The 56,818-nt window shown below is 73.5% G+C and carries 54 protein-coding genes (2 of these 54 running past the window's edge); 42 read left to right on the forward strand and 12 right to left on the reverse strand.

The window, feature by feature from the left end:
• From ACTEI_RS08150 to ACTEI_RS08245, 20 genes are all read left to right on the forward strand, one after another.
• On the forward strand, window positions 1-722 hold the 3' portion of the coding sequence (locus ACTEI_RS08150) for a UDP-N-acetylmuramoyl-tripeptide--D-alanyl-D-alanine ligase (protein ID WP_122977085.1). It extends 670 nt beyond the left edge of the window; only the last 722 of its 1,392 coding nucleotides appear in the window; its start codon lies off the left edge, out of view; its stop codon occupies window positions 720-722.
• Entirely contained in the window at window positions 719-1,834 is a 1,116-nt protein-coding gene (mraY, locus tag ACTEI_RS08155) for a phospho-N-acetylmuramoyl-pentapeptide-transferase (protein WP_122977086.1), read from the forward strand. The genes ACTEI_RS08150 and mraY overlap by 4 nt, the downstream gene beginning before the upstream one ends.
• A 63-nt stretch (window positions 1,835-1,897) precedes the next feature.
• Window positions 1,898-3,319: an FtsW/RodA/SpoVE family cell cycle protein gene (locus ACTEI_RS08160; protein WP_122977087.1), complete on the forward strand. Its 1,422-nt coding sequence runs from the start codon at window positions 1,898-1,900 to the stop codon at window positions 3,317-3,319.
• 49 nt (window positions 3,320-3,368) lie between these two features.
• Window positions 3,369-4,475 (forward strand): undecaprenyldiphospho-muramoylpentapeptide beta-N-acetylglucosaminyltransferase, encoded by a 1,107-nt coding sequence (gene murG / locus ACTEI_RS08165; protein ID WP_122977088.1) that lies wholly within the window; start codon window positions 3,369-3,371, stop codon window positions 4,473-4,475.
• A 34-nt stretch (window positions 4,476-4,509) separates the two neighbouring features.
• Window positions 4,510-5,946: a UDP-N-acetylmuramate--L-alanine ligase gene (gene murC, locus ACTEI_RS08170; RefSeq protein ID WP_122981990.1), complete on the forward strand. Its 1,437-nt coding sequence runs from the start codon at window positions 4,510-4,512 to the stop codon at window positions 5,944-5,946.
• 3 nt (window positions 5,947-5,949) lie between these two features.
• Entirely contained in the window at window positions 5,950-6,717 is a 768-nt protein-coding gene (locus ACTEI_RS08175; RefSeq protein ID WP_239082245.1) for a cell division protein FtsQ/DivIB, read from the forward strand.
• A gap of 298 nt (window positions 6,718-7,015) precedes the next feature.
• Complete coding sequence (gene ftsZ / locus ACTEI_RS08180) at window positions 7,016-8,164, forward strand: cell division protein FtsZ (protein ID WP_122977089.1); 1,149 nt, start codon at window positions 7,016-7,018, stop codon at window positions 8,162-8,164.
• Window positions 8,165-8,192: 28 nt separating this feature from the next.
• Window positions 8,193-8,903, forward strand: coding sequence for a YggS family pyridoxal phosphate-dependent enzyme (locus ACTEI_RS08185; RefSeq protein WP_122977090.1), 711 nt, complete (start codon window positions 8,193-8,195; stop codon window positions 8,901-8,903).
• A 192-nt stretch (window positions 8,904-9,095) separates the two neighbouring features.
• Window positions 9,096-9,839 (forward strand): cell division protein SepF, encoded by a 744-nt coding sequence (locus tag ACTEI_RS08190; RefSeq protein ID WP_122977091.1) that lies wholly within the window; start codon window positions 9,096-9,098, stop codon window positions 9,837-9,839.
• A gap of 23 nt (window positions 9,840-9,862) precedes the next feature.
• Complete coding sequence (locus ACTEI_RS08195) at window positions 9,863-10,156, forward strand: YggT family protein (RefSeq protein WP_122977092.1); 294 nt, start codon at window positions 9,863-9,865, stop codon at window positions 10,154-10,156.
• Window positions 10,157-10,211: 55 nt separating this feature from the next.
• Window positions 10,212-11,024: a DivIVA domain-containing protein gene (locus ACTEI_RS08200; protein WP_122977093.1), complete on the forward strand. Its 813-nt coding sequence runs from the start codon at window positions 10,212-10,214 to the stop codon at window positions 11,022-11,024.
• A gap of 33 nt (window positions 11,025-11,057) precedes the next feature.
• Window positions 11,058-12,161, forward strand: a complete 1,104-nt coding sequence (locus tag ACTEI_RS08205; RefSeq protein WP_122977094.1) for a hypothetical protein — start codon at window positions 11,058-11,060, stop codon at window positions 12,159-12,161.
• A 215-nt stretch (window positions 12,162-12,376) separates the two neighbouring features.
• Window positions 12,377-12,682, forward strand: coding sequence for a DUF167 domain-containing protein (locus ACTEI_RS08210; RefSeq protein WP_122977095.1), 306 nt, complete (start codon window positions 12,377-12,379; stop codon window positions 12,680-12,682).
• 1,078 nt (window positions 12,683-13,760) lie between these two features.
• On the forward strand, window positions 13,761-14,183 hold the full coding sequence (locus tag ACTEI_RS08215) for a TraR/DksA family transcriptional regulator (protein WP_122977096.1): 423 nt from the start codon (window positions 13,761-13,763) through the stop codon (window positions 14,181-14,183).
• Window positions 14,156-14,767, forward strand: a complete 612-nt coding sequence (gene lspA / locus ACTEI_RS08220; protein ID WP_122977097.1) for a signal peptidase II — start codon at window positions 14,156-14,158, stop codon at window positions 14,765-14,767. Before ACTEI_RS08215 ends, lspA begins: the two co-directional genes overlap by 28 nt.
• Window positions 14,764-15,693 (forward strand): RluA family pseudouridine synthase, encoded by a 930-nt coding sequence (locus tag ACTEI_RS08225; protein WP_122977098.1) that lies wholly within the window; start codon window positions 14,764-14,766, stop codon window positions 15,691-15,693. Before lspA ends, ACTEI_RS08225 begins: the two co-directional genes overlap by 4 nt.
• Window positions 15,694-15,711: 18 nt before the next feature.
• Entirely contained in the window at window positions 15,712-16,722 is a 1,011-nt protein-coding gene (locus ACTEI_RS08230) for a hypothetical protein (protein ID WP_187645895.1), read from the forward strand.
• Window positions 16,723-16,906: 184 nt separating this feature from the next.
• Window positions 16,907-18,451 carry a MinD/ParA family ATP-binding protein gene (locus ACTEI_RS08235; RefSeq protein WP_122977099.1) on the forward strand — a complete coding sequence of 515 codons (1,545 nt, stop codon included), beginning with the start codon at window positions 16,907-16,909 and terminating at the stop codon, window positions 18,449-18,451.
• Window positions 18,452-18,486: 35 nt separating this feature from the next.
• Window positions 18,487-22,020 (forward strand): DNA polymerase III subunit alpha, encoded by a 3,534-nt coding sequence (dnaE, locus tag ACTEI_RS08240; RefSeq protein WP_122977100.1) that lies wholly within the window; start codon window positions 18,487-18,489, stop codon window positions 22,018-22,020.
• 32 nt (window positions 22,021-22,052) lie between these two features.
• Window positions 22,053-22,811, forward strand: coding sequence for a hypothetical protein (locus tag ACTEI_RS08245; RefSeq protein ID WP_239082246.1), 759 nt, complete (start codon window positions 22,053-22,055; stop codon window positions 22,809-22,811).
• Here the strand turns inward: ACTEI_RS08245 and ACTEI_RS08250 are convergent.
• Window positions 22,726-23,433, reverse strand: a complete 708-nt coding sequence (locus ACTEI_RS08250) for an LON peptidase substrate-binding domain-containing protein (RefSeq protein ID WP_122977101.1) — start codon at window positions 23,431-23,433, stop codon at window positions 22,726-22,728. The two genes, ACTEI_RS08245 and ACTEI_RS08250, sit on opposite strands and share 86 nt — an antisense overlap.
• Before the next feature lie 109 nt (window positions 23,434-23,542).
• Here ACTEI_RS08250 and hisD point away from each other — a divergent pair, with 109 nt between their 5' ends.
• From hisD to hisF, 7 genes are read left to right on the forward strand one after another with little or no spacing between them, the layout of a single operon-like run.
• Entirely contained in the window at window positions 23,543-24,850 is a 1,308-nt protein-coding gene (gene hisD / locus ACTEI_RS08255) for a histidinol dehydrogenase (RefSeq protein WP_122977102.1), read from the forward strand.
• Window positions 24,847-25,920 carry a histidinol-phosphate transaminase gene (locus tag ACTEI_RS08260; protein ID WP_122977103.1) on the forward strand — a complete coding sequence of 358 codons (1,074 nt, stop codon included), beginning with the start codon at window positions 24,847-24,849 and terminating at the stop codon, window positions 25,918-25,920. Before hisD ends, ACTEI_RS08260 begins: the two co-directional genes overlap by 4 nt.
• On the forward strand, window positions 25,917-26,528 hold the full coding sequence (gene hisB, locus ACTEI_RS08265; RefSeq protein ID WP_122977104.1) for an imidazoleglycerol-phosphate dehydratase HisB: 612 nt from the start codon (window positions 25,917-25,919) through the stop codon (window positions 26,526-26,528). Before ACTEI_RS08260 ends, hisB begins: the two co-directional genes overlap by 4 nt.
• A complete protein-coding gene (gene hisH / locus ACTEI_RS08270) occupies window positions 26,528-27,154 on the forward strand; it encodes an imidazole glycerol phosphate synthase subunit HisH (protein WP_122977105.1) in 627 nt (208 codons plus the stop codon). The genes hisB and hisH overlap by 1 nt, the downstream gene beginning before the upstream one ends.
• On the forward strand, window positions 27,151-27,471 hold the full coding sequence (locus tag ACTEI_RS08275) for a hypothetical protein (RefSeq protein ID WP_122977106.1): 321 nt from the start codon (window positions 27,151-27,153) through the stop codon (window positions 27,469-27,471). Before hisH ends, ACTEI_RS08275 begins: the two co-directional genes overlap by 4 nt.
• Window positions 27,472-27,484: 13 nt before the next feature.
• The gene (gene priA / locus ACTEI_RS08280) at window positions 27,485-28,204 is read left to right on the forward strand and encodes a bifunctional 1-(5-phosphoribosyl)-5-((5-phosphoribosylamino)methylideneamino)imidazole-4-carboxamide isomerase/phosphoribosylanthranilate isomerase PriA (RefSeq protein ID WP_122977107.1); all 720 of its coding nucleotides are present in this window, start codon (window positions 27,485-27,487) and stop codon (window positions 28,202-28,204) included.
• A complete protein-coding gene (gene hisF / locus ACTEI_RS08285; protein WP_122977108.1) occupies window positions 28,201-28,962 on the forward strand; it encodes an imidazole glycerol phosphate synthase subunit HisF in 762 nt (253 codons plus the stop codon). Before priA ends, hisF begins: the two co-directional genes overlap by 4 nt.
• A gap of 111 nt (window positions 28,963-29,073) precedes the next feature.
• Here hisF and ACTEI_RS08290 read toward each other — a convergent pair whose 3' ends face one another.
• Window positions 29,074-29,502 carry a hypothetical protein gene (locus tag ACTEI_RS08290; RefSeq protein ID WP_122977109.1) on the reverse strand — a complete coding sequence of 143 codons (429 nt, stop codon included), beginning with the start codon at window positions 29,500-29,502 and terminating at the stop codon, window positions 29,074-29,076.
• A gap of 132 nt (window positions 29,503-29,634) precedes the next feature.
• Window positions 29,635-30,258 carry a membrane protein YczE gene (gene yczE, locus ACTEI_RS08295; protein WP_122977110.1) on the reverse strand — a complete coding sequence of 208 codons (624 nt, stop codon included), beginning with the start codon at window positions 30,256-30,258 and terminating at the stop codon, window positions 29,635-29,637.
• 58 nt (window positions 30,259-30,316) lie between these two features.
• Between yczE and yczR the strand changes: the two genes are divergently transcribed.
• A complete protein-coding gene (gene yczR, locus ACTEI_RS08300) occupies window positions 30,317-31,768 on the forward strand; it encodes a MocR-like transcription factor YczR (RefSeq protein ID WP_122977111.1) in 1,452 nt (483 codons plus the stop codon).
• Here yczR and ACTEI_RS08305 read toward each other — a convergent pair.
• Entirely contained in the window at window positions 31,765-32,103 is a 339-nt protein-coding gene (locus ACTEI_RS08305) for a VOC family protein (RefSeq protein WP_122977112.1), read from the reverse strand. The two genes, yczR and ACTEI_RS08305, sit on opposite strands and share 4 nt — an antisense overlap.
• Before the next feature lie 100 nt (window positions 32,104-32,203).
• Window positions 32,204-34,027: an AMP-dependent synthetase/ligase gene (locus ACTEI_RS08310; RefSeq protein WP_122977113.1), complete on the reverse strand. Its 1,824-nt coding sequence runs from the start codon at window positions 34,025-34,027 to the stop codon at window positions 32,204-32,206.
• Between the two features lie 125 nt (window positions 34,028-34,152).
• On the opposite strand from ACTEI_RS08310, the gene ACTEI_RS08315 reads away from it, so the two are divergent.
• The gene (locus ACTEI_RS08315; protein ID WP_122977114.1) at window positions 34,153-35,031 is read left to right on the forward strand and encodes a PfkB family carbohydrate kinase; all 879 of its coding nucleotides are present in this window, start codon (window positions 34,153-34,155) and stop codon (window positions 35,029-35,031) included.
• On the opposite strand, the gene ACTEI_RS08320 is transcribed toward ACTEI_RS08315, so the two are convergent.
• Window positions 35,012-35,281, reverse strand: coding sequence for a hypothetical protein (locus ACTEI_RS08320; protein WP_122977115.1), 270 nt, complete (start codon window positions 35,279-35,281; stop codon window positions 35,012-35,014). The genes ACTEI_RS08315 and ACTEI_RS08320 overlap by 20 nt on opposite strands.
• 96 nt (window positions 35,282-35,377) lie before the next feature.
• On the opposite strand from ACTEI_RS08320, the gene pdxR reads away from it, so the two are divergent.
• Window positions 35,378-36,766, forward strand: a complete 1,389-nt coding sequence (gene pdxR, locus ACTEI_RS08325) for a MocR-like pyridoxine biosynthesis transcription factor PdxR (RefSeq protein ID WP_122977116.1) — start codon at window positions 35,378-35,380, stop codon at window positions 36,764-36,766.
• Here pdxR and ACTEI_RS08330 read toward each other — a convergent pair.
• On the reverse strand, window positions 36,647-37,990 hold the full coding sequence (locus tag ACTEI_RS08330) for an APC family permease (protein ID WP_122977117.1): 1,344 nt from the start codon (window positions 37,988-37,990) through the stop codon (window positions 36,647-36,649). The two genes, pdxR and ACTEI_RS08330, sit on opposite strands and share 120 nt — an antisense overlap.
• A 198-nt stretch (window positions 37,991-38,188) precedes the next feature.
• Window positions 38,189-38,815, reverse strand: coding sequence for a TIGR03085 family metal-binding protein (locus tag ACTEI_RS08335; protein ID WP_122977118.1), 627 nt, complete (start codon window positions 38,813-38,815; stop codon window positions 38,189-38,191).
• 286 nt (window positions 38,816-39,101) lie between these two features.
• Between ACTEI_RS08335 and ACTEI_RS08340 the strand changes: the two genes are divergently transcribed.
• Together ACTEI_RS08340 and ACTEI_RS08345 are read left to right on the forward strand one after the other, a co-directional pair.
• Window positions 39,102-40,874: an ABC transporter ATP-binding protein gene (locus ACTEI_RS08340; RefSeq protein WP_187645894.1), complete on the forward strand. Its 1,773-nt coding sequence runs from the start codon at window positions 39,102-39,104 to the stop codon at window positions 40,872-40,874.
• Entirely contained in the window at window positions 40,871-42,634 is a 1,764-nt protein-coding gene (locus ACTEI_RS08345; protein ID WP_122977119.1) for an ABC transporter ATP-binding protein, read from the forward strand. The genes ACTEI_RS08340 and ACTEI_RS08345 overlap by 4 nt, the downstream gene beginning before the upstream one ends.
• A gap of 3 nt (window positions 42,635-42,637) precedes the next feature.
• On the opposite strand, the gene rpsD is transcribed toward ACTEI_RS08345, so the two are convergent.
• Window positions 42,638-43,246, reverse strand: a complete 609-nt coding sequence (rpsD, locus tag ACTEI_RS08350) for a 30S ribosomal protein S4 (RefSeq protein ID WP_122977120.1) — start codon at window positions 43,244-43,246, stop codon at window positions 42,638-42,640.
• A 70-nt stretch (window positions 43,247-43,316) separates the two neighbouring features.
• Between rpsD and ACTEI_RS08355 the strand changes: the two genes are divergently transcribed.
• Window positions 43,317-44,039, forward strand: coding sequence for a DUF2470 domain-containing protein (locus tag ACTEI_RS08355; RefSeq protein WP_122981994.1), 723 nt, complete (start codon window positions 43,317-43,319; stop codon window positions 44,037-44,039).
• Between the two features lie 245 nt (window positions 44,040-44,284).
• Here the strand turns inward: ACTEI_RS08355 and ACTEI_RS08360 are convergent, their stop codons facing one another.
• A complete protein-coding gene (locus tag ACTEI_RS08360; RefSeq protein WP_122977121.1) occupies window positions 44,285-46,198 on the reverse strand; it encodes a hypothetical protein in 1,914 nt (637 codons plus the stop codon).
• A 187-nt stretch (window positions 46,199-46,385) separates the two neighbouring features.
• On the opposite strand from ACTEI_RS08360, the gene hisI reads away from it, so the two are divergent.
• The 3 genes from hisI to ACTEI_RS08375 are packed head-to-tail and all read left to right on the forward strand — an operon-like array spanning window position 46,386 to window position 48,831.
• On the forward strand, window positions 46,386-46,772 hold the full coding sequence (gene hisI, locus ACTEI_RS08365) for a phosphoribosyl-AMP cyclohydrolase (RefSeq protein ID WP_122977122.1): 387 nt from the start codon (window positions 46,386-46,388) through the stop codon (window positions 46,770-46,772).
• Window positions 46,769-48,277 carry an anthranilate synthase component I gene (locus tag ACTEI_RS08370; RefSeq protein ID WP_122977123.1) on the forward strand — a complete coding sequence of 503 codons (1,509 nt, stop codon included), beginning with the start codon at window positions 46,769-46,771 and terminating at the stop codon, window positions 48,275-48,277. Before hisI ends, ACTEI_RS08370 begins: the two co-directional genes overlap by 4 nt.
• Complete coding sequence (locus tag ACTEI_RS08375; protein ID WP_122977124.1) at window positions 48,274-48,831, forward strand: Trp biosynthesis-associated membrane protein; 558 nt, start codon at window positions 48,274-48,276, stop codon at window positions 48,829-48,831. Before ACTEI_RS08370 ends, ACTEI_RS08375 begins: the two co-directional genes overlap by 4 nt.
• 36 nt (window positions 48,832-48,867) lie before the next feature.
• On the opposite strand, the gene ACTEI_RS08380 is transcribed toward ACTEI_RS08375, so the two are convergent.
• Entirely contained in the window at window positions 48,868-49,158 is a 291-nt protein-coding gene (locus ACTEI_RS08380; protein WP_122977125.1) for a hypothetical protein, read from the reverse strand.
• 337 nt (window positions 49,159-49,495) lie between these two features.
• On the opposite strand from ACTEI_RS08380, the gene trpC reads away from it, so the two are divergent.
• From trpC to ACTEI_RS08405, 5 genes are all read left to right on the forward strand, one after another.
• On the forward strand, window positions 49,496-50,353 hold the full coding sequence (trpC, locus tag ACTEI_RS08385) for an indole-3-glycerol phosphate synthase TrpC (RefSeq protein WP_122977126.1): 858 nt from the start codon (window positions 49,496-49,498) through the stop codon (window positions 50,351-50,353).
• Complete coding sequence (gene trpB / locus ACTEI_RS08390) at window positions 50,350-51,591, forward strand: tryptophan synthase subunit beta (RefSeq protein ID WP_122977127.1); 1,242 nt, start codon at window positions 50,350-50,352, stop codon at window positions 51,589-51,591. Before trpC ends, trpB begins: the two co-directional genes overlap by 4 nt.
• The gene (gene trpA / locus ACTEI_RS08395; protein ID WP_122977128.1) at window positions 51,588-52,385 is read left to right on the forward strand and encodes a tryptophan synthase subunit alpha; all 798 of its coding nucleotides are present in this window, start codon (window positions 51,588-51,590) and stop codon (window positions 52,383-52,385) included. The genes trpB and trpA overlap by 4 nt, the downstream gene beginning before the upstream one ends.
• A gap of 134 nt (window positions 52,386-52,519) precedes the next feature.
• On the forward strand, window positions 52,520-53,695 hold the full coding sequence (gene lgt / locus ACTEI_RS08400) for a prolipoprotein diacylglyceryl transferase (RefSeq protein WP_122977129.1): 1,176 nt from the start codon (window positions 52,520-52,522) through the stop codon (window positions 53,693-53,695).
• Window positions 53,696-53,725: 30 nt separating this feature from the next.
• Complete coding sequence (locus tag ACTEI_RS08405; RefSeq protein ID WP_122981995.1) at window positions 53,726-54,913, forward strand: FAD-dependent oxidoreductase; 1,188 nt, start codon at window positions 53,726-53,728, stop codon at window positions 54,911-54,913.
• 664 nt (window positions 54,914-55,577) lie between these two features.
• On the opposite strand, the gene ACTEI_RS08415 is transcribed toward ACTEI_RS08405, so the two are convergent.
• On the reverse strand, window positions 55,578-56,456 hold the full coding sequence (locus ACTEI_RS08415; RefSeq protein ID WP_122977131.1) for a GNAT family N-acetyltransferase: 879 nt from the start codon (window positions 56,454-56,456) through the stop codon (window positions 55,578-55,580).
• A 192-nt stretch (window positions 56,457-56,648) separates the two neighbouring features.
• On the opposite strand from ACTEI_RS08415, the gene gltB reads away from it, so the two are divergent.
• On the forward strand, window positions 56,649-56,818 hold the 5' end (the start) of the coding sequence (gene gltB, locus ACTEI_RS08420) for a glutamate synthase large subunit (RefSeq protein WP_122977132.1). Its footprint extends 4,384 nt past the window's final position; 170 of the gene's 4,554 nt are visible here — the first part of the coding sequence; the start codon lies at window positions 56,649-56,651; the stop codon falls past the right edge of the window.

Raw genomic sequence — 56,818 nt, forward strand, 5'->3', positions numbered from 1 at the left:
CGCTGGTGTCGGCGATGGCTTCGCGGACCGGCGCCCGGGTGGTCACGGTCGGCGAGGCGGCCGGCGCGCAGCTGCGGGCCGTCGACGTGACGCTGGACCCGGCGGGGCGGGCCTCGTACGTCCTGGAGCACGGCGAGCGGCGCGGGACCGTGCGTCTGCGCGTGGCCGGGCGGCATCAGGTGGCCAACTCGCTGTCCGCGGCCGCGGTCGCGCTGACCGCCGGCCTGGCGTTCGACGACCTGGTCACCGCGCTCAGCGAGATGAGCATGGTCTCCGACCGGCGGATGGACGTGTTCGAGCGCCCGGACGGCGTGACCGTCATCGACGACTCCTACAACGCCAACCCGTCGTCCACCGCCGCGGCGCTGCGAGCGCTGGCCGCGATGAGCGCCGGCCGGCGCACCACCGCGGTTCTCGGCTACATGGCCGAGCTGGGCGAGTTCGAGGTGTCCGGGCACGCCGAGGTGGGCCGGCTGGCGGCCGAGCTCGGGGTGGACCGGCTGATCGCGGTGGCGGAGAACGCCCGGCCGATCCTGGACGGCGCGGCGGAGGTGGGCGCGTGGCGGGGCACCGCCCGGTTCGCCGCCGACCAGGCCGCCGCGATCGAGATTCTGCAGGACGACCTGCGCGCCGACGACGTCGTGCTGGTCAAGGGTTCCCGGTACCGCACATGGGACGTCGCCGACTGGCTGCGGCGTTCCGAGGAGGTTCAGCCCACGTGAGGGCAGTCATCGTCGCGGCCGCGGTCGCCTTTCTCATCTCGCTCTTCGGCACCCCGATCGCCATCCGGGTCTTCTCGGCGCTGAAGGCCGGGCAGCCGATCCGCAGCATCGGCCCGCAGACCCACCTGGGCAAGCGGGGCACCCCGACGATGGGTGGCGTGGCGTTCATCATCGCCACCGTCTTCGCGTACGTCGCCGGGCATGTCGCGCTGACCACGCTGCCGGACCGGCAGATCGCCCAGGAGCGGCCCACCATGACCGCGCTGGTGCTGCTCGGTCTGTTCGTGTTCTGCGGCGCGGTCGGCTTCCTCGACGACTTCCTGAAGGTCCGCAAGCGCAACTCCGACGGTCTCAGCGCCAAGGGCAAGCTGCTCGGCCAGCTGCTGGTCGGCACCGGGTTCGGCGTCGCCGCGCTGTACTTCCCGAGCACCAACGGCGAGACCGTGGCCAGCGAGCGCATCTCCTTCATCCGGGACGTGAGCTGGCTGGACGTCGGCAAGGTCGGCGCGGTCATGGTCTTCGTCTTCGTGATCATGGCGATGTCCAACGGCGTGAACCTGACCGACGGCCTGGACGGCCTGGCCACCGGCGCGTCGATCCTGGTCCTCGGGGCGTACTCGCTGATCGGTTTCTGGCAGTACCGGCACTGGTGCGGCGACAACGACTACCGGCTCACCAACCAGCTCACCGAGCAGCACTGCTACCAGGTCCGTGACCCGCTGGAGATCGCGCTGATCGCGGCGGCGGCGGCCGCGGCCTGTGTCGGCTTCCTGTGGTGGAACACCAACCCGGCCCGGATCTTCATGGGTGACACCGGCGCGCTCGGCCTGGGCGGCCTGATCGGCGGCCTGGCGGTGGCCACCCGGACCACGCTGCTCTCGGTGATCATCGGTGGCCTGTTCGTGATCATCACGATGTCCGTGGTGATCCAGATCATCTCGTTCAAGACCACCGGCAAGCGGGTCTTCCGGATGTCGCCGCTGCAGCACCACTTCGAGCTGGCCGGCTGGAGCGAGGTCAACATCGTGGTGCGGTTCTGGATCATCGCCGGCATCTGCGCCGCCATCGGCCTGGGCCTGTTCTACAGCGACCACCTGGCGGTCATGGGCTAACTCTCACGCGACACGCCATCGGCGTGAACGTCGATGGCGAGTCGTGCCGACGATGATGGGGGCATGGCGGACGACCGTACCGAGAAGGCCCGCCCGTCACTGAGCCGGCAGCTGCTGCCCGCGGTGCACGGGCTGCTGGCCCGCCCCCTGTCGTCGTACTACCTGCTGATCGCCGGCTCCGGCCTGCTGCTGCTGATCGGGCTCACCATGGTGTTCTCGGCCAGCAGCGTGAAGGCGTACGCGACCAACGGCAACGCGTTCTCCGCCATCTCCAGCCAGGCGGTGTTCGCGCTGCTCGGCCTGGTCGCGTTCTGGGTCTGCCAGCGGCTGCCCGCGCTCACCCTGCGCACCCTCGGCAAGTACATCCTCGGCGCGGCGATCGCGCTGCTCGGGGTCCTGGACCTGATGAACGCCCTGAACGGCCTCGGCGTGCTGAAGGCGGCGGCGGACGGCTCGGTGTCGGTCGGCCCGGTCTCGGCCAACCTGCTCTGGCTCTACGTCGGCGGCTTCGGCATCCAGCCGTCCGAGCTGGCCAAGCTGGGCATGGTGCTGTGGGGCGCGGACGTGATCGCCCGCAAGGGCCCGGCCCTCGCGCACTGGCGTGAGCTGGCGATGCCGCTCTTCCCGGTGGTCGGCCTGCTGTTCGTCCTGGTCGGCTACAACGACGTGGGCACCATGCTGGTGCTGCTGGCGCTGATCGTCGGCCTGCTCTGGGCCGCCGGGGTGCGGCTGCGGGTGTTCGGCGCGCTGGGCGTGCTGGGGCTGGCCGGCATCGGCCTGCTGATCGCCGCGGCGTCCCGGGGCGCCGGCTCCGGTTCCGCCGAGGCGGACACCAACTACCGGGTGGAGCGGCTCACCGCGTTCCTCACCCCGCTGGAGAAGTGCAACCTCGACGGGGCCTGCTACCAGCTGATCCAGGGCCGCTCGGCGATCTTCGAGGGCGGCTGGTTCGGCGTCGGCCTGGGCAAGGGCGCGCTGAAGTGGGGCTGGGTGCCGGAGGCGGAGAACGACTTCATCTTCTCGATCGTCGCCGAGGAGCTGGGCGTGGTCGGCTGCGCGGTGGTGCTGGCGCTGTTCTCGGTGCTGGCCTACACCGGGTTCCGGATCGCCCGCCGTTCGGCCGATCCGTTCCGCCGGCTGGCGGCCGCCTCGATCACCACCTGGCTGGTCGCCCAGGCCGTGATCAACATGGGCGGGGTGGTCGGCGTGCTGCCGATCACCGGGCTTCCGCTACCGTTCATCTCCGCGGGTGGCAGCGCCCTGGTCGTGGCCATGGCGGCGATCGGGATCCTGGCCTCGTTCGCCCGGGCCGAACCGGATGCGGCGCGGGCCCTGAACGCCCGTCCGACTCCTCGATGGGTGCGACTAGTGTGGGCCCCGCTGCCGCCGCTGTCCCCGCCGCGGCGGCCGGGACAACCGCGTCCTCCTGCCCAGAAACAGCCGGGCACCCGGGCACCGGTGGGCGGGGGGAGGAGCCGTCTCTAGCCCGCTCTAGGGTGGCGGGCGGGGTGGTCGGATGCGAGAGGAGACGGTGATGGTTCCGCTGCGGTCGGTCGTGCTCGCCGGGGGAGGCACCGGCGGTCACATCTACCCGCTGCTCGCCTTCGCCGACGCGCTCCGGCGCCACTTCCCGCAGGTCCGGATCACCACGCTGGGCAGCCCCAAGGGGATGGAGAACCAGCTCATCCCGGCGGCCGGCTACGACCTGCGGGTGATCCCGGCATTCCAGCTGCCCCGCTCGCTGAACCTGGACCTGCTGCGCACCCCGGACCGGATGTACCGGTCCGCGCAGGCCGCCGGTGAGATCATCGACGAGGTGCGGGCCGAGGTGGTGGTGGGCTTCGGCGGCTACGTCTCGGTGCCGGCCTACCTGGCCGCCTGGCGGCGCGAGCTGCCGATCGTCATCCACGAGGTGAACGTGCCGGCCGGTGTCGCCAACCGGATGGGCATGAAGTTCACCAAGCGGGTCGCCGTCGGTTTCCCGCACCAGCTGGAACAGGTCGACGTGCTGCGCAACGCGCGCCTGGTCGGTGTGCCGCTGCGGACCGGGATCACCCGGATGGACCGCCCGGCGCTGCGCCCGCAGGCGCTCTACCACTTCGGGCTGCGCCCGGACCTGCCGGTGCTGTTCGTCTGCGGCGGGTCGTCCGGCGCGCGCACGATCAACCTGGCGGTGGCCGCGGCGGCCAAGCCGCTGGCCCACGCCGGGATCCAGGTGCTGCACGTGCAGGGCGGGCGCAACGAGCCGTTCGACGTGCCCGCCGACCTGCCCGTGCCGTATGTCGTAGTGCCCTACCTCTCCGACATGCAGCTCGGATACGCTGCCGCCGACCTCATGCTCTGCCGCGGCGGCGCGATCACGGTGGCCGAGACCACCGCGCTCGGCATGCCGGCGATCTACGTGCCGTACCCGTTCAGCAACCAGGAACAGCGGCGCAACGCGCTCCCGGTGGTGGAGTCGGGAGGCGGCATGCTGGTGGACAACAGCGAGCTGACACCGGACTGGATCGAGCGGAACATCATCCCGCTGGCCCGGGACCGGCAGCGGCTGGCTGCCATGGGTCAGGCCGCCGCCCAGTACGGCCGCCGCGACGGCGACGAGCAGCTGGTGCGCTTCGTATGGGAAGCGGTGGGCCGATGAGGGCGGCAGGCACAGAGACTGAGGGAGTGAAGTGGTGAACACGGCGGAGTTGACGCCGGCCGGTGAGATGACCGCCGAGGACCTGGGCAGCGTGCATCTGATCGGGATCGGCGGGGTCGGCATGGCCGGCCTGGCGCGGCTCCTGCTGACCCGGGGCGTCCCGGTCTCCGGCAGCGAGCTGCGGGAGTGGCCCGCGCTGGCGGCGCTGCGCGCGCTCGGTGGAACGGTGCACATGGCGCACGAGGCGTCGAACCTCGACGGCGTCGACACCGTCGTCTACTCCACCGCGATCCCCGCCGACCACGTGGAGCTGGTCGAGGCGCGCCGCCGCGGCCTGCGGGTGCTGCACCGCTCGGAGGCGCTCGCGGCGGCGATGACCGGCCGCAAGACCATCGCGGTGGCCGGCACCCACGGCAAGACCACCACCACCTCGATCATGACGGTGATCCTGCAGCACGCCGGCCAGGACCCGTCCTTCGTGATCGGCGGCGAGCTGTCCGCGGCCGGTTCCAACGGCCACCACGGCACCGGCCCGCACTTCGTCGCCGAGGCGGACGAGAGCGACAAGTCGTTCCTGGCCTACCGCCCGCACGTCGCGATCATCACCAACATCGAGGGCGACCACCTCAACAACTGGGGTGACCTGGAGACGCTCAAGGCGGGCTTCCTGGAGTTCGGCGAGCTCGCCGACGGTTTCGTGGTGACCTGCGCGGACGGGCCGGGCACCGAGGAGCTGATCGCCGGGCTGCGGGCCGCGGGCCGGACCGTCTACACGTACGGCGAGTCCGAGGGCGCCGACCTGCGGATCAGCGACGTGGTGTCGACCGTCAACGGGGTCCGCTACCGCGCCGAGCTGGACGGCAGGCCGCTGGGCGAGTTCAAGCTCGCGCTGCCCGGCCGGCACATGGGGCTCAACAGCGCCGCCACCGTGCTGACCGCGCTGAAGCTGGGCCTGCCGCTCGACAAGATCGTCGAGGCGCTGGAGTCGTTCCCCGGCGTGCGCCGCCGCTTCGAGCGCAAGGGCATCGCCGCCGGTGTCCGGGTCTACGACGAGTACGCCTACCACCCGACCTCGGTGCTGGCCGCGCTGCGCACGCTGCGCGAGGTGGCCGGCGACGGCCGGTTGCTGGTGGTCTTCCAGCCGTACCGGGTGTACCGCACCCGGGACCTGCAGGCCGAGCTGGCCGAGGGGCTGGCGGTGGCCGACCAGGCGATCGTGATGGAGGTGTTCGGCCCGGGCGAGACCCGCGGGCCGGGCGAGGGCGGTCTCGCCCTGACCGCCGCGATCGACCTGCCCGCCGACCGCAAGGTCTTCGTCCCGGACTGGGAGGACGTGCCGGCCGAGGTGGTGCGCCGCAGCCGTCCCGGCGACGTGGTGGTGACCATGGGCGCGCCGCCGATCTCGCTGATGGGCGACGAGCTGCTGGCCGCGCTCGCCGAGGCGGACCTGCGGCCGGACCTCGCGGGCTGACCCGTGGCGGGCTCGGGCACGCGCAACTGGCGGCTGGTGCGGGCGGACACCGATGCGGTGCCGCCGTCCGCGCGCCGGTTCATGGCCCGGGCCCGGCAGCGCCGGCTGCGTGCCGCGCTGCCCTGGCTGGTCGGGGCCGGCGTGCTGCTGGTCGCCGGTGGTCTGCTCTGGCTGGTCTACGGCACCTCGGTGCTCGGCGTGCGCACGGTCGAGGTGGCCGGCGCGCAGACGCTCGGCGCGGAACAGGTGCGCGCCGCGGCGGCGGTGCCGGCCGGTCGCCCGCTCGCCCGGGTGGACCTGGACGACGTGGCGGCCCGGGTGCGCGGGCTGGCCCCGGTGGACCGGGTGGTGGCGAGCCGCGAGTGGCCGTCCACCCTCCGGATCGAGGTGGTCGAGCGGGTCGCGGTGGCCGCGGTGCCGGTCCGCGGCCAGTTCGAGCTGATCGACGACGACGGCGTGCCCTTCCGGGTGGTCGCCGCGCCGCCGGCCGGCCTCCCGCTGGCCCGGCTGGCGACGCCCGGCCCGGCCGACGCGAACACCCACTCGGCGCTGACCGTGCTCGCCGCGCTGAGTGACGACCTGCGGGAGCAGCTCGTGGCGATCTCGGTCACCTCGCCGGTGGCGATCCGCCTGGAGCTGCGCAAGGACCGGGTGGTCATCTGGGGTGACGACACCGACAGCGAGCAGAAGAGCAAGGTGGCCACGGCGCTGTTGCGGCGCAAGGGCGACGAGATCGACGTCAGTGCCCCGACGGTCGTGACGATCCGATAATTAAATACCTAAACAGACAAAAACGTACGAACGGAATATAACCGTCGAGGTTACGGGTGAGTCGCATACTCACCTCGTAAGCGGACGCGACACGCCGCCCGGGTTCTTTGGTCGCGGCGCGATGTCCGCATACGTTGCGTCGAGAGGTTTGAGTGGTTGACATAACTCTAAACCTCTAGTAGAGGGTGAGGGTTTCCTCGCCCTCCCTTGTACGGCAGCGGATGTCGAAGTGCGGTTCCTCCCCGGAGCCGCAGGGGCCCTCGGCATCCGCCAACCCCGGAAGGGAAGGCTGAGCCCGATGACACCTCCGCACAACTACCTTGCGGTCATCAAGGTCGTCGGCATCGGCGGCGGCGGCGTGAACGCCGTGAACCGCATGATCGAGGTTGGGCTCAAAGGCGTCGAGTTCATCGCGATCAACACCGATGCCCAGGCTTTGCTGATGAGCGACGCCGACGTCAAGCTGGACGTCGGCCGGGAACTGACCCGCGGTCTCGGCGCCGGCGCGCAGCCCGACGTCGGCAAGAACGCCGCCGAGGACCACCGCGACGAGATCGAGGAGGTCCTCAAGGGGGCCGACATGGTCTTCGTGACCTGTGGCGAGGGCGGCGGCACCGGCACCGGCGGCGCGCCCGTGGTGGCGAACATCGCCCGCAAGCTGGGCGCGCTCACCATCGGCGTGGTGACCCGGCCGTTCTCGTTCGAGGGCAAGCGGCGGCAGGTCCAGGCCGAGGCCGGCATCGACGAGCTGCGCAACCAGTGCGACACGCTGATCGTGATCCCGAACGACCGGCTCCTGGCGCTCGGCGACCGCGGCATCAGCATGATGGACGCGTTCCGGCAGGCCGACCAGGTGCTGCTCTCCGGTGTTCAGGGCATCACCGACCTGATCACCACCCCGGGTCTGATCAACCTGGACTTCGCCGACGTCAAGAGCGTGATGAGCAACGCGGGCAGCGCGCTCATGGGCATCGGTAGCGCGCGGGGCGACAACCGCGCGGTCGAGGCCGCCGAGCGGGCCATCTCCAGCCCCCTGCTGGAGCAGAGCATGGACGGCGCGCGCGGCGTGCTGCTCTCCATCGCCGGTGGCTCCGACCTCGGCCTGTTCGAGATCAACGACGCGGCGCAGCTGGTCACCGACGCGGCGCACCCGGACGCGAACATCATCTTCGGTGCGGTGATCGACGACGCGCTCGGCGACGAGGTGCGGGTGACCGTGATCGCGGCCGGATTCGACGGGGGCTCGCCCTCGTACAAGCCGGCCGAGCCGGTGCGCAAGCAGGTGCCGCCGCCGGCCCAGACGCCGAGCCCGGCCGCCCCGGCCTCGCCGATCACGTCGACGTCGCTGACCACGCACCAGCAGCCGCCGACGCAGGCCACGCCGACGCCGCGCAAGGTGCTCTTCGACGACGTGGACGTGCCGGACTTCCTGAAGAACGGTTCGTGACCGCGTCCGGTGGCCGAGGGTTGAAAAGTTGAGTGACGACAGGCGGCGGGCCGAGCTCGCCGCCAACCTCCAGCTGGTGCGGGAGCGGATCGAGCGCGCCTGCGTGGCGGCCGGGCGGTCCCCGGGGTCGGTGACCCTGACCGCGGTGACCAAGACGTACCCGGCGAGTGACGTGCTGTTGCTCGCCGGGCTCGGCGTCACCGACGTCGGGGAGAACAAGGATCAGGAGGCGGCCGGGAAGGCCGCGCAGGCCCGCGCCGCCGGCGTGCGCCTGCGCTGGCACTTCGTCGGCCAGTTGCAGCGCAACAAGGCCAGATCGGTTGCCTCGTACGCGGATGTGGTCGAGTCCGTCGACTCGCTGCGCCTGGCCGCCGCGCTGGACCGGGCCGCCCTCGCGGTCCGCGACCGGCCGCTCGACGTGCTCGTCCAGGTGAGTCTGGACGGCGACCCGGCACGCGGCGGGGCGGCCGGTGACGATCTCTGGCGGGTATCCGACGCGGTGGCCTCTTCGGACGGTCTGCGTCTGGGCGGCGTGATGGCGGTCGCCCCCCGTGGCTGGGAGCCCGGCCGCGCCTTCGAACGACTTGCCGAACTGGCTGGCCGGATAGTTGCGACACATCCCGGTGCAACCACCGTCTCCGCGGGTATGAGTGGCGACCTGGAGGAGGCGATCCGGCATGGGGCGACACACGTACGGATCGGTACATCTTTACTCGGGATGCGAAACTCGCTGCGGTAGCCTTGCGGCGGGCAGCAAACTACACAGGTGTTGTTTTGCGCGACGTGCCACCGCCCGGCGGCCGTTGCGTCCGACGACGCAGCGTCGCAGCGGGTCACGGGTCCTGATCGGACTCCGGTGTCCGGCTCGCCAGGGGGGAAGCGGCACGCCAGAGGGGGCGCGGGCCGCAACAGCGGACGGAGGTGGGGGCACATGAGTACTTTCCGGAAGGCGGCCGTCTGGCTGGGGCTCGCCGAGGAGGACGACGACCGCGACTACGAGGACCGGGGATACCGCGAGAGCTCCTACCGCTCCGCCCGGGACCGTGATCGCGACCGGGACCGCTACTCCGCCGCCGACCGGTACTCCGACGGCTTCGACGACGACGACGTCGAGGAGGAGCGCGCGGTGCCGCGCACGCGCTCCGACCGGGACCGCTCCGACCGGGTCGAGCGCGCCGGCCGGCTCAGCGAGCGCGTCTCCTCGGTGCGTGCCGAACTGGACCGGGACGACGACGACCGGATCGAGCGGGCCAGTGTCCGTTCCATCACCCGTCCCTCGGTGGCGCCCGAGCAGCCCTCGGCGCTGACCTACTCCACCCGGGAGAACCTGGCGCTCGCCCCGCAGCCGCCGGTCCACCAGCCGCAGGTGCACCAGCGCCCGGTCGAGGACGAGCAGCGGTACCAGATCACCACGCTGCACCCGACCACGTACCGGGAGGCCCGGACGATCGGCGAGCATTTCCGCGACGGCGTCCCGGTCATCATCAATCTCACCGAGATGGACGAGTCCGACGCCCGCCGTCTCGTGGACTTCGCCGCCGGGCTGGCTTTCGGCCTGCGGGGTACGATCGAGCGCGTGACCAACCGGGTTTTCCTGCTCTCACCGGCGAATGTCCAGGTCACCGCGGAGGACAAGGCCAAGATCGCTGAGGGCGGCTTCTTCACCCAGAGTTGACCCGAACGAGGGATCCGCCGGACGTGCTGTCGATCGTGTTCCAAATCCTCTATCTGTTGGTGTACCTCTTCTTCCTCGTGCTGCTGAGCAGGTTCGTCATGGGGGCGGTCCTCCAGTACGGACGCCGCTGGCAGCCGAGCCGGGGCGCGTCCGCCGCACTCGAATTGGTGTGGAGCGTCACGGATCCGCCCCTCAAGGCGTTGAGGCGTGTGATCCCACCGCTGCGCATTGGTAACGTGAGTTTGGACCTGGCTTCCATCGTGCTGCTGGTTATCCTGTTCGTGCTCATGGAGTTAGTGCTAGTTCGCCTCATCTAGACCTACAGATAGACAGCAGCCTCAACCGCGGCCGCGACTGACCCGAGGAGTTTCGATGCCGCTGACCCCGGCCGACGTGCATAACGTCGCCTTCAAGAAGCCCCCGATCGGCAAGCGGGGGTATGACGAGGAGGAGGTCGACGCCTTCCTGGACGAGGTCGAGCGCGAGCTCGCCCGTCTGATCGAGGAGAACAACGAGCTGCGCGCCCAGGTGGAGCGCGGCGGTCGGGGTGGCGCGCCAGCCGGCCCGGGTGCCGACCCCCGCCTCGCGGCCGAGCTCAACGACCTGAAGGCCCAGCTCGACCGCGTGCAGCGGGACAAGTCGGCGGCCGAGCAGGCTGCCCGCCAGATGCAGGCCGAGCTGGAGCAGGTGCGCGCCCAGGGCCCCGGCCCCGGCGCCGGCCCGACCGGCGCCGACGGCGAGCAGCAGGCTCTCCGGGTGCTGATGATGGCCCAGCGCACCGCCGACGACCACGTGTCCGACGCCCGGCGCGAGGCCGACAAACTCCTGTCCGACGCCCGCTCCAAGGCGGAGGAGGTCACCCGCGAGGCCCGGGCCAAGGCCGACGCCCTCGAGCGCGACGCGCGTCAGCGGCACCAGGAGGCGATGGGCGGCCTGGACGCCAAGCGGACCGCGCTGCAGAAGCACATCGAGGAGCTCAAGCAGTTCGAGCGGGAGTACCGCACCCGCCTGAAGGCGTACCTGGAGAGCCAGCTGCGCGACCTCGACGGCCGTGGCCAGGGCTTGGAGGCCGAGATGGCCCGGGCCGACGCGAGCCGTGCGGTCGGTGGCACCGGTGGTCTCGCCGCGGCCGGCCTGGCCGGGTCGTACGGCGGCCGGGCCAACGCCATCGAATCGGGTCGCTGACCACAGCCCGGAGCACCTCGACGAGGATGAGCCATGATTCCTGCTAGTTTCCCGCTCATCCTCGTCGCGGTGGTGTGCCTCGCGATCGGTCTGATCCGGGGGTCGAGCAGTCTGCTCATAGCGTCGATCGTGGCCAGCCTGCTGGCCGCGGTCGCTCTCGTCATCGGCGCACGCCAGAACGCCGCTGCTCGCCGCTCCGGCCGCCCGGGCGACACCCCGCCGGGGCCGCGCCGCACCGCCGGGGCGCCCTCCGCCGCCCACGATTCTGCCCCGGCCGGCGCCACGCCCGCAGCCGATTCCGGGCACCCCGGCGACTCGCCGCACGCCACCCGCGCGCCCCACGCCTCCGAGTCTCCCGAGCCCGCTGACCTCTCCGCGGCGACGGGACGAACCGACCCGAACGGCTTTCCCGCCGCCACCGCTGATCCGCTATACGAGAATCGGCCCGCAACGGATCAGAACGCCGGCGATCTTCCCCGGACGCCCGATCCGGCGCCCGCCGCGGGAACACACCTGCCGGACGAATCGGCCGCCGCCGACTACCACGCCGCCTCGTCGGTCATCGGCGCGGCCCGCAGCAGCGAGGGCGACGACCAGTCCTGGCGCCGGCCTGCCGCCAAGCCGCCCGCTCCGTCCCCGGAGCCCGCCGGGACCCGCCCCGCTCCGGCCGGCGCCGCCACGCATCCGCAGCCCGCGACTGAGCCCGACCATGCCGGGGCCGGGTCCGGCGACCATGCCGACGCCCACCCCGAGCCGGTGCCGGGCGGGCCCGGCACGGCAGCGCGCGGCTTCTCGGCCCCGCCGTCGGGCGCCGCGCCGGGCCGGTCCGTGCCGGAGGCGTCCGCCGCCGACTCCCCGGGCCTGGGCGACGAGTTCGCCGAGCCGGACGCCGACGACCCCGACGACGAGCCGCTGCCCCAGTCGGTCCGCCCCACCGACGCCGTCCAGGTGGCCCGGCTCGACACCGAGGTCCTCGTGGTCGACAGCCGGCCGCGCTATCACATGGCCGACTGCCCGCACCTGGTCGGCCGCCTGACCGAGCCGCTGCCCGCCGCCGAAGCCGTCGAGCTGGGCTTCAGCCCTTGCGGGCTGTGCCGGCCGGTCGACCGCCTGCTCGCTGCCGAGGCCCATCACTGACCGGGCGCCCGGGCTGCCCGGGGTGGGTGCCCGGCTCGGAGGCGTCGCCGGGCCGGGTCGCGCCGGGTGGATGCCGGCCCCGGGGCCGGTATCGGATCGTGGCGTGACGCCGACCGGGCCGGGTCGGCACGAGCGTCGGCCGATGCTTCCGTGAGCGTTATTCTCCGCCGGTGCGGGGTGCGCGGGGTGAGCCGGCGGACGGCACAATGTCGGGCATGGCCAAGCGGGAGGTGCCCTCCGGGGTCTCGGTGCCGGTGCGGGTCCGGCCGGGCGCAGGCCGGACCCGGGTCGGTGGGCGGTATGCCGGTCCCCACGGCCCGGCGCTGATCATCGCGGTGGGCGCGCCCGCGGTGGACGGCAAGGCGACCGAGGCGGTCCGCCGGGCTCTCGCTGACGCGCTCGGCGTGCGCGCCGCCGACGTGGCGCTGCGGATCGGCGCCACCAGCCGCGACAAGGTCTTCACCGTCGACGCCCCGGCGGCGGATCTCGAAGCTCGCCTCACCCGGCTCCTCGACGCCTGACCGGCCCTCCACGGGCCTGGCCGGCCGTGCTGTCGCTCGGCCCGACTGACCGGCCGACCGCCGCGCGGTCTCTCGGCGGGCTGGACTGCCCGCGCGGTCTCTCGGCGGGCTGGACTGCCCGCGCGGTCTCTCGGCGGGCTGGACTGCCCGCGCGGTCTCTCGGCGGGCCGGACCGCCCGCGCGGTCCTGTCGGCCGGATCGCCCGCGCGGTCTCTCGGCGGGCCGGACTGCCCGCGCGGTCTCTCGGCGGGCCGGACTGCCCGCGCGGTCCTGTCGGCCGGATCGCCCGCGCTGTCCTGTCTCCTGGCCGGACGCCGGACTGACCGGTCGCCGGCACCGGCCGCGGGTCGTCGCGCCGGCACGGCTCCGGGCGGGTGGGTGAAACGGCCTCAAGGGGAGAGTGACACCGGGTGATGTAGAAGTGACAGCCGGTGTATCGTCGGGTATCCGATCGACGGCTGGAGCGTTCGTACCGGTTTGTCGGCCGAAGGGGACTCGTCGGGTTGTCGGGGCATCCCGCCTTCCGTATCGTTGCCAGCCTCCGGGGTGCGCGGCGCTGTTCCAGCCGCGCCATTTGTGCAGGTGGGGCAAGATCTACGGCGGCGGCCGCGGGAGTGGTCGCCGGGCCGGGCACCCGACACCGACCGAGCGCGTGGCGGCCGGAGTCGATCCGGCGAACGACCGGCGGCACGGCCGGTCCGGTGCGCCGCGCGGGGGCGCGCCAGGCAGGTTCGGGCCCGCACGGACACGACAACCGAAGCGATGCGTAGAGCGGCGAGGCCGCCGCGAAGGCCCAGCCGGCCGCCGGGCAGAGGGCAACCGGCCGCACGGAGCAACGCCAACCGATCGTCCGGGAGGCGGTGCCCGGGCGGCGGGACAAGGCGGCGCCGGTGGGCGGTCCGGGCGGCGGGGCAAGGCGTTGCCGGGGCGGTGCCGCAGGGCGGCCCGGGCAGCGGGGCAGGACGGTCCGGGGCGACCCGGGCGGATACGGGGAAGACAGAGGAACCGGCCGGCCGGTCCGGCGTACCGGTTCCGAGGACCGCTGATCGCCGCGCCGGGCGCGGCCGAGGGAGCGACGATGGCCAAGGCAACCGACATCCGGACCGCTGCGAGCGGCGCGGCCGCGACCGAGCGGTCCCGAACCGCGGCGGAGACCGAGGAGATCCGGGAGGCTCTGGTGGCGCGGCTCAACGAGCTGCAGGCCGAGTACGATCAGGCGCTCAGTGCGATCACCGAGCTTTCGCGCGAGCGGCTCGCCGACTCGGCCGGGGACGACCAGGCCGACACCGGCACCAAGACGTTCGAGCGGGAGCAGGAGATCACGCTGGCCAACAACCTGCTCGAGCGGATCACACAGGTGGAACGTGCCATCGACCGGCTCGGGTCGGGCAACTACGGTTGGTGCGAGCGGTGCGGCAACCAGATCCCGGTCGAGCGACTGGCCGCCTTCCCGTCCGCGACCCTGTGTGTCTCTTGCAAGCAACTGGAGGAAAGACGCTGAACGCCGAAAAGGCCACCCGGTTCGCTCCGCGCGCGGTGGCGGTGCTGGGCGCCACCGCGCTGGTCGCGCTGGCGGTCGACCAGTGGGTGAAACACCTCTCCACCGAGAATCTGGACCCGGACGAGCCGGTCCGGATCCTCGGTGGCCTGATCTATCTGTCGCTGCTGCGCAACAGCGGGGCGGCGTTCAGCTTCGGCAGCGCGTACACCTGGGTGTTCCCGGTGATCACGCTGGTGGTGGTGGGCTGGATCGCCTGGATGGCGAGCCGGCTGCGCTCGGTGCCCTGGGCGGTGGCGCTCGGGCTGGTGCTCGGCGGCGCGCTGGGCAACCTGACCGACCGGCTGTTCCGGGCGCCCGGCCCGTTCCAGGGGCACGTGGTCGACATGATCAGCGCGTTCGCGCCGTACGGTGAGCGGTTCGCGGTCTTCAACATCGCGGACAGCTGCCTGACCGTCGGCGTCTGCCTCGCGGTGATCCTGGAGTTGACCGGCCGGCAGCGCGACGGCAGCCGGTTGCGCAGCACGAGCACGAGCGGGACGGAAGCCGACACCGGCGCCACGACCGGGACGGAGGAGCGGGCATGAGCGGGACGCGTTCCCTTCCGGTGCCGGACGGGCTCGACGGGATGCGGCTGGACCAGGCCGTCTCCCGGCTGTTCGGGCTGTCCCGGACGGCCGCGGCGACGCTGGTCGAGGCCGGTGACGCGCTGGTCGACGGCATCCCCCGGCCGAAGTCGGACAAGGTGACCGCCGGCGCGTGGCTCGAGGTGACCCTGCCCGCCCCGGTCACCGCGCCGGTGCTGGTGGCCGAGCCGGTGCACGGGATGTCGGTGATCTACAGCGACGACGACATCGTGGTGGTCGACAAGCCGGTCGGCGTGGCCGCGCACCCGAGCCCCGGCTGGACCGGGCCGACCGTGGTCAGCGGGCTGGCCGCGATGGGGCAGAACGTGGCGACCAGCGGCGCCGCCGAGCGCCAGGGCATCGTGCACCGCCTGGACGTGGGCACCACCGGACTGATGGTGGTGGCCAAGTCCGAGATGGCGTACAGCGTGCTGAAGCGGGCGTTCAAGGAGCGCGAGGTGGAGAAGCGCTACCACGCCGTGGTGCAGGGGCACCTGGATCCGCTGCGCGGCACGATCGACGCGCCGATCGACCGGCACCCGACCGCCGACTACAAGTTCGCGGTGATGAGTGAGGGCAAGCCCAGCGTCACGCACTACGACACGGTGGAGGCGTTCCGCGCGGCCAGCCTGGTCGACGTGCGGCTGGAGACCGGGCGTACGCATCAGATCCGGGTGCACTTCTCGGCGCTGCGGCACCCGTGCGTGGGCGACCTCACCTACGGCGCGGACCCCACCCTCGCGGCCCGGGTCCGGTTGAACCGGCAGTGGCTGCACGCCCGGGAGCTGGCCTTCCTGCACCCACGGACCCACGACGAGGTGCGGTTCGTCAGCGAGTACCCGGACGATCTGAAGTACGCGCTGGACGTCCTGCAGGACGCCGGCTGACCATCGGGGAGTGCAACCGTGGGCCCCGCGCGTCGTCTGCGAGCGGTCCTCGTCAGGTTCGGCTCCGGCGCGGTCCGGCCGCCGATCATGACCGGGGTGGCGCTGGCCGCCGTCGCCGCGCTGGCGCTCGCCGTGGTGTGGGCCGGTCGTTCCGGCGTCCCGACCGGTGAGGAGCCGGGCGACGTGGTGCGCGTCGGGGTGGTCGAGGGGCAGACCGTCGACGGTTACCTGAACTCCTCCCGGCGCGAGCTGGCCATGCTCACCGCGGCGTCCGGGCCGCCCGCCGGGGACACCTGGGCGCTGGTCAGCCTGTCCGGCTACGAGACGCCGGGCCGGCTGCCCGCGCTGCTGGCCGGGGCGGCGGTGACCCAGGTGTACGCCCGGGTGCCGCTGCCGGACGCGCGGACCCAGGTGTCGCTGATCCCGGTGTACCGGTGGCCCGGCGACGTGCCCGCCGGGATGCTCGACGCGGCCGTGGTCCGCGATCGGGAGCAGGCCGACTATCTGCGGCTGGAGCGGGGGCTGACCGGGGACACCCGGCGGGAGCGGAGCCTGCGGGAGACGTACGGGAAGGCCGCCCGGATCGCGGCGCGGGAGGCCGCGGCGTACCGGGCCGGGTGTGCCTGTGTCTTCGCGGCCGTGGTCCGCGCTTCGCCCTCGGCGCTGGACGGCATCGCGTCCCGGCCCGGGGTCCGGGCCGTCGATCCGGCCCCCGAGGTGCGCGGCCTGGACCGCACCGAGTTCCGGCCGCCGCTGCCGGAGGAGCGCGGCACGGTCTCCGCCGAGCCGTCGGCGGCGCCGGTGCCGACCACGGTCCCGGAGGTTGCCACCGCCTCCCCGGGACGGTTACCGTCGTCGATCGGGTTCACTGTGAGTTCCACCTCACCCGCTCGGGGCGTGGTGGGGCTGGCGACCGCCGCCGGGTCGTCACCGCAGCCGCTTGCCGTACCCTCGGATGGCGAGATGAGTGCTGCTCATGACGGATCCGGGGGATCGTCCGGGCCATCCGGCGTCGGACCCGGCCGTTAGCTTTTCCGGTCCAGGCGACGTTCGGGCGGATGCACGTGCACGACCAGCGTGCCGCCATGTGATCAAGAACGACAGGGGGATGGGCGCTGGGCCGGTGGCCCGAATAGGGTTCTCGTCCGTAGCCTGTCATGGCGAGACCCCCTCGCCGGAGAACGACGTCGGGTAGGCGCAGAAAGGACAAGCCGTGGACGGGACCGAGACCGGCTGGGGCCGGCCTGCGGAACCAGCCCCGCGCTGGCGGGCCCTGCTCGACCGTGCCCGGCATGGTCACCGCGCCGAGGACGCCGAGGAGCCGCCGGAACCGGCCGCGGTTCCGCAGCAATGGGGCCAGCAGGCGCCTACGCCGGCACGCGCGGCGGCCCGGCCGGTCAACCCGCTCGATCCCCGGGGATATGACGGCCAGCGCCGCGCCCCCGAGCCGGAGCAGCGTTTCCCGGGCGGCGCGGAGCCGCAGCGGCCGCTGCCGCAGCGCCCGATCAACCCGCTCGACCCGCGCTGGCAGGCCCGCTCCGAGCAGCAACAGCACAGCTTCTTCGACCCGCCGCCGCGCTCGCCGCAACCGGCCGCGCCGCCGCCACCGGTCGCGGCGCCGCCACCGGCCGCGCCGCCACCCGCGGCCGCCGCGCCGCCGGCCCGCAGCGTGTACCCGCCGGCTCCCGGCTACCCGCCGCCCGCGCCGCAGCCCAACGGATACCCGCAGCCCACCGGGTATCCGCATCGGGCGGCCTACCCGCCGGCGTACGCTCCCGCCCCGGTCTCCCCGCCGGCCACGACGGCGCCGCCCCCGGCCCCGCCGCTTCCGGTCCAGCCGGGCCCGGCCCAGTCGCTCCCGGCCCAACCGCCCACGGCCCACGCGGGCCCGGCCGCGCCGTCCTCGCCGGCCGGCGCGCGGATCGAATGGCGGCAGACCCGCACCGACGACGGGCTGGACCGGGCGGTCGCGGTGATGCGGCGCAAGCTCGGGCAACCCCGGGTGCTGGCCTTCGCCAACCCCAAGGGCGGCGTGCACAAGACCACCGCCACCGTGCTGGCCGCGGCGACCATCGGCAGCGTCCGCGGGCGTGGCGTGCTGGCCTGGGACGACAACGAGCTGCGCGGCACGCTGGGCCTGCGCGCCGGCAGCGCCCGGCACGCCCGGACCATCAAGCACCTGCTGGCCGACCTGGCGCGGATCGAGAGCCTGCACGGCGACACGCTGCTGCAGGAGCTCGACGCGTACCTGCGGCACGCCTCCGACGGGTCGTACGACGTGCTGGCCGGGGAGGAGAACCCGCGCTTCGCCCAGCGGCTGGACCAGGGCACCGTGCGCCGGGTGACCGACCTGCTGCGCCGCACCCACGATGTGATCTGCGTGGACACCGGCAACAACGTGGAGAGCGTGAACTGGCAGACGGTCATGCGGATGGCCGACCAGCTGGTGATCACCACGGTGCCCCGGGAGGACGCCGCGTTCACCGCGGACTGGATGCTCGACGTGCTCGAGGAGAGCGGGATGGGCGACATGGTGGCGAACGCCGTGACGCTGATCTCGTGTCCGTCGCCGGGCGCTCTGCCGCTGCTGGAGGACTTCAAGAAGCACTTCGCGACGCGGACCCGCGCGGTCGCGGTGGTGCCCTACGACCCGGCGCTGGAGGTCGGTTCCTCGATCGAGTACGCCGATCTGCAGCCGGACACCCGGCAGGCGTGGCTGCGGGCGGCGTCGGTGATGCTGGAACCCTTCGCGGAGTAAGCTGATCCGCTCCGCCAACAGAAGAGGGGGCCCGGGTGTCTGACTCCTTCGTGCACCTGCACGTTCACACCGAGTATTCGATGCTCGACGGAGCGGCCCGGGTGAAGGAGCTCATCGCCGAGGCGAAACGCCTGGGGATGCCCGGCGCGGCGATCACCGACCACGGCAACATGCACGGCGCGTACGACTTCTATACGCAGGCCAAGGCCGCTGACGTGATCCCGGTGATCGGGGTCGAGGCGTACGTCGCGCCGGAGTCGCGACTGACCAAGAGCCGGATCAAGTGGGGTCGTCCGGAGCAGAAGTCGGACGACATCTCCGGTAACGGTGCGTACACGCACATGACCATGTGGGCACGCAACGCGGTCGGTCTGAAGAACCTGTTCCGGCTCAACTCGCGGGCCTCCATCGAGGGTCAGCTCGGCAAGTACCCGCGCATGGACTTCGACATCATCGCCGAGCACGCCGAGGGCATCATGGGCACCACCGGCTGCCCGTCCGGCGCCGTGCAGACCCGGCTGCGCCTGGGGCAGTTCGACGAGGCGCTCAAGTCGGCCGCGATGTACCAGGAAGCGCTCGGTAAGGACAACTACTTCCTCGAGATCATGGACCACGGTCTGGACATCGAGAAGCGGGTCCGCGACGGGCTCCTGGAGATCAGCAAGAAGCTGAACATCCCGCCGCTGGTCACCAACGACTCGCACTACACCCACGAGGAGCAGGCCGCGGCGCACGACGTGCTGCTGTGCGTGCAGACCGGCAGCAACGTGGCCGACCCGAACCGGTTCCGGTTCGACGGCTCCGGCTACTTCGTGAAGTCGGCCGACCAGATGCGCGCCGTCGACTCCTCCGACGCCTGGCAGGCCGGCTGCCGCAACACGCTGCTGGTGGCGGAGAAGGTGGACATCGACGGGATGTTCACCTTCAAGAACCTGATGCCCCGGTTCCCGATCCCGGACGGCTACACCGAGGAGGAGTACTTCCGGCACGTGGCGTTCGAGGGGCTGCGGCGGCGCTTCCCGGACGGGATCCCGGACACCCACGTCCAGCAGGCCGAGTACGAGCTCGGCGTGATCATCCAGATGGGCTTCCCGGCGTACTTCCTGGTGGTCGCCGATTTCATCCAGTGGGCCAAGAACAACGGCATCGCGGTCGGCCCGGGGCGTGGCTCGGCCGCCGGTTCGCTGGTCGCGTACGCGATGGGCATCACCGACCTGGACCCGATCCCGCACGGCCTGATCTTCGAGCGGTTCCTCAACCCCGAGCGGGTCTCGATGCCGGATGTCGACATCGACTTCGACGAGCGTCGGCGCGGTGAGGTGATCCGTTACGTGACCGAGAAGTGGGGCGAGGACCGGGTCGCCCAGATCGCGACGTTCGGCACGATCAAGGCGAAGGCGGCGATCAAGGACTCGGCCCGGGTGCTCGGGTATCCGTTCGCGGTCGGTGACCGGATCACCAAGGCCATGCCGCCGGACGTGATGGGCAAGGGCATCCCGCTCTCCGGCATCTTCGACAAGGAGCACAAGCGGTACAACGAGGCCGGGGAGATCCGCTCGCTCTACGAGACCGACCCGGACGTCAAGAAGGTGATCGACACCGCGCGCGGCATCGAGGGCCTGATCCGGCAGACCGGTGTGCACGCCGCCGGCGTGATCATGTCCGCCGAGCCGATCATCGACCACATCCCGCTGATGCGCCGGGCCACCGACGGCGTGATCATCACGCAGTTCGACTACCCGACCTGCGAGACGCTCGGCCTGCTGAAGATGGACTTCCTGGGCCTGCGGAACCTGACCATCATCGACGACGCGAACAAGAACATCGAGCTCAACCACGGCAAGCCGCTGGACCTGCTGGCCCTGCCGCTGGACGACAAGGCGGCGTACGACCTGCTGGCCCGCGGTGACACGCTGGGCGTGTTCCAGCTCGACGGCGGGCCGATGCGGTCGCTGCTGCGGCTGATGAAACCGGACAACTTCGAGGACATCTCGGCCGTCCTGGCGCTGTACCGGCCCGGCCCGATGGGCGTCGACTCGCACACCAACTACGCGCTGCGCAAGAACAAGCTCCAGGAGATCACCCCGATCCACCCGGAGCTGGAGGAGCCGCTGCGGGAGATCCTCGAACCGACGTACGGCCTGATCGTCTACCAGGAGCAGGTGCAGCGCGCCGCGCAGATCCTCGCCGGTTACTCGCTCGGCCAGGCCGACCTGCTGCGCCGGGCGATGGGCAAGAAGAAGAAGGAGATCCTCGACAAGGAGTTCATCCCGTTCCGCGACGGCTGCCGCGCGCACGGGTACTCCGACGAGGCGATCCAGGCGGTGTGGGACGTGCTGGTGCCGTTCGCCGGCTACGCGTTCAACAAGGCGCACTCCGCGGCGTACGGCCTGGTGTCGTACTGGACGGCCTACCTCAAGGCGCACTACCCGGCCGAGTACATGGCCGGCCTGCTCACCAGCGTGGGCGACGACAAGGACAAGATGGCGGTGTACCTCGCCGAGTGCCGGCGCATGGGCATCCAGGTGCTGCCGCCGGACGTGAACCAGTCGGCCGGCCCGTTCACCCCGGTCGGCGACAACATCCGGTTCGGGCTGGGCGCGGTCCGCAACGTCGGCGGCAACGTGGTGGAGGCGATCGTCCGCTGCCGCAAGGAGAAGGGCGAGTACACCGACTTCTACGACTTCCTGTCGAAGGTGGACGCGGTGGCCTGCAACAAGCGGACCATCGAATCGCTGATCAAGGCGGGCGCGTTCGACTCGATGGGGCACACCCGCAAGGGCCTGCTCGCCGTGCACGCCGAGGCGATCGACGCGTACGCCGGGGTGAAGCGGAACGAGGCGGCCGGCCAGTTCGACCTGTTCGGCGCGTTCGGCGACACCGCCGGCGGCCCGTCGGCGACGGTGGCGATGCCGACCATCGGCGACAGCGAGTGGGACAAGCGCGACAAGCTGGTCTTCGAGCGGGAGATGCTCGGCCTCTACGTCTCCGACCACCCGCTGGCCGGCCTGGAGCAGGTGCTGCAGAGCAACGCGGACATCAGCATCGCCGCGCTGAGCGAGGACGGCTCGGTGCAGGACGGCCAGGTGGTGACGATCGCCGGCATCCTGACCGGGGTGCAGCGCCGGATCACCAAGCAGGGCCGGGCGTGGGCCTCGGCCACCGTCGAGGACCTCGCCGGCGGCGTGGAGACGCTGTTCTTCCCGAACACCTACGAGCTGGTCGGGCAGTACATCGCCGAGGACGCGATCGTGGTGGTCAAGGGCCGGGTGGACCGGCGCGACGACACCCCGCGGATCATGGCGATGGACATGTCCATCCCTGACATCTCACACAACCCGGACAGCAAGCCGGTGGTGCTGACCATGCCGTTCACCCGGGTCACCCCGCCGCTGGTCGACGAGCTGAAAGACATCCTGAGCAGCCACCCCGGCGACACCGAGGTGCACGTCCACCTGCAACGCGGCAAGGCGACCGAGGTCTGGCGGCTGCTCACTCCGCGGGTCGCGGCGACGCCCGCGCTGCGCGCCGATCTCAAGATGATCCTCGGCCCCGCGGCTGTGGCCTGAGGCCGCGCCGGCGGATCTGGGAGGATCAGAGGGTGCAACCCGAGGAACAGCCGGAAGTCGTCGAGCAGCCGGCGGCGCCGATCGAGCATCCGGCGGCGCGCCCGCCGTGGTGGCGGCTGCAGCAGGGGCCGCGCCGGCCGTGGCGGCGGGTGCTGGGCGTCGCGTTCGGCAGCGGCGCGGTGGTCGCCGTGCTCGGCGTCCCGCTCGGGCTGCTGTGGCACGCGCTCGCGCCGGGTGTGCCGGTGATCGACGCCGGGGACAACGGTCTGGTGGTCAACGACCCGTCGCCGGAGCAGTACATCGCCGCGGACGGCTGGATGACCCTGCTCGGGATCGGCTTCGGCCTGCTCGTGGCGATCACCGCCTGGCTGGTGCTGCGCCGGGACCGGGGGCCGGCGCTGATGCTCGGTGTGGTGATCGGCGCCGGGGTGGCCGCGCAGGGGGTGGCGGCGCCGCTCGGCGAGATGTTCGGCCGCGACGCGTACGACCACTGGCGGGCCACCGCCGCGCAGGGCGCGACCTATCTCGCGCCGGCGGAGCTGCACTCGATCGGGCCGACGCTGGTCCCGGCGTTCGTCGCGGCGATCGTGCTGACCCTGCTGGCCGGCTGGTCGAACGACCCGGATCTCGATCACCCGGGTGCGCAGCCCGGTTACGGCCCCAACCACGGGCAGTACGACGACGCCTACCCGGCTTACCACCCGGTCAGTTCGGGCTGGCCGGCCGGGCCAGATCCGACAGCGGCACCGGCACCGCCCGCACCCGGGCCAGCAGACCGGCCTCGCGGTTGAGCAGCCGCAGCTCGGCGCGCAGCCGGGTGGTGGTGTCCGGCGCGGCCAGTAGCAGGTGCCGCTCCTCCAGGGTGAGCTGGGCGGTCGCCGCGACCAGGTGGGACAGCACGGTGGCGTCGTCGGGCACCTGATCGAGGATCTCCGCGTTCGGCCGGAGCAGCTCCAGGTAGTGCTGGAACGCGGTGAGCACGCGTGGCTTGAGCAGCTCGGCGGTGGCATCCGGCAGCTGGTCGTCGGGCAGCCACTCGACCCGGGCGGTCAGGTAGGGCTCCTCGCCCTGCGCGACGTCGAGGATCCGGAAGCGGCGGCGGCCCACCGTCATGATGTCGAACCGGCCGTCCGGCAGCTCGGTCACGTGGCGCAGCTCGGCGGTGCAGCCGACCTCGAACAGATCGGCGGCGCCGACCGGCGCGGACGCCGGGGCCGGGCCGTCGCCGGGCTCGGGCGCGACCTCGCTGCCGTGCCGGAGGGTGACCACGCCGAACTCGCTCGGCGGCTCGGCCGGCCGGGCCGCCAGCTCCCGTACCAGAGCGCGGTAACGCTCCTCGAAGATGTGCAGGGGCAGCACCAGGCCGGGGAAGAGCACCGTGCTCAGCGGGAAGACCGGCAGCCGATCGCTCACGCGTTCAGACTAGCCGTCCGCTGACCTTGGTCAACCCGTCGGCGTCTCAACGCCTGGGCCCGGGTATCGCGGTGGTCGGACCCTGCGGAGGGCACCCTAGACTGGGCATGTGCTGAATCGGATCGACCTGCGCGGCTCCCGCCGGGACCCGCGCGGTCTGCTGCCCCGTGCCCAGCTCGACGTCTCCGTGGCCGTCGAGAGGATTCGTCCCGTCGTCGAGGCGGTCCATCAGCATGGGTTCACCGCGATCCGGGAGGCGACCGAGAGGTTCGACGGGATCCGGCTGGAGCGCCTGCGGGTGCCGGCCGAGGCCATCGCGGCCGCCGCCGAGACGCTCGACCCGCAGGTCCGCGCCGCCCTGCTGGAAGCGATCAAGCGGGCCCGCAAGGTGCACGCCGACCAGCGCCGCACCGACGTCACCACCCGGGTGGTGGACGGCGGCACGGTCACCGAGCGCTGGGTGCCGGTGCGCCGGGTCGGGCTGTACGTGCCCGGCGGCCTCGCCGTCTATCCGTCCACCGTGGTCATGAACGTGGTCCCGGCCCAGGAGGCCGGCGTCGAGGGCCTGGTGGTGGCCAGCCCGCCGCAGGCGGCGAACGGCGGCCTGCCGGACTCCCGGGTGCTGGCCGCGTGCGCGCTGCTCGGCGTCACCGAGGTCTACGGGGTCGGCGGCGCCCAGGCGATCGCCATGCTGGGCCACGGCTCCTCCGGCGCTGACGAGACCGACGGCTGCGAGCCGGTCGACGTGATCACCGGGCCGGGCAACATCTGGGTCACCGCGGCCAAACGGCTGCTGCGCGGCGTGGTCGGCATCGACGCCGAGGCCGGCCCGACCGAGATCGCCATCCTGGCCGACGAGACCGCCGACCCGCGGCACGTCGCGGCCGACCTGATCAGCCAGGCCGAGCACGACCCGCTGGCCGCCAGCGTGCTGGTCACCGACTCGGAGCCGCTCGTCGCGGCGGTCGAGGCCGAGCTGGCCACCCAGGTCCCGGCCACCAAGCACGAGGAGCGGGTGCGTACCGCGCTGACCGGCGAGCAGTCGGGCGTGGTGCTGGTCGACGACCTGGAGCAGGGGCTCGCGGTGGTCGACGCGTACGCGGCCGAGCACCTGGAGATCCAGACCCGGGACGCGCGGGAGTGGGCGATGCGGGTGCGCAACGCCGGCGCGATCTTCGTGGGCGCCTGGTCGCCGGTGTCGCTGGGCGACTACGCGGCCGGCTCCAACCACGTGCTGCCGACCGGCGGGTGCGCCCGGCACTCGTCCGGGCTGTCGGTGCAGTCGTTCCTGCGCGGCATCCACGTCGTGGAGTACGACGAGGCGGCGCTGCGCGACGTGGCGGGGCACGTGGTGGCCCTGGCCGACGCGGAGGACCTGCCGGCCCACGGTGACGCGATCAAGGCGAGGTTCCGGTGACCGCGATCGACGATCTGCCGATCCGCGACGATCTGCGCGGCAAGTCGCCGTACGGCGCTCCGCAACTCGACGTCGACGTCCGGCTGAACACCAACGAGAACTCGTACCCGGTGCCCGACGACGTGGTGGAGGCGATCGGCAAGGCCGTCCAGGCCGAGCTGCGCGACCTGAACCGCTACCCGGACCGGGACGCCGTCGCGCTGCGCGCCGAGCTGGCGGGCTACCTGGGTCACGGGCTGACCACGGCGCAGGTGTGGGCCGCCAACGGGTCGAACGAGGTGCAGCAGCAGCTGCTCCAGGCGTTCGGCGGTCCGGGTCGCACCGCGCTCGGCTTCGGCCCGTCGTACTCGATGCACCCGCTGCTGGCGCAGGGCACCGGCACCCGCTGGATCGGCGCGCTGCGCGACCCGGACTTCGGCCTGCGCCCCGAGGCCGCAGTCGCGCAGATCGAGGAGCACGACCCCGACCTGGTCTTCGTCTGCTCGCCGAACAACCCGACCGGCACCGCGCTGGACCCCGCCGTGATCGACGCGGTGCTCTCCGCGGCGCGCGGCATGGTGGTCGTCGACGAGGCGTACACCGAGTTCGCCCGGCCCGGCACGGCGAGCGCGCTGACGTGGCTGCCCGCTCACCCGCGCCTGGTGGTGAGCCGGACGATGAGCAAGGCGTTCGGCTTCGCCGGCGGCCGGCTCGGCTACCTGGCCGCCGACCCGGCCGTGGTGGACGCGGTGCAGCTGGTCCGCCTGCCGTACCACCTTTCCACGCTCACCCAGGCCGCGGCGCGCGCGGCGGTCGCACACCGCGACTCGCTGCTCGCCACCGTCGCGGCGATCAAGGAGCAGCGCGACCGGATCGTCACCACGCTGCGCGGGCGCGGCGTCCGGGTGGCCGATTCGGACGCCAACTTCGTGCTGTTCCGGACCGGCGACGACCAGCGGGCCGCCTGGCAGGCGTTCCTCGACCGGGGCGTGCTGATCCGGGACGTGGGCCTGGCCGGCTGGCTGCGGGTCACCGCCGGCACCGAGTCCGAGACTTCCGCATTCCTGAACGCCGCCGAGGAGATCCTGTGAGCCGGACAGCGCGGATCGAGCGCGTCACCAACGAGACCAAGGTGCTGGTCGAGATCGACCTCGACGGCACCGGCAAGGGCGACCTGAGCACCGGGGTCGGCTTCTACGACCACATGCTCAACCAGCTCGCCAAGCACGGCGGGTTCGACCTGACCGTGCGGACCGAGGGTGACCTGGAGATCGACTCGCACCACACCATGGAGGACACCGCGATCGCTCTCGGTGAGGCGTTCGCCAACGCGCTCGGCGACAAGCGCGGCATCCGGCGGTACGGCTCGGCCACCATCCCGATGGACGAGGTGCTGGTCCGGGCGGCCGTCGACCTCTCCGGCCGGCCCTACGTGGTGCACGACGAGCCGCTGCTCACGCCGTACATCGGGCCGGTCTACGCGACCAGCATGACCCGGCACATCTTCGAGGCGTTCGGGCACGCGGCCAAGGTCACCCTGCACGTCGACGTGCTGCGGGCCTGCCGTCCGGGCGGCCACCCGGACGCCCACCACGTGGTGGAGGCGCAGTTCAAGGCGTTCTCCCGGGCGCTGCGCGAGGCGGTCGAGATCGAGCAGCGCTTCGCCGGGGCGCTGCCCTCCACCAAGGGCGTGCTCTGATGGCCAAGCGGGTGGTGATCCTCGACTACGGCTCGGGGAACCTGCGCAGCGCCGAGCGCGCGGTGGCGCGTACCGGGGTGGACGTCACCGTGACGAGCGACCTGGACGCGGCGGCCGCCGCCGACGGCCTGGTCGTGCCCGGCGTCGGCGCCTACGCCGCGTGCATGGCCGGGATCGAGGAGCTGGGCGCCGGCCCGGTGATCGCCGAGCGGGTCGCCGCGGATCGCCCGGTGCTCGGCATCTGCGTCGGCATGCAGGTGCTGTTCGAGTCCGGGGTGGAGCACGGCGTGGAGACCAAGGGGCTGGGGCTGCTGCCCGGCTCGGTCACCCGGCTGGACGCGGTCCGGATCCCGCACATGGGGTGGAACACCGTCACGGTGCCGGCCGGCTCGCGGCTGCTGGCCGGGCTGGCCGGGGACACCCGGTTCTACTTCGTCCACTCGTACGCCGCCCAGGACCTGGACGCGCTGGCCGGCGCCGGCGCCCGGGTCACCACCGCGGCGCACGACCGGCCGTTCGCGGCCGCGGTGGAGCTCGGCTCGCTCAGCGCCGCGCAGTTCCACCCGGAGAAGTCCGCCGACGCCGGGTATGCGCTGCTGAGCAACTGGGCGCACACCCTTCCGTGAGCAAGGAACGCGCGCGACGGCGAGCCGAACGGCTCGCCGTCCTGGAACGCGAGAAGGCGGCCCGCGCCCGGAAGGTGGCCCGCCGGCAGCGGCGCCGTGCCCTGTTGAAGAAGCTCACGCTGCCGACCATCGGCAGTCCCGGCCGGCTGTACCGCCGCAGCCGGGCGCAGCGGATCGGCATCGTGGTCGTCCCGCTGCTCGCCGTCGCCGCGGTCTGGGTGTTCGTCCCGGACCCGGCGCTGCGCGTCCTGCTCACCGCACTGCTCGTCCTCGCCGCGCCGGCCCTGGTCGTCGTGGTGCTGGGCCGCCGCTCATAGGGAGAAGATCCACGTGACACTGCAACTGCTGCCCGCCGTCGACGTCGCGGACGGTCAGGCGGTCCGCCTGGTCCAGGGCGCCGCGGGCTCGGAGACCGCCTACGGAGACCCGCTGGAGGCCGCTCTGGCCTGGCAGAACGACGGCGCCGAGTGGATCCACCTGGTGGACCTGGACGCCGCGTTCGGCCGCGGCTCGAACGCCGACCTGCTCGCCCGCGTGGTGGCCCAGCTGGACGTGAAGGTGGAGCTCTCCGGGGGGATCCGCGACGACGAGTCGCTGACCCGGGCGCTGGCCACCGGCGCCCAGCGGGTGAACATCGGCACCGCCGCGCTGGAGGACCCGCAGTGGTGCGACCGGATCTGCGGCGAGTACGGCGACCGCGTCGCCATCGGCCTGGACGTGCGCGGCCGCACCCTGTCCGCGCGCGGCTGGACCCGCGACGGCGGCGACCTGTACGAGGTGCTGGCCCGCCTGGACAAAGCCGGCGCGTCTCGGTATGTGGTCACCGACATCACCAAGGACGGCACCATGCGCGGCCCGAACCTGGACCTGCTGCGTGAGGTGTGCGCCGCCACCGACCGGCCGGTGATCGCCAGCGGTGGCGTCTCCACCCTGGACGATCTGCGCGCGCTGGCCACCCTGGAGCCGATCGGGGTGGAGGGCGTGATCGCGGGCAAGGCGCTGTACGCCGGCGCCTTCACCGTCCGCGAGGCCCTCGAGGCGCTGGCATGACGGTCGCGGTGCGGGTCATCCCCTGCCTGGACGTGGACGCCGGGCGGGTGGTGAAGGGCGTCAACTTCGTCGACCTGCGGGACGCCGGCGATCCGGTGGATCTGGCCGCGGCCTACGACGCGGCCGGCGCCGACGAGCTGACCTTCCTCGACGTGACCGCCTCGTCCGACGACCGGGGCACCATGCTCGACGTGGTGCGGCGTACCGCCGAGACGGTGTTCATCCCGCTCACCGTGGGCGGCGGGGTGCGCTCGGCGGAGAACGTGGACGTCCTGCTGCGCGCCGGCGCCGACAAGGTCGGGGTGAACACCGCCGCGATCAACCGGCCGGAGCTGATCCGGGAGATCGCCGAGCGGTTCGGCAACCAGGTGCTGGTGCTGTCCCTGGACGTGCGCCGGGCGGCGGGGCAGCCGTCCGGCTGGGAGGTCACCACGCACGGTGGGCGGCGCAGCGCCGGGCTGGACGCGGTGGAGTGGGCGGCCCGGGTCGCCGAGCTGGGCGCCGGCGAGATCCTGCTGAACTCGATGGACGCCGACGGCACCAAGGCCGGTTTCGATCTGGAGCTGATCCGCGCGGTGCGTGCCGCCGTGGACATCCCGGTGATCGCCAGCGGCGGCGCCGGCGCGGTCGAGCACTTCCCGCCGGCGATCGAGGCGGGCGCGGACGCGGTGCTGGCGGCCAGCGTGTTCCACTTCGGCGAGCTGACCATCGGCGAGGTCAAGGAAACCCTGCGCGGCGCCGGCCAGCCGGTCCGCTGACGATTTCCCGTACGACCGGCGGAGTCCCGCCCGCAGGCTCGCGCCACGCCACGCCACGCCACGCCCCGTGCCGTCCCGCCGGGCCGGGGCGGGCGTACCGGAGCCGCCCGGTCAGCGGCCGTCGGCCAGCCGCAGGCTGTACTCCCGGACGGCGGCCGTGTAGGTGGCCTCGTCCAGGCTCCAATCCGTCCAGCCGGGTTCGGCGGCCCGGTTGAGCTGCGCCTGCAGGGTCATCACCGCGGACGACAGGCCGCTGAACGGCCGCGTCCGCCACAGCTGCTCACCGGCCGGGGCGACCTCGATCACGTCGTCCGCCACGGTGATCAGGCCGGCGCCGGCCAGCCGCCGGACCGCCTCCTCGAGGTCGGCGCGGCTCGGCACGCCGTGGTGCAGGAAGTCGGCGGCGGCCAGCAGATCGGCGAGCGTCGCTCCGGTCATCGGCAACGCGGCGTGCAGCGCGCGGTCGCGCTCCAGTCGCTCGGCGATGACCGCGGAGACGAAGATCCACGCGTCGTTCCAGTTCCAGTCACCGTCCCCCATGTCGCCATGATGCCGTGCCGTCGGCACGGCGGGAAGCGATTGTGTCCGGATGATCACCGGCCGATGACGCCTCGCAAAGCCGGATTCTCCCGCCTTTCCCTGGCATAGCGGACACATCGGGGTTGCTCTGTCTCAGCGTGCGGGCACCGCGTCGGCGTGCGGCGGCCGAGCGTGCGCGGCGACCGTCAACCGGGGCAGGAACAGGTGCGTGAGCGGGCCGATCGCCAGCGCGTACGCGATCGTGCCGACCCCGGCCGTGCCGCCCAGCAGCATCCCGGCGCCGAGCACCAGCAGCTCGATCCCGGTCCGGACGACCCGCAGCGGCACCCTCGGGAACCGCGCGGCCAGCCCGGTCATCAGGCCGTCCCGGGGTCCGGGCCCCATCCGGCTGCCGATGTAGAGCCCCGTCGCGAAACCGTTCAGCAGGATGCCGCCGACCAGGTAGCCGACCCGGGCCGCGATCGTCGTGCCGGCCGGCAGCGCGGCCAGCGCGACGTCCGCGGTGAGGCCGACGAGCACCAGGTTGGCCACCGTGCCGACGCCGGGCCGCTGCCGCAGCGGGATCCACAGCAGCAGCACCGGGATGCCGGTCAGCAGCACCACCCAGCCGAAGCTGATCCCGGTCACCTCGGAGAGGCCCTGGTGGAGCACGTCCCACGGGTTGAGGCCGAGCCCGGACTCCACCATCAGCGCGACGCTGCCGCCGTAGAGGACCAGACCGAGCAGGAGGCGGGTGACGCGTTGAACCAAGATCATGTGGCCACTCTTGATGCCAATTCGGCGGTGTTAAAGTGCCAATCGCCGGGAGGTGGCTATGACAACGTCGGTTCGTGGGGACCAATTGGCTCGATTGCTCGGCCGGTGGCATTCGCTGCCGGGCCGGCACCGCAGCCCCGACTACGCCGCGCTCGCCGCCGCGGTGCGCGGGCTGCTCGCCGACGGGCGGCTCGCCCTCGGGGTGCGGCTGCCGGCCGAACGGGAGCTGGCCGAGTCGCTCGGGGTCAGCCGGACCACGGTGTCCGCGGCGTACCGGGCGCTGCGCGAGACCGGTCACCTGACCAGCCGCCGCGGCGCCGGCAGCTGGACCACCCTGCCCACCGGGCACCGGGTGGCCACCTCCGGCCTGTGGACCCCGGACGACGACCTCGACATGATCGACATGGGGGTGGCCGCCTCGGCCGCTCCGGTCGAGCTGGTGCCGGCCGCCCGCGCCGCCGCCGACGACCTGCCACGCTACCTGGGCAGCGCGGGATACCACCCGACCGGCCTGCCGGAGCTGCGTGACGCGGTGGCGGCCGCCTACACCGCCCGCGGCGTGCCCACCTGCGCCGAGCAGATCCTCGTCACCAGCGGCACCCAGCAGGCCCTCGACCTGGTGCTGCGGCTCAGTGTCCCGGCCGGCGCGCCGGTGCTCGTGGAGACCCCGACCTACCCGAACGCGCTGGCCGCGCTCTCCGCCCGGCGGGCCCGGATCAGCACGCACGGCATGGACACCGCGACCGGCTGGGACGGGGAGATGCTGCTCGGCGCGCTGCGGCAGACCCGGCCGCGGCTGGCATACATGATCCCGGAATTCCACAACCCGACCGGCCACCTGATGCCGGCCGAGCTGCGCGAGCGGATGGTGGCCGCCGCGCACGCCGGTGGCACCGAGCTGGTGGTCGACGAGTCCTTCGTGGACCTGCCGCTGGACGATCCGCAGATGCCGCCGCCGGTGGCGGTCTTCGATCGGCACTCCCGGGTGATGTCGATCGGCGGGATGAGCAAACCGTACTGGGGTGGCCTGCGGATCGGCTGGGTGCGCGCGTCGGCACCGATGGTGCAGCGGCTGGCCGCCATCCGGGTCGGTGTGGACATGGCCAGCCCGGTGCTGGAGCAGCTGGTCGCCGTGCACCTGCTGCGTCTGGCCCCGGAGATCGTCGAGGCCCGCCGCGCGCAGCTGCGGTTCCGCCGCGACGCGCTGGTCACCGCGCTGCGCGAGCAGCTGCCGGAGTGGCGGTTCTTCGTCCCGGGCGGCGGGGTGACGCTCTGGGTGGAGCTGGACGGGCCGATCTCCAGCGCGCTGTCCAGGGCCGCGGAGGACGTCGGCGTGCGGCTGGCGCCGGGACCGCGGTTCGGTCTGGACGGCACGCTGGAACGGTTCCTGCGGCTGCCGTTCACCCTGGCCGCCGACGACCTCACCGAGGCCGTCCGCCGGATCGCCTCGGTGCGGCATGATCTGGATCGGGCGCCCCGCCCGTGGCGCAGCCCCGCGGTGATCGCCTAGGGCGCGCTCTGGAACAGGCCGAGCAGGTTGCCGTCGGCGTCACGCACCGTCGCGGTGAGGGCGCCGCCGCCGACGTCGTGGACCGCGCGCTCCTCGGTGGCGCCGGCCGCGACCAGGGTGGCCAGCGCGGCGGCGATGTCCTCGACGTGCCAGTAGACGACCGGGCCGGCCGCGACGTCGCCGTGCGGGTCGAGGCCCAGCTCGGGGCCGCCCTGCGGGCGGAAGCCGACGTAGTACGGCTGGTCGACGTAGGGCGGCGTGGCCAGCAGTTCGGCGTAGAGGGCCTTGGCGGCGTCCAGGTCCTTGACCGGGACGGTGATCGTACGGATCGGCATGTGCTCAACGTATGACGAGCACTCCCGGTCCGTACCGGAAAACCGGCCGAACGCCGGAGAGCCGCCTCCCCAGGGGCGGCGGCTCTCCGGTCGGAATCGGTCAGATCTGGGCGAGCGAGCCCTCGTACATCCGGTTGATCTGCTCGGCGAAGTTCGTCTCGACGCTGCGCCGCTTGATCTTCATGGACGGGGTGATCTCACCGGCCTCGATGCTCAGGTCGCGCGGCAGGATGGTGAACCTCTTGACCGTCTCCCACCGGTTGAGCTTGCTGTTCAGCTCGGCGAGGTACCCCTCGACCAGCGCGTGCGTCTCCGGGGCGGCGACGATCTCGGCGTAGCTCTTGCCGGCGAGCGGACCGCCGGCCGCCCAGGCCGCGATGGCGTCCTCGTCCAGCGAGATCAGCATGGTGACGAAGTTGCGGGACTGACCGATCACGATCGCCTGCGACGTGTACGGGCAGACCGCCTTGAACGCGCCCTCGATCGCGCTCGGCGCGATGAACTTGCCGCCGGACGTCTTGACCAGGTCCTTCTTGCGATCGGTGATGGTCAGGAAGCCGTCCGCGTCCAGCTCGCCGATGTCGCCGGTGCGCAGGAAGCCGTCCTCGGTGAACGCCTCCGTGGTGGCCTCCGGCAGGTTGTGGTAGCCACGCATCACCGGCGCGCCGCGCATCAGCACCTCGCCGTCGGCGTCGATGCGGACCTCCAGGTCGCCGATCGCCTCACCGACCGTGCCGATCTTGAGGCGGCCGTGGCGGTTGACGAAGTTCGCCGCGCAGGCCTCGGTCATCCCGTAGCCCTCCAGGATCGGCAGGTTCGCCGCCGCGAAGAACTCGGCGATGTCCCGGCTCAGCGCGGCCGAGCCGCTGACCAGCACGCGCAACCGGCCGCCCAGCCGGTCCTGCAGCTTCTTGAAGACCAGGCGCTCGGCGACCGCGTAACGCGCCCGCAGCGCCGCGCCGACCGGCTTGCCGGCCTGCTCCAGCGCGACCTTCTGCTTGCCGGTGGCCACCGCCCACGTGAAGATCTTGGCTTTCAGCCCGCCGCCGGCCAGGCCGCTGGTCACCGTCTTGTTGTAGACCTTCTCGAAGATCCGCGGGGCGGCGCACATCAGCGTCGGCCGGACCGACCCGAGCTTGTCGACCAGCTTGTCCACCCGGCCGTCGACGTAGGTCGGGACGCCGACGTGCAGGATGCCGCAGAGCAGCGTCTTGCCGAAGGCGTGCGACATCGGCAGCCACAGGTAGTGCAGGTCGGTGGGGGAGAACAGCCCCAGGTGGTCCTGGGCCACGCCCTCCCAGGTCCAGCCGCGGTGCAGCAGCTCGACGCCCTTGGGCCGGCCGGTGGTGCCGGAGGTGTAGATCAGCGTGGCGACGTGCTCCGGACCGAGCTGGGCCACCACGTCGTCGATCAGGCTCGGGGTGCGCCGCAGCGCGGCGGCGCCCAGCTCCTCCAGCTCGGCCAGGGTGATCTGCGGCGGGGTGGCGCCGGCATCGGCCGGGCCGTCGATCAGCACCACCTTGGTCACGCTGGTCTCCGCGCCGGCGATCTTCAACGCCTGCTTCGGGTTCTCCGCGATCAGCACCTTCGACCCGGAGTCGGCCACGATGAACGTGGTGTCCTCCGGCTCGGTCGTCGGGTAGACCGTGGTGGCGGCGGCGCCGGCCACGTTGATGCCGAGATCGGCCAGCACCCACTCCAGCCGGGTGCCGGACAGGATGGCCACCCGGTCCTCCAGGCCGACGCCGAGCTCGCGCAGCCCGGCCCCGATGGCTGTGGCCCGCTCACCCACCTGGCGCCAGGTCAACCAGTCCATGCCGGTGTCGGTGGCGTCGGGGCCCGCGAACGCCGGCGCGTCCGGGGTCTTCGCCACCCGCTGGAAGAGCATGTCCGGGATCGACCGGTAGGGAACCTCTAGAGCCATCAGGCGCCGCCTTAAACCTGAACGGGGGGACGTAACGTCAGTGTTACCGCAGAGTAATGCGCGGGCGGTGACACGGCTAGAGTGCCCCGACAACTGGCGTCAATCCTAGTCGTTACCTTGTCGGCATGACTTTCGTGGTGATCGGCGGGACCGGTGTCGACACCGTGGTACCGGTGGCCGGCCTGCCGGTGACCGGCGCCGACTCGGCCCGCCCGCGCGGCCCGATCGAGGACCGTGTCGCGCACACCGGCGTCTGCGTCGCGCTCGGGCTGCGCGCGCTGGGCGAATCGGTGGTGGTCGTCGACACGGTCGGGGACGACGAGCCGGGCCGGCGGGTGACCGCGGCGTTCCGCGAGTGGGGCATCCCGCTGCGGGCCGCGCCGGCCCCGGCCGGGACCCGGCGGGCGGTCAACCTGATGAGCCCGGACGGGCGGCGGCTGTCCCTGTACGACGGCCGGGACGTCCCCGGCTACCGGCTTGCGCGGCGGTGGTACACACCGCTGCCGCCCGGGACCCGCCACGTGCACGTCACCATCATGGACTGGGCCCGGCACCTGCTGCCCGAGCTGCGCGCGGCGGGCGTGACGGTCTCCACCGACCTGCACGACTGGGACGGGGAAAATCCGTACCACCGGGACTTCGCCCTCGGCGCCGACCTGGTGTTCGTCAGCGCGGTGCAGCTCGCCCCCGGCGCGGCCGGCCGGATCCTCGCCGAGGGGGTGGCCTCGCGGGTCGTGGTGACGCACGGCGCCGGTGGGGCGGACCTGGTCACCCGGGACGGCACGGCGCACCGGGACGCGGTGGACCCGGGAGCGCCGATCGTGGACACCAACGGGGCCGGGGACGCGTTCGCCGCCGCCTTCCTGGCCGCCTGGACGGCCGGGCGCGGCGACGGCGACTGTCTCACCGACGGGGTGATCGCCGGGGGGTACGCCTGCACCCGACCGGTCGGCGCGGACTCCTTCGTCACCCGGGCGGAACTTCTCAGCCGGCGCCCCCGCTGAGCAGCGCGACGCCGCTGCCCGGGGTCAGCAGCGACACGCCGCTGCCGGGCTCCAGCAGGGACACGCCGCTGCCGGGCTCCAGCAGGGACACGCCGCCGCCGGGGTTCAGCAGCGAGACGCCGCCCGGATGTGGCCGGGACGCCTCGGGGCCCTTGGCCGCGGCCGCCGCCGGGCCGGCCGCCAGGAATGCGGCGCCCGCCGCCACGGCCAGCACCACCGCTGCCCGGAATCCACCACGCCGGATCGCCATGCCGATCTCCTCCGCTCCCCGCTGAATGCTCCGGCCTGAGCGTAAGCGCACGGTCACGAGCTCCGGCTATATCGGATTGTCTATACCGTCGGGGCCGTGGATCTGGTGATCGAGGCCGGCGCGGGCTCCGGCGGGACGACGGCGGCGGTGTACCGGGCGTTGCGGGCGGCCATCGTGGACGGGCGGCTGCCGGCCGGGCACCGGTTGCCGGCCAGCCGGGCGCTCGCCGCCGACCTGGGCGTGTCGCGCGGCAGCGTGGCCGGGGCGTACGAGCGGCTGGTGGCCGAGGGGCACCTGACCGCCCGGGTCGGCGCCGGGACGTTCGTGGCCCCGACCCGCTCGCCGCGGCAGGCGCCGCGATCGGTTCCGGACCCGCTGCGCCCGCGCGCCGGGTGGACCTTCGCGCCGGTGCCGACCAGCGGGGCGCAGCCGCCGCCACGGTACGACTTCCGGGTCGGCATCCCGGACGCGCGGCTGTTCCCGTTCGACACCTGGCGCCGGATGGTCACGGCGGAGCTGCGGCTGCGTGCCCACGGCCCGGGGACGTACGCCGATCCGTACGGCCATCCGGCCCTGCGCGCCGCGATCGCCCGCTACCTGGGCTACGCCCGCTCACTGCCGGCCACCGCCGACGACGTGCTGGTCACCAACAGCGCCCAGCACGCGCTCGACCTGATCGGCCGGGTGCTGCTGCGCCCCGGCGACGTGGTGGCGGTCGAGGAGCCCGGCTACCCGCCGGCCCGTGACCTGTTTCTGTCGCTCGGCGCCCGGGTGACCGGGGTGCCGGTGGACGAGCACGGCCTGGTCGTGGACCGGCTGCCGGCACACGCCCGGATCGTCTACGTCACCCCGTCGCACCAGTTCCCGCTCGGCCCGGTGCTCAGCCTGGACCGGCGCCGGCAGCTGCTGGACTGGGCGCGGCGGCGGCAGAGCGCGATCGTCGAGGACGACTACGACAGCGAGTTCCGGTTCGGCGCCCGGCCGCTGGAGCCGCTGCGCGCGCTGGACCGCTGCGGGCGGGTGCTCTACGTGGGGACGTTTTCCAAGATCATGCTGCCGGCCGTCCGTACCGGCTTCCTGCTCACCCCGCCCGCGCTGCGCCCGGCGCTGGCCGCGGCCCGGCAGCTCGGCGACGGACACGGCCACCTGGCGACGCAGGCCGCCCTGGCCCGGTTCATCGACGAGGGCCAGCTGGCCCGGCACGTGCGCCGGGCCCGCCGGGAGTACGCCGCCCGGCACGCCCGGATCGTCGCCGCCCTGCGCCGGATGCCGCGGCTGACGGTGCTGCCCTCGGCGGCCGGGCTGCACGTGACCGCGCTGCTGCGCGGACCCGCCGACATCTTCGCCGAGGCCACGGCGCGTGGCCTAGCGATCGAGGACCTGCCCCGGTACGGCGGCGACCGGCCGGGTATCGTCCTGGGCTTCGGGGCGGTCGATCCGGTCACCGTCGACGAGGGGCTGGCGGTCCTGGCCGGGCTCCTCTGACGCCGCCCGGCGGTTCCGGCCCGGCCGCTTCGACACCGCCTGGTAGATCAGCGCGCCGGCGGCGAAGACCAGGCTCAGCAGCGCCGGCGGCCCGTTCAGCCAGAGCAGCACGCTGACCGCCACGAACGCCACCCCGGCCACCACCCGCGACCAGCCGCGCGGCAGCAGGCGCAGGGCCGCCGCCGTGCCCAGCACGTAGACCAGCGTGAAGCAGCCGGTCACCAGCAGCGTCGAGGTGTGCAGGCCGATCGGCAGCAGCGCGCACCCGATGCTGGCGGCGAAGATGAAGCTGAGGGAGCGGCGCCGGCCCCCGAACACCCGGGCCGGCAGCGCGCCGTCCCGGGCCAGCGCCGCCCCGAGCCGGCTGGCCCCGGCGAAGTACGCGTTCACCGCGCCGAGCGTGAGCACCACCGCGACCACCGCGGTGAGCGTGCGGACCGGACCGCCCAGGCCGATCGCCAGCAGGTCGGCCAGCGGCGCCCGGCTGCCGGCCAGCGCCGGGCCCAGGGCGAGCACGCTGACCGCGGCCACCGCCAGATAGAGGACACCGACCACGGCGACCGCGATCAGCGTGGCGCGGGGCACGTCCCGGCGCGGGTCGCGGTACTCCGCCGACAGCGAGGAGAGCGCCTCCCAGCCGGCGAACCCCCAGACCAGGATGGCCGCCGCGGCGCCCACCCCGGACCAGCCGTGCGGGGCGAACGGGGTCAGGTTGGCCCGGTCCAGGTGCGGCAGCGCGGCCAGCACGGTCAGCACCAGCAGGGCGGCCAGGGCGCCGGTGAGCACCAGCTGGACCCGGCCGGAGACGCGCAGGCCGAACCAGTTCATCGCGTACGCCACCGCGACGACGGCGAGGAAGGTGAGCAGTTCGGCGGCGCGGCCGCCGCCGAACGCGTCCGCGACGTACCCGCCGGTGAACGCGGCGGCGACCGGCGCGCCCAGCGGCACCGCGAAGTAGAAGCACCAGCCGACCGCGGCGGCGGCCCGCCGGCCGAAGGCCATTCCGGCGTACGTGGCCACCCCGCCGCCGTCCGGGTACCGCGCGCCGAGCGCGGCGAACGTCCAGGCCAGCGGCGCGGAGAGCAGGATCAGGGCGAGCCAGGCGAGCAGCGCGGCCGGGCCGGCGGCCGCGGCGGCCAGCGCGGGCATGGAGATCAGGCCGGTGCCCAGGACGGCGCCGATGGAGAGCGCGGCGCCCTGGGCGATGGAGAGTCGGGCGGTCATGACACCGAACCCTAGATCGACAATGGCCCGGGCGTCCGGTCCAATCCGGCCCGGATTGGCTGGTCCAATCCGGGCCGCCGGGCAACCTCCGGCCGGACCGTCGGAAACCCAGGTCGGCGCCGCGCCGCCGTTCGGTCACCGCCGAGTCGTCAAAAACCCAGCTTGGCGCCGCGCCGCCGTTCGGTCACCGCCGGGTCGTCAAAAACCCAGCTTGGCGCCGCGCAGCCGCTCGGTCACCGCCGGGTCGCCGTCGATCCGCACCCGGGCGGCCCGCTGCCGGCCGGAGAAGAACAGCACCAGTTCCCCGGCGTCGCCGGTGATCCGCACCTGCGGCGCCGGGCCGGTGCGCACCGGCGGGAAGCCGGTCGCGGTCACCTCGCCGGGCACGCCGAGCCGGCGCAGCGCCAGCCGGGAGGTCAGCCGGGCGCTGCGCCACAGCGCGGCCTGGTGCCCGGCCGCCAGCACCCGTGGCTCCCACCGCTGGGCGGCGCGCCGCACGTCCTCGTGGTGGATGAAGAACTCCATGGTGTTGGCCAGCCCGTCGAACAGCGGGTTGCTCACCGGGCTCCACACCGGAGGCCGGCGCACCTGATCGATCAGCTCCGGGTACGGCAGCGCCGCCCGGGCCAGCCGCACCCGCTCGCCGTAGGCGTGCAGCGCGGGAACGAACATGCCGGCCGCCGCGTCCGGGCGGCGCTCCCGGATCACCAGGTGGGCGGCCAGGTCCCGGGTGGTCCAGCCGGCACACAGCGTCGGCGCGTCCGGACCCTCGCTCAGCAGCAGGTCGGCGAGCGACTGGCGCTCCCGGCGGGCGTAGTCGTTCATCGCCCGATGGTATGCAGGATCACCGGCTCCCGGTAACCGGCGCGAGCGCGCGTCGCGCCCCGCCCGGCACCGTGCCGCTCGCGGCCGCGCCCCGCTCATCGATCGTCATGCGGCGGGCAGCCTAGCCGCCCGGACCCGGATCCGCTGTCCGATTCCCGCGCCGGCGCCCGCGTCCGCGGTGTAATCGTGACCACAAGGTAAACAGTGGGGCGGACGGCCATCGGTTCGGCAGGATGGACCGGTAAGGCCGGACCCACCGGCTAACACTTACCAGTCAGGTAGGAATGTGAGCAGCAGGGCCAGCCGCGACGTGCTGGGACGCGGTCTGCGGGTGCTCGGCCACGCGATCCGCACGGAGCCACGCCTCTTCACCGTGGGCGCGATCGGCAGCAGCCTCTTCGGCCTGCTGATCATTGCGAACTCGTACGTCGTGGGGTGGGTCGTCGGCCACGTCGTCGAGCCGGCGTTCGCCTCGCGGCGGGTCGATGCCGCCGACCTCGCGCTGGTCGCCGCCACCTTCCTGGGGATCAGCGGCCTGCGCGTCGCGAGCATCTTCGGCCGGCGCCTCGGCGCCGGGTTCATGCAGTTCCGGCTCCAGGCGCGGTACCGCAGCGCGGTCACCCGGCGCTACCTCTCGCTCCCGCCGGCCTGGCACCAGCGGCACGCCACCGGCACCCTGCTCTCCAACGCGAACTCCGACGTGGAGGCCACCTGGGTGCCGATCGCCCCGCTGCCGTTCGCGGTGGGCACCATCGTGATGCTGATCGCCGCGCTGGTCTCGCTGTTCGTCACCGACTGGGTGCTCGGACTCGTCGGCGCCACCCTGTTCCCGGCGCTGTTCGGGCTCAACCTGGTCTACTCGCGCCGGATGTCGCCGCGGCAGATCCGGGCGCAGCAGACCCGGGCCAAGGTCAGCGCGGTCGCGCACGAGAGCTTCGACGGCGCGCTGGTGGTCAAGACGATGGGCCGGGAGGCCGACGAGTCACGCCGCTTCCGGGTCTTCGTCGACGAGCTGCGCGACTCGCTGGTCGCGGTGGGCCGGCTGCGCGGCCTGTTCGACCCGCTGATGGACAGCCTGCCCAGCCTCGGCACCCTGGCCGTGCTGCTGCTCGGCGCCTGGCGGCTGCGCAACGGCGCGATCGAGGTGGCCGACCTGGTCAGCGTGGCGTTCCTGTTCACCGTGCTGGCCTTCCCGGTGCGCGCGATCGGCTGGGTGGTCGCCGAGCTGCCGCGCAGCGTGGCCGGCTGGGACCGGGTGCAGGCGGTGCTCGGCGCCGAGGGCGAGCTCGCCTACGGCGAGGGCACGCTGCCCGGCGCCGGGCCGGCCGAGCTGCGCTTCGACCGGGTCTGCTACCGGTACGCCGAGGGCCCGCAGGTCCTGCAGGACGTCAGCTTCACCGTGCCGGCCGGCCGGACCGTGGCCCTGGTCGGCGCGACCGGCTCGGGCAAGTCGACCATCGCCTCGCTCGCCGTCCGCCTGGTCGACCCGGAGTCCGGCACGGTCGGCGTGGACGGCGTGAAACTGCCCGACCTGTCGCTCGCCGCGCTGGCCGGAGCGACCGCGCTGGTCCCGCAGGTGCCGTTCGTCTTCGACGACACGATCCGCGGCAACATCGCCCTGGACCGGCCGGGCATCGACGACGGCGCGGTCCGCGCGGCGCTCGCCCTGGCCCAGGCCGACCGGTTCGTCGACGGCCTGCCGGACGGCCTGGACACCGCGGTCGGCGAGCGCGGCACCTCGCTCTCCGGCGGGCAGCGCCAGCGGCTCACCCTGGCCCGGGCGCTGGCCGGCCGGCCCCGGCTGCTGGTGCTCGACGACGCCACCAGCGCGGTGGACCCGCGCGTGGAGGCGGCCATCCTGGGCGCGCTGCGCGGGGCGGACGCCGGAGCGTCGGTCCTGGTGGTGGCGTACCGGCGGGCCACCATCGCGCTCGCCGACGAGGTGGTCTACCTGGAACGCGGGCGGGTCGCGGCGACCGGCACGCACACCGAGCTGATGGCCACCCAGCCGGGTTACCGGGACCTGGTCACGGCGTACGAGAAGGCGGAGCACGGATGAGTGGCGACGGCACCCTGGCCACCATCCGGCGCGGGCTGGCGCTCTCCCCGGAGCTGCGCGCCGGGCTGGGCGGCACGATCGTGCTGGCCGTGCTGCAGATGGCCGGCCGGGTCGCCGTGCCGATCGCCGTGCAGCAGGGCATCGACCACGGCATCCGGGCGGCCGGCGGCCCGGACCTGGGCGTGGTGCTGCGGATCGTCGCGGTCACCCTGTGCGCGCTGCTGATCTCCACCCTGTGCGGCTACCTGATGACCCGCCGGCTGTTCACGGTCAGCGAGACCGCGCTGGGCGGGCTGCGGTCACGGACCTTCCGGCACATCCACGACCTGTCCATGCTGCACCAGCAGTCCGAGCGGCGCGGCTCGATGGTGTCCCGGGTGACCAGCGACGTCGACCAGATATCGCAGTTCCTGCAGACCGGCGGCGTGCAGCTGCTGCTCGCCTCCGGCCAGCTGCTGGTCTCGGCCGCGGTGATGTTCGTCTACTCCTGGCAGCTGGCGCTGGTGGTGCTGATCGCGTTCGGCCCGGCGGTCGGGGTGATCCGGCTGTTCCAGAAGCGGCTGGCGGCGGTCTACCGGGCGGTCCGCGAACGCACCGGGGTGATGCTGGGCGCCATCGCGGAGAGCGTGGTCGGCGCCACGGTGATCCGGTCGTACGGGGTGGCCGGGCGTACCCAGGCCCGGCTGGACACCTCGATCCAGGATCTGCGGGTGGCCCAGCAGCGGGCCCTGCGGACCAGCGTGACCAGCTTCTCCAGCGGCGAGATCGGCGCCGGGCTGGCGATGGCCGGAGTGGTGGTGGCCGGGGTCTGGCTGGGCGCCGGCGGCGGGCTCACCGTCGGCCGGCTGACCGCGTTCCTGTTCCTGGTCACCCTCTTCATCCAGCCGGTGCAGATCGCCACCGACATGCTCAACGAGGCGCAGAACGCGGTGGCCGGCTGGCGCCGGATCCTCGACGTGCTGGACGTCGAGCCGGACGTCGCCGACCCCGACGAGCGTGGCGTGCCGCTGCCCGAGGGGCCGCTGTCGGTGCGCTTCGCCGACGTGTCGTTCCGCTATCCGGGTGGCCCGGTCGTGCTCTCCGGGGTCGACCTGACGCTCGCGGCCCGGCGCAGGTATGCGGTGGTGGGCGAGACCGGCAGCGGCAAGACCACCTTCGCCAAGCTGCTCACCCGGCTGATGGACCCGGTCCACGGTGAGGTGCTGCTGTCGGGCACGCCGCTGACCTCGGTGCGGTTCTCCTCGCTGCGGTCGCGGGTGGTGATGGTGCCGCAGGACGGTTTCCTGTTCGACGCCACGGTGGCGGAGAACATCCGTTTCGCCGAGCCGTCGCTCACCGACGAGCAGCTGCTGGCGGCGTTCGCCGAGCTGGGACTGGCGGACTGGCTGGCCGGCCTGCCGGCGGGGCCGCAGACCCCGGTGGGGGAGCGCGGGGAGGCGCTCAGCGTGGGCGAGCGGCAGCTGGTGGCGCTGGTCCGGGCGTACGTCGCCGACCCCGACCTGCTGGTGCTCGACGAGGCGACCAGCGCGGTCGACCCGGCCACCGAGGTGCGCCTGCAGCACGCGCTGGACCTGGTCACCCGCGGCCGGACCACGGTCGCGATCGCGCACCGGCTGTCCACCGCGCAGTCCGCGGACGAGGTGATCGTGGTCGACGCGGGCCGCGTCGTGCAACGCGGCCCGCACGCCGAGCTCGTCGCGCAGGAGGGTTCGGTCTACGCCCGGCTCTACGCCAGCTGGCTGGAGCAGACCAGGAGCTGAGGACTACCGCGCGTAGAACTCGACGACCAGCTGTTCGTCGCAGAGCACCGGGATCTCGGAGCGCTGCGGGGCCCGCAGCACGGTGGTGCGCAGCTCTTCGAGCGCGGTGGACAGGTACGGCGCGGTCGGCCCGTCGACGTGCGCGCCGGTCGCCGCGATCTGGAACGGCGGCTTCTGCCGGCTCGACTCGCGCACCTCGACGACCTGGCCCGGCTTGAGCTTGTAGCCGGGCCGGTCCACCTTCTTGCCGTCCACCGTGAAGTGACCGTGGACGACGAGCTGGCGGGCCTGGTAGATGGTGCGGGCCAGCCCGGCACGGAACACCGTCGCGTCCAGACGCCGCTCCAGCAGCGCCACCATGGTCTCGCCGGTCTTGCCCTCGGCCTGGTGGGCGGCGTCGTACGCGGCCCGCATCTGGACCTCGCTGATGTTGTACTGGTGCCGCAGGCGCTGCTTCTCCAGCAGCCGGACCTGGTAGTCCGAGGTCTTGCGCCGGCCACGGCCGTGCACGCCGGGTGGGAACGGCCGCCGCTCGAAGTACTTCACGCACTTGCGGGTCAGCGGGATGCCGAGCGCCCGGGAGAGCTTGGCCTTGGGTCGCGAGTTGTTCACGCTGGATCTCCTGTTACGGTTAGCCTTGCCTAACTTAGGTAAGCCTAACCGGTGCCCGGAGGTGCTCATCATGCAACCCAGTCCCGCCGAGATCGCGCGTACTCTCGCCGCCGGTCACCTGCCCGCCGTCGCCCACATCGCCTGCCACCCCGGGCCGCTCCCGGTCCGGCACGTCACCGACGCGCAGGGCCGCCCGCTGCTGCTCGTGCCGGTCGAGGCCGCCCTGTCCACGGCGCTGCGCCCGCAGGCCGGCAACGACGACACCGCGCTGGTGCTGGACATCCGGGACGTTCCGCCGATGTCCTCGTCGCCGTCGCTGGGCCGGGTCTGGGTCTCCGGCTGGGCGACCCGGTTGACCGGCGACCAGGCGCGTGCCGCCGCGCTCGACTACGCCGACACCGACGCGTGCGGTGACCTGCTCGACGTCGGCGACAGCCAGGCGCTGTACCGGATGGACGTCGCCGAGGTCCGCTTCGAGCGCACCGAGAACCTCGTCGAGATCGACCCGGACGACTACGCCGAGGCCACCCCGGACCCGCTGCGCGCCGTGGAGTTCGACCTCATCGCCGACCTGGCCGACCACCACGTGGCGCAGATGAGCGACTACGTGCGCCGCCAGCTCGGCCCGGCCGCCCGTCCGGACGACGACCCGCGCGTGGTCCGCCTGGACCGGTACGGCTTCGTGGTCCGGATGGGCGCCCGCAGCGCCCGCCTGGCGTTCCCCCGGCCGGTGCGTGACCGCCACGATCTGGCGCACCTGCTGCACCCGATCCTCTGCCGCCGCTGCGCCTGAGGGCCGGGCCGGCTGCGCTTCGCGCCACGGCAGAACGCCCGGTGACCGGCGTTCTGCGGGGTGAAGGGCTCCGTGGCGGTTCGACTTCCGCGCGGTCCGATCTCGGGGCTCCCGCTCCCTCCTTCTGCCGCCGTCGGGTGAGGGAGCCCCGTCCGCCCTGCTTGCCGGTGCCGCGGTGAGCGGGGCAGCGACGAGGGCGGGCGGCCCCGTGCCGGGGGCCGCCCGCCCTCTGTCGTGTCCGGCGGTTACAGCGAGAGGATCCGCTCCAGGAATTCGCGGTACCCGCGCATCGCCATCCGCATGCTCTCGGTGTCCGGCGTGTCGGTGCCGCGCAGCGGGTCGAGCTCGTCCCGCTCCGCCAGCAGCACCTCGGTGAGCTCGTTCACCGCGTCGGTGAGCAGGTCGTGCGCCCGGGTCAGGGCGGTCACCGGGTCGTCGACGAACTCCGCCTTCACCTCGTGCCAGGCGGCCCGGAAGTGCCGGGCGGCGTCCTCGTCCCAGACGGTGGCCCGGATGATCGGCTCGTCCTCGCCGGACGCGGCCGGCGCGGCGCCGGACTCGGCGTCGTCCACGTCCACGGCCCGCCGGCCCGGCCGGCGGGCCGGCTCGGCGTCCTCCAGGCTGGCCGAGCGGCGGCCCGCCGTGCGCTGTTCCTCCTCCGGCAGGCCGCGCCGGCCGGTGTTGCCCACCGAGACGCCGGTCAGGCCGGACTCCGGGTACGGCTGGAAGTCCAGCGGCGGCGGCGTGACCGAGGCGGCCTGCGGCGCGGCCGGGGTCACCGACGCGACCCCGTAGGCATCACCGGAGCGGCCCAGGCTGTACCCGGTGGTGGCCGGCGAGCCGAAGGCGAAACCGGTGTCCGGGGCGGGCGGCGGGTCGGACGGCATCCGGGTGGCCGGGATCTGGCCGACGGCCGAGGGCATCGCCGGGAACGGCAGCTCCGGCCCGGCGCCGGCCGGCGGGGCCGGGATCGCCGCCGAGCCGGTGGCCGGGGCCGCGGGCTGGGCGGGGGAGACCGGCGCGGCGGACCCGGCCGGATCCGCGGGCTGCTCGGGCGCCTGTTCGGGCCGGCCGGGGGCGGGCTCCAGGGTGGCCGCCGGGTGGTCCGGGGTGAAGTCGGTGGGCAGGTACGGCGCCGGCGCGTACCCGGGCGACACCGGAGCGCCGGAGACCGGGCCGGTCGGGCCGGTCGGCTGCGCCGGCACGGAAGCCCAGCCCGCGGCCGGCCGGGCCTCGGCAGCCGCCTCGTCCGCCTCGTCGGGCGGGCCGTCCGCCGCGGGCGCCTCGTCCGGGCCCGGCGGGTCGCCCGCCTGTGCGTACCCGGGGGCTCCTGCCCGTCCGTTCATGTCCTCACGTCCGTTCTCGTCGCGTGGTTCCGCCGCCTCGGCGGCGTCCTGCCCGGCCTCCGGCGACGTGGCGTCCGCCGGTTCGCCCGCCGGTGTCGCACCGGTGGGCTCCTCGTCGGCCGGGGGTCCGGCGACCTGAGCGTCGCCGGGACCGGCGACCCCGGTCGTGTCCGCGGCCGATGTCTCCGCTGCGGTGGCGTGCCCGTTGACGCCGGGGTGCGGGCGCGGCGCGGCGCGGCCACCGAAGAGGAAGCGCCCGGTGCCACCGAGCCGGAATCCCCCGAACGGGGGCTCCGGGACCGGTGATGCGGCCTCGGGCTCCTGGGACTCTACGTCCTGGCCGGGCCGGGCCTCGCGGTCCGCGGGGATCGAGTGATCAGAATCGCCGTGCCGGCCCCGAGCCGGTGGCCGGACGCCCTGGTCACCGCCGGTGGGAGAGGCTCCGCGGCCGGCCGCGCGGCGCAGGCCGAACGGGTCGCCCGGCGGTGGCTCCCCCGGCGCGCCGGAGAACCGGTCCGGCTCGCCGGGGCCGTGCGGCCGGCTCGCCGAGGCGACCGGGGTGAACGGCGGCCCCGGTCGCGGGCCGAACGCCAGCGACGACCCGGTCAGCAGGTCGGTGGGCAGCGGCGGCAGCGCCTGCTCCGGCGGCTCGGCGACCCGGCGGGAGCCGAGCGACACCATCTGGGTCTCCGGCTCCCCGGCGGCCGGGGACCGGTCCGTGCCCACTTCGGGGTCGGCGTCCGGACGGACCTGCCAGAAGCGGGCGGGTCCGGGCGTGGGCCGGGCGTTGTCGGAACTGGACGTCGGCTCCATCGGTAAACCACTCCCGTCGCGAGGCGCGCCCACCGGGGCCGGCTGCGGCAGCGCAGCGGCACCGGCGCCGCGCCGGGCATCTCAGGCAGGTACGGCGCCCCGCCGACGGTACCGTCCCGATCGGTCCGGCACATCCCCTGTGACCGGATCGTGGGCCCTTCCCAGGCCCCGCAAATGTTCCGCAACGATGCGAGAGAATCGGGGCGTGCCAGTATCAGATGCCCAGACCTCCCTCGACGCGGCGATCGCCGCCCGGCTCAAGCGCACCCCCGACGGCCTGGTCGCCGCGATCGTCCAGGAGCACGGCACCGGGGAGGTGCTGATGCTCGCCTGGATGGACGCCGAGGCGCTGCACCGCACGCTGACCACCGGCCGTGCCACCTACTGGTCCCGCAGCCGCCAGGAGTACTGGGTCAAGGGCGCCACGTCCGGCCACCACCAGCGGGTCCGGAAGGTGGCGCTGGACTGCGACGGCGACGCGCTGCTGGTCACCGTCGAGCAGACCGGGGCGGCCTGCCACACCGGCACGCACACCTGCTTCAGCCACGAGCTCCCCCTGGAGGCCGGCCAGTGACCAGCGGAGTCGTCACCCCGGACGAGGCCACGTTCGTCGCGTCGCGCCGGCGGATCGTCCCGGTCACCCGCAAGCTGCTCGCCGACGGCGAGACCCCGGTCGGGGTCTACACCAAGCTGGCCGGCGGACCGGGCACCTTCCTGCTGGAGTCCGCGGAGCAGGGCATCGCCTGGTCGCGGTACTCGTTCATCGGCGTACGCAGCGTGGCGACCCTGATCGAGCGGGACGGCGAGGCGGCCTGGCTGGGCGCCCCGCCGGTCGGGGTGCCGCTCGGCGGCGACCCGGTCGAGGCGCTGCGGCAGACCGTGGCCGCGCTCGCCGACGGGCCGGCCACCGGCGGCGACCTGCCCCCGCTGACCGGTGGCATGGTCGGCTACCTGAGTTACGACCTGGTCCGCCGCTTCGAGCGGCTGCCCGCCACCGCCGACGACGACCTGCCGCTGCCCGAGCTGGGCATGATGCTCGCCACCGACCTGGTGGTGCTGGACCACCACGACGGCTCCGCGCTGCTGGTGGCCAACGCGGTGCTGGCCGAGGGCGCCGACGAGGCGGCCCGCCGGGCGGCCTACCACCAGGCGGTCGGCCGGCTGGACGCGATGACCACCGCGCTGTCCCGGCCCACCCCGCCGATGGTGTCCACGGTGGAGCGGCGGCCGGCCGGCGACCCGGTCAGCCGCACCGCTCCCGGCGACTACCAGAAGGCGGTGGAGCAGGCCAAGGAGGCGATCCGGGCCGGCGAGTGCTTCCAGATCGTGGTCGCCCAGCGGTTCGAGCGGTCGACCGACGCGAACGCGCTGGACATCTACCGGGTACTGCGGGCCACCAACCCCAGCCCGTACATGTACCTGCTGCGCTTCGACGACTTCGACATCGTCGGCTCGTCGCCGGAGGCGCACCTCAAGGTCAGTGCCAACCGGACCGCGCTGCTGCACCCGATCGCCGGCACCCGCTGGCGCGGCGCCACCCCGGAGCAGGACGCCGCGCTCGCCGCCGAGCTGCTGGCCGACCCGAAGGAGCGCGCCGAGCACGTCATGCTGGTCGACCTGGGCCGCAACGACCTGGGCCGGGTGTGCGAGCCGGGCAGCGTGGAGGTGCCGGAGTTCGCCCGGATCGAGCGGTACAGCCACGTCATGCACATCGTGTCCACGGTGGTCGGCCGGCTCCGCGCGGACCGGACCGCGTTCGACGCGCTCGCCGCGACGTTCCCGGCGGGCACGCTGTCCGGCGCGCCCAAGGTCCGGGCCATGGAGATCATCGAGGAGTTGGAGCCGACCCGGCGCGGCCTCTACGGCGGCACGGTCGGCTACTTCGGCTTCGCCGGCGACATGGACATGGCGATCGCGATCCGGACCGCGCTGGTCAAGGACGGTGTCGCGTACGTCGGAGCGGGCGCCGGCATCGTCGCCGACTCGGACCCGGCGGCCGAGGAGCAGGAGACCCGCAACAAGGCCGCCGCCGTGCTGGCCGCCATCGCCGCCGCCGAGACGCTGCGCGCCGCGCGATGAGCCGCCGGACCCACCTCGCCGCCATCCTGGCCTGCCTGGCCGGGTCCGGGCTGACCCTCTACGCGGTCACCCGGACGTGGTCGCTGGCCGTCGAGCACCGCACCGGGCTGTCCGACCTGAGCACCGCGCGCACCGGCGCGGACCAGCAGCCGTGGCTCGTCGGGCTGGCCGTGGTCGCGCTGGCCGGGACCGGCGCGCTGCTGGCCACCCGGGGGGTGGCCCGGCGCCTGCTGGGCGGGCTGCTGGCGCTGGCCGGGGCCGGTGTGGTGGCCGGCGCGATCCTGGCCCGCTCCGGCCTGGACGCCGGATCGGCCGGCGCCGGCGCGGCGCTCTGGCCGGCCGCCTGCGTGCTGGGCGGCGTGGCGATCGCGGCCGGCGGGATGCTCGCCGCGCGGCACGGCCACCGGTGGGCGGCGATGTCGGCCCGGTACGAACGGGCTCCCGCCGCCCGGCCGGCCTCGGCCCCGGCCGCCCGGCCGGCCTCCGCCGTGGAGCCGGCCGACAACCGGGCCGCGTGGGACGCGCTGGACCGCGGGGACGATCCGACCGCGTGAGGCGGTTGAGGCCGCCGCGGCGGGGTATTGCGAAGGTCAGCCGCGCACCGTCGCGGCCACCGGACGAGCCCGGCGGGGCCCGGCGGCGACCGTCCGGCGCGGGCCGGTGGCGACGATCGCGGCGACCGCCCGGCTGGTCGCGGCGCGGGCCTCGGCCCGGGCCCGGTCGGCCTGGATCGCGGACCACGCGTTGTCCCGTGCGGTCCGCACGTTGCCCGGTCCCACCATCGCCCGCTGGACGCCGGTCACGACCTCAGCGGCGATGGCGACGAGGGCTCGCGAGACCTCGGCGAAACCCGCGGCCGGAAGGGTCTGATCTGTGGCCATTGGTCGACTCCGCATCATCGTCCGGGTGGGCGGCATCATCCGGGTGGCGGCGCCCTCGGCGCCGTGGACAAGTCTGCCCGAGTCATACGATGCCGGAGTCGTATTTCCGCACGGTGACACGCGGGTCAACGCACGGTGGTGTCGGCCGTTCGGGGGAAGTGTCGCAGCGCAAGCGTGCGATGCCCGTCGGCGCGATGTGAGGGAGAAGACAGTCGGGCGGGGCAGCCTGGCATTATGCCCCAGCCCACCTCGTGAGGCGCGCCATACCCCGGGAGGCCGGTGACCGGCTCGACCTCCTAGCATCGGGCGGAGGACACCCGGAGAGGGGAGTCATTACGTGACATCCGATCAGGCGCAAGCGGGCAGTGGCGGCCCCGCGCGACCGCAGAACGTACTCGAGGAGATCCTCGCCGGTGTGCGCGAGGACGTAGCGGCACGGCAGGCGAAGACGCCGCTGGAGCAGGTGCGCGAGCTCGCCGCGGCGGCGCCGCCGGCGATCGATGCGTACGCGGCGCTGCGCAAGCCGGGCGTGGCGGTGATCGCCGAGGTGAAGCGGTCGTCGCCGTCCAAGGGCGCGCTCGCCGACATCCCCGATCCGGCCGAGCTCGCCGGTGAGTACGCGGCGGGCGGCGCCCGGTGCATCAGCGTGCTCACCGAGGGCCGGTGGTTCGGCGGCTCGCTCGACGACCTGGTGGCGGTGCGCGCCGCGGTCAAGGTGCCGGTGCTGCGCAAGGACTTCGTGGTCTCCAGCTACCAGGTGCACGAGGCCCGGGCGCACGGCGCCGACCTGGTGCTGCTGATCGTCGCCGCGCTGGAGCAGAACGCGCTCGTCGGGCTCCTGGAGCGGATCGAGTCGCTGGGCATGACCGCCCTCGTCGAGGTGCACAACGAGGAGGAGGCCGACCGGGCGCTGGAGGCGAACGCGAAGGTCATCGGGGTCAACGCCCGTGACCTGCGCACCCTGGAGGTGGACCGGTCGGTGTTCGAGCGGATCGCCCCGGGCCTGCCGAACAACGTCGTGAAGATCGCCGAGTCCGGTGTCCGCGGCCCGCACGACCTGATCCGGTACGCCTCGGCCGGCGCCGACGCGGTGCTGGTCGGCGAGGGCCTGGTGACGCAGAAGTCGCCCCGCGACGCGGTGGCCGAGCTGGTCAACGCCGGCAACCACCCGGCGACCCCGAGGCCGGTCCGATGAGCACGCCGACGATGCCCGATCTGGCCGGCCACTTCGGACGGTTCGGCGGCCGGTTCGTCCCGGAAGCGCTGATCAAGGCGCTGGACGAGCTGGAGGCGGCGTACCGGTCGGCCAAGACCGACCCGGAGTTCCAGGCGCGTTTCCAGGATCTGCTGCTCAACTACGCCGGCACGCCCTCCCTGCTCTACCGGGCGGAGCGGCTGTCCGCGGCGCTCGGCGCGGAGATCCTGCTCAAGCGGGAGGACCTGAACCACACCGGCGCCCACAAGGTACGCAACGTGCTGGGCCAGGCGCTGCTCGCCAAGCGGATGGGCAAGCCCCGGGTGATCGCCGAGACCGGCGCCGGTCAGCACGGCGTGGCCAGCGCGACCGCGGCCGCCCTGCTGGACCTCGAGTGCGTGGTCTACATGGGCGAGACCGACACCGAGCGGCAGGCGCTCAACGTGGCCCGGATGCGGATGCTCGGCGCCACCGTCGTGCCGGTGACGAACGGGTCGCGCACCCTCAAGGACGCCCTGAACGAGGCGCTGCGCGACTGGGTCTCCAGCGTGGAGACCACCCACTACCTGCTGGGCACGGCGGCCGGTCCGCACCCGTTCCCGGAGATCGTCCGGGACTTCGTGGGCGGCATCGGGATCGAGGCCCGGCAGCAGTGCCTGGACCAGCTCGGCCGGCTGCCGGACGCGGTCGCGGCCTGCGTCGGCGGCGGCTCCAACGCGATCGGCATCTTCCACGCCTTCGTCCCGGACTCCTCGGTCCGGCTGTACGGCTTCGAGGCCGGCGGTGACGGCGTGGAGACCGGCCGGCACGCCGCCTCGATCACCGGCGGCTCGGTCGGCGTGCTGCACGGCAACCGCACCTACCTGCTGCAGGACGAGGACGGGCAGACCATCGAGTCGCACTCGATCTCGGCCGGCCTGGACTACCCGGGTGTCGGCCCGGAGCACGCCTGGTTGCACGACACCGGCCGGGCGGTGTACGAGCCGATCACCGACGCCGAGGCGATGGCCGCGTTCCAGCTGCTCTGCCGCACCGAGGGGATCATCCCGGCGATCGAGAGCTCGCACGCGCTGGCCGGCGCCGCGAAGATCGCCCCGCGGCTGCGCGAGGAGCTGGGCCGCACCCCGACCATCGTGGTGAACCTGTCCGGCCGCGGTGACAAGGACGTGCACACCGCGGGCGCGTACTTCGGCATCCTGGACCCGGTCGAGCCGGTCGTCCCGGGGGAGAACACATGAGTATCGCGGAGACCTTCGCCAAGGCGAGAGCCGAGAACCGCGCGGTCCTGGTGGGCTGCATGCCGGCCGGCTTCCCGACGATCGACCACAGCATCGAGCAGATGATCGCGATGCACGAGTCCGGCTGCGACGTGATCGAGGTCGAGCTTCCGTACTCCGATCCGGTGATGGACGGCCCGGTCATCCAGAAGGCCAGCGACATCGCGCTGGCGGGCGGGGTCCGTACCCGGGACACCCTGAAGATCATCGAGGCGGTGGCGTCGGCCGGCGCCACGGTCGTGCTGATGACCTACTGGAACCCGATCGAGAAGTACGGCGTCGACGCGTTCGCCCGCGACCTCGCCGCCGCCGGGGCCACCGGGCTGATCACACCCGACCTGATCCCGGACGAGGCGCAGGAGTGGATCGCCGCCGCCGACCGGCACCGGATCGACCGGACGTTCCTGGTCGCGCCGAGCTCCACCGACGAGCGGATCGCGATGACCGTGGCCAACTGCCGCGGCTTCGTCTACGCCACCGCGCTGATGGGCGTCACCGGCGCCCGCACCACGGTCTCCTCGCAGGCGCCCGAGCTGGTCGCCCGGATCCGCGGCATCGACCCGGACATGCCGGTCGGGGTCGGGCTGGGCGTCGGCAACGGCGCACAGGCCGCCGAGGTCGCGGCGTTCGCCGACGGGGTGATCGTGGGCAGCGCGCTGATCCGCTGCATGCTGGACGCCCCGGACCGCGCGGCCGGCCTGCGCCGTCTGGGCGCGCTGAGCGCCGAGCTCGCGCAGGGCGTGCGCAACCGCTGACGCCGGCGCGACCGGCCGCCGTGCGGACGGTCGCGCCGGCCGGCGCGACCGTGGCCGCAACGGCCCCGGAAGCCGGCGATGTCAGCTCCCCCGGGGCATTGCCAACGAGCCCCGCGACGGTAGCGTGTGCACCCGTGAACTACGCCCTCATCCCCAGTCCCACCACGTCGGTGTGGCACCTGGGCCCGTTCCCGGTCCGGGCCTACGCGCTCTGCATCATCGCCGGCATGGTCGCCGCCGCCCTGCTCATGGAGCAGCGGCTGCGGCACCGCGGGGTGGCCCCCTGGGTGTCGCTGGACATGGTGGTGTGGGCGGTGCCGTTCGGCATCATCGGCGCCCGGATCTACCACCTGATCACCTCGCCGCAGGACTACTTCGGCGCCGGTGGCGACCCGGTCCGTGCCCTGTACATCTGGGAGGGCGGCCTCGGCATCTGGGGCGCGGTCGCCGGCGGCGCGCTGGGGGCGTGGATCGCCGCCCGGCAGATCGGCCTGCCGCTGAGCGTGTTCGCCGACGCCCTGGCGCCGGCCCTGCCGGTGGCCCAGGCGATCGGCAGGTTGGGCAACTGGTTCAACAACGAGCTGTACGGCAAGGTCACCACGCTGCCCTGGGGCCTGCAGGTGCACGAGATGGACTCGGCCAACCCGGGCCACGCCTCGATGGTCGACGGCGAGCCGGTCACCCTGGCCGACCTGTACCACCCGACCTTCCTCTACGAGGCGCTCTGGGACCTCGGCATCGCCGCCGTGGTGTGGCTGCTGGACCGCCGGTTCAAGTTCGGCCGCGGGCGGGCGTTCGCGCTGTACGTGATGGCCTACACGGTCGGCCGGGCGTGGATCGAGATGCTGCGCACCGACGAGGCCACCCACTTCTTCGGTATCCGGCTCAACGTGTTCACCTCGCTGGTGGTGTTCCTCGGCGCGGCGATCTACTTCGTCGTGATGCGCGGCCCCCGCGAGTACGTGGTGCCGATCGACGCGCCGGACACCGAGCCGGAGGCGCCCGCCGGCGGGGACGTCTCGTCGGTGGACGTGACCGCGACCGAGCGCAGCGCGCGGAAGTCCCCGGTCGCCTACCAGGTGGTCGACGAGGAGCGGTTCCTGGCGTACCAGCGGACCGGTGTGCTGCCCCCGGCCGGCGGCGCGGACGGTGATCCGGCCGCCGGCGGCGCGGACCGTGATCCGGCCGGGGCGTCGCCGGCCGCCGGACCGGCCGGGCCGCGGGACGAGCCGGGCGACGGGGCGGTGACCACTCCGGTCGTGGAGGCCGACGCCGAGACGGGCCGGGACCGGTCCGCCGGCGAGCGCTGACCGGCGCGGCCCGCGGAAGGCGGCGGCATGATGCGTACGGCCGTGGTGGTGGGCGCGGGGATGGCGGGTCTGGCCGCCGCCGGGGCGCTCTCGCGTACCGGATGGCGGGTGACGCTCCTGGAGCGCGCCGAGCGGATCGCCGCGCCGCCCACCGCCGTGGTGCTCTGGCCGAACGGCCGCCGCGCCCTGGACGCGCTGGACCCGGACGGCGGCTGGTCGGCGATCGCGTCGCCGCTGCCGGACGGCGGGGTGCGCCGCCCGGACGGCCAGTGGCTGGTGCCGCCACGCCCGCGGCCGGGCGCGGGTGGCCCGTCGCCGGCCGTCGCCCATCTGGAGGATCTGTACGACGCGCTGGTCGCCGGCCTGGGCGACGTCGAGATCCGCACCGGCTTCGAGGTGACCACGGTCCGCACCGGCCCGCGCGACCGGCCCGCGGTCGGTGACGGCCGCACCCTGATCGAGGCGGACCTGCTGGTCGCCGCGGACGGCATCGACAGCCGGGTGCGCGCGGCGCTGGCCCCCGAGTCGGTCGCGGTCGGCTCCGGTTTCGCCGCCTGGCAGGCGGTGATCCCCGGGTACCGGGTGCCACGGCTCGCCGAGGGGCACGCGCTCGGCGGCGAGACCCTCGGCGCCGGCTATCGCTTCGTGACCATCCCGCTCGGCGCGCACGCGGCCGGCCGGGGCGGCATCTACTGGGTGGCCACCGCGGCCGGCGCGGCCCGCCCGGAGCCGGCCGCCGCCCAGCTCGCGTTGCTGCAGCGCTGGTTCGCCGGCTGGCACGAGCCGGTGGGGGAGCTGCTCGCGCTGACCCGCCCCGAGGAGCTGGTCCCTCAGGGCGTCCGCGAGCTGCGGCCGCTGCCCCGGACGTACGCCTACCCGTCCGGCCCGGGCGGCGTCCTGCTGATCGGCGACGCCGCCCACGCCATGCCGCACCACCTCGGCCAGGGCGCCTGCCTGGCCTTCGAGGACGCCGCCACGCTGCGCCCGCTGCTCGCCGGCGCGGCCCCGGGCGACGCGCTGATCCGGGCGCTCGCCGACTACACCCGGTTGCGGCAGCCGCGCACCACCACGGTGGTCCGGCAGAACCGCCGGATGTCCGCGGTGGTCCAGGCCCGCGGCCGCCTCGCGCTGCGCGCTCGCGACGCCGCGCTCAACCACATGCGTCCCCGGCTGCTGGGCCGCATCCACGCGGCCTCGGACTGGTCCCCACCGGAGTGACCGCGGCTTCCGGTCCGCCTTCCGGTTGCGGCCCGCATGTGGTCCGAGTCCGCTTCGCACCCCTTCCGGGTACGACCGGGGAGTCCCGTCCGCGGTCACGCGCCCCGTGCCGGTCGCGCGCGACGTCCGCGTCCCGGCGAGGATCCGGCCGCGCTGCCCGGTGTCGGCCGGGGCCGGTGGTGGTGACGGCGAGGGAATCACCACCACCGCCAGCCGGGATCGGGGCCGGGCGCGGTCCATGATCACGATGTGGGAGGCGTCCGCGTCACGGGTGGCTCGGTTCGACACGGTGATTTCACCCATCCGATACACGTGACCACCCAGGGCGCAACCGGTGGTCGGAAGCCTGCCGACCCGCGGATCGGTAAGGGTCCCTTGGCCTTATGGCACTTACGGTGTACCAAAATGTGGGAAGTGTGAGCGATTCGCGCGCCGCTGCCCGGCCCGCGCCGCGGCGCCTCGGGCGAGCCCCCGGTCCGGGCCTCGCCCGAGCCGCCGCGCGGAGTCTGCGCGAGCCCTCGCCCGGCCCCGGGGAGAGCCCCGTGCCGGCGCGCACGGAGGCTGGTGACCAGGGCCGGAGCGGCCCCCGGTGGTCCGACGGGATCCGGTCGGCGAGCCCGCCGCGCGGAGTCCGCGAGCTACCGCGCCGGGCTCGCGGCCGGGCTCAGAGCGGGACCGCCGCCGGCTCGGCGATGCAGGCGGTGCCGATCCGGCGGAACCCGACCCGGGTGTAGAGCCGGGCCACGTCGTCGTCCCCGGCGGAGAGGAAGACCAGGCGGACGCCGCGGTCGAGCAGGTTGCGGGCCAGCGTCGCGGTGAGCTGGGAGGCGTACCCCCGGCCGCGCGCGGACGGCAGCGTGGCGACCCCGGCGATCTCGGCCACGTCACCGACCCGCTGGCTGGTGCCGGTGGCCAGGATGCCCTCGTCCGGCGACTCCACCACCGCGGTCTGGTAGTCCCCGCCGGACAGCATCGTCCCGACCTGCCGGGCCGCCTCGTCGCTGAGGTCCACGGCCGCCGCGGCGTCCCGCTCGGACGGCCCCGCCCCGTCGATGACCAGGGCTTTCTCCGCGATCTCCAGGGCCGAGCGATAGGCCGGCGCGGCGAAGGCGAGCCGGGCCACGGCGCGGGCCGCGCGCAGTTCGGCGGGGAACCCGGGCGTGGCGGGGTCGAGCATCCGGATCGTCGCGCCGGGTACCGGCAGGTCCGGCACCAGGGCCTGCGGGTCGAGCCGCAGCAGCGGCGCGAGCAGCACCTCCAGGCCGGCCGAGCGGGCCACCGCGAGCAGGTCCGGCGTGGTCTCGTGCACCCACTCGAAGGCCTCGGGCAGGCCCAGCTCCCGCTGCCGGGCGCGGACCGCGGTGAGGTCGGCGGCGCTCGGGGTGGCCGCGCCGGGCCGGGGCCGGGCATAGTAGGGCCAGCCCTCGCCGTCGCGGACGAAGAGCACCAGCGAGCCGATCTCCTCGGCCCGCGCCCAGGGTCGGGGCAAAGCGTCGTAGAACCGTTCGAGCCGGTCGAAGAGGTCGGAATCCACTCGTGCCATCGCGCGAGACTACCGGTCTCCGGTTCGGCTGTGCTATTCAGTTCGTCCACGCAGAGCCGAGTGTTCCGGAGCCAGGTGTGATCAATCCGTACCTGGCGGAGATCGGTGTCTTTTACCGTAGACTCGAGTGACTTTGCAGGGCCGACGTCGTCCCGACCTTGAAATGAAACACCAGAGACGACAGGAGGCCCGGTGGCATATCCGCACCCCCAGGGGTTGTACGACCCGGCGTACGAGCGTGACGCCTGTGGCGTGGCCTTTGTTGCTGACATTCATGGCCGTCGTAGCCACGACGTGGTGGCGAAGGGCCTGTCGGCGCTCATCCGCCTGGACCACCGGGGCGCGCGTGGCGCCGAGCAGAA

The organism is Actinoplanes teichomyceticus ATCC 31121 (assembly GCF_003711105.1).
GTDB classification, from domain to species: Bacteria; Actinomycetota; Actinomycetes; order Mycobacteriales; family Micromonosporaceae; genus Actinoplanes; species Actinoplanes teichomyceticus.

Bases quoted from the DNA above. Each gene is read 5' to 3' on its own strand.
- ACTEI_RS08160 (WP_122977087.1), top strand. From the start codon at position 1,898: ATGGCGGACGACCGTACCGAGAAGGCCCGCCCGTCACTGAGCCGGCAG.
- murG (WP_122977088.1), top strand. From the start codon at position 3,369: ATGGTTCCGCTGCGGTCGGTCGTGCTCGCCGGGGGAGGCACCGGCGGT.
- ftsZ (WP_122977089.1), top strand. From the start codon at position 7,016: ATGACACCTCCGCACAACTACCTTGCGGTCATCAAGGTCGTCGGCATC.
- ACTEI_RS08190 (WP_122977091.1), top strand. From the start codon at position 9,096: ATGAGTACTTTCCGGAAGGCGGCCGTCTGGCTGGGGCTCGCCGAGGAG.
- ACTEI_RS08200 (WP_122977093.1), top strand. From the start codon at position 10,212: ATGCCGCTGACCCCGGCCGACGTGCATAACGTCGCCTTCAAGAAGCCC.
- ACTEI_RS08205 (WP_122977094.1), top strand. From the start codon at position 11,058: ATGATTCCTGCTAGTTTCCCGCTCATCCTCGTCGCGGTGGTGTGCCTC.
- ACTEI_RS08210 (WP_122977095.1), top strand. From the start codon at position 12,377: ATGGCCAAGCGGGAGGTGCCCTCCGGGGTCTCGGTGCCGGTGCGGGTC.
- ACTEI_RS08215 (WP_122977096.1), top strand. From the start codon at position 13,761: ATGGCCAAGGCAACCGACATCCGGACCGCTGCGAGCGGCGCGGCCGCG.
- ACTEI_RS08225 (WP_122977098.1), top strand. From the start codon at position 14,764: ATGAGCGGGACGCGTTCCCTTCCGGTGCCGGACGGGCTCGACGGGATG.
- hisH (WP_122977105.1), top strand. From the start codon at position 26,528: ATGGCCAAGCGGGTGGTGATCCTCGACTACGGCTCGGGGAACCTGCGC.
- hisF (WP_122977108.1), top strand. From the start codon at position 28,201: ATGACGGTCGCGGTGCGGGTCATCCCCTGCCTGGACGTGGACGCCGGG.
- ACTEI_RS08290 (WP_122977109.1), bottom strand. From the start codon at position 29,502: ATGGGGGACGGTGACTGGAACTGGAACGACGCGTGGATCTTCGTCTCC.
- yczE (WP_122977110.1), bottom strand. From the start codon at position 30,258: ATGATCTTGGTTCAACGCGTCACCCGCCTCCTGCTCGGTCTGGTCCTC.
- yczR (WP_122977111.1), top strand. From the start codon at position 30,317: ATGACAACGTCGGTTCGTGGGGACCAATTGGCTCGATTGCTCGGCCGG.
- ACTEI_RS08305 (WP_122977112.1), bottom strand. From the start codon at position 32,103: ATGCCGATCCGTACGATCACCGTCCCGGTCAAGGACCTGGACGCCGCC.
- ACTEI_RS08310 (WP_122977113.1), bottom strand. From the start codon at position 34,027: ATGGCTCTAGAGGTTCCCTACCGGTCGATCCCGGACATGCTCTTCCAG.
- ACTEI_RS08315 (WP_122977114.1), top strand. From the start codon at position 34,153: ATGACTTTCGTGGTGATCGGCGGGACCGGTGTCGACACCGTGGTACCG.
- ACTEI_RS08320 (WP_122977115.1), bottom strand. From the start codon at position 35,281: ATGGCGATCCGGCGTGGTGGATTCCGGGCAGCGGTGGTGCTGGCCGTG.
- ACTEI_RS08330 (WP_122977117.1), bottom strand. From the start codon at position 37,990: ATGACCGCCCGACTCTCCATCGCCCAGGGCGCCGCGCTCTCCATCGGC.
- ACTEI_RS08335 (WP_122977118.1), bottom strand. From the start codon at position 38,815: ATGAACGACTACGCCCGCCGGGAGCGCCAGTCGCTCGCCGACCTGCTG.
- ACTEI_RS08345 (WP_122977119.1), top strand. From the start codon at position 40,871: ATGAGTGGCGACGGCACCCTGGCCACCATCCGGCGCGGGCTGGCGCTC.
- ACTEI_RS08355 (WP_122981994.1), top strand. From the start codon at position 43,317: ATGCAACCCAGTCCCGCCGAGATCGCGCGTACTCTCGCCGCCGGTCAC.
- ACTEI_RS08360 (WP_122977121.1), bottom strand. From the start codon at position 46,198: ATGGAGCCGACGTCCAGTTCCGACAACGCCCGGCCCACGCCCGGACCC.
- hisI (WP_122977122.1), top strand. From the start codon at position 46,386: ATGCGAGAGAATCGGGGCGTGCCAGTATCAGATGCCCAGACCTCCCTC.
- ACTEI_RS08375 (WP_122977124.1), top strand. From the start codon at position 48,274: ATGAGCCGCCGGACCCACCTCGCCGCCATCCTGGCCTGCCTGGCCGGG.
- ACTEI_RS08380 (WP_122977125.1), bottom strand. From the start codon at position 49,158: ATGGCCACAGATCAGACCCTTCCGGCCGCGGGTTTCGCCGAGGTCTCG.
- trpB (WP_122977127.1), top strand. From the start codon at position 50,350: ATGAGCACGCCGACGATGCCCGATCTGGCCGGCCACTTCGGACGGTTC.
- trpA (WP_122977128.1), top strand. From the start codon at position 51,588: ATGAGTATCGCGGAGACCTTCGCCAAGGCGAGAGCCGAGAACCGCGCG.
- ACTEI_RS08405 (WP_122981995.1), top strand. From the start codon at position 53,726: ATGCGTACGGCCGTGGTGGTGGGCGCGGGGATGGCGGGTCTGGCCGCC.
- ACTEI_RS08415 (WP_122977131.1), bottom strand. From the start codon at position 56,456: ATGGCACGAGTGGATTCCGACCTCTTCGACCGGCTCGAACGGTTCTAC.